The organism is Yoonia sp. R2-816 (genome assembly GCF_046762905.1).
Classification (GTDB): domain Bacteria; phylum Pseudomonadota; class Alphaproteobacteria; order Rhodobacterales; family Rhodobacteraceae; genus Yoonia.
Genome location: NZ_JBKQXN010000182.1, coordinates 168,561 through 225,568, shown reverse-complemented (window position 1 = coordinate 225,568; position 57,008 = coordinate 168,561). Strand labels below are relative to the sequence as shown.

54 protein-coding genes and 1 pseudogene (2 of these 55 cut by a window edge) are annotated in these 57,008 nt (G+C 59.0%); 25 read left to right on the top strand and 30 right to left on the bottom strand.

Translation table 11 applies throughout. The features are described 5' to 3' along the window. Together ACFWW2_RS09115 and ACFWW2_RS09110 are read right to left on the bottom strand one after the other, a co-directional pair. On the bottom strand, nt 1–1,234 hold the 5' portion of the coding sequence (locus tag ACFWW2_RS09115; RefSeq protein WP_393927659.1) for an ABC transporter substrate-binding protein. It extends 20 nt beyond the left edge of the window; only the first 1,234 of its 1,254 coding nucleotides appear in the window; its start codon is at nt 1,232–1,234; its stop codon lies beyond the left edge, outside the window. A 25-nt stretch (nt 1,235–1,259) separates the two neighbouring features. Next, on the bottom strand, nt 1,260–2,147 hold the full coding sequence (locus ACFWW2_RS09110; protein WP_393927658.1) for an N-acetylmuramic acid 6-phosphate etherase: 888 nt from the start codon (nt 2,145–2,147) through the stop codon (nt 1,260–1,262). Between the two features lie 167 nt (nt 2,148–2,314). Here ACFWW2_RS09110 and ACFWW2_RS09105 point away from each other — a divergent pair, with 167 nt between their 5' ends. The 4 genes from ACFWW2_RS09105 to nagA are packed head-to-tail and all read left to right on the top strand — an operon-like array spanning nt 2,315 to nt 6,151. Next, nucleotides 2,315–3,193, top strand: coding sequence for a BadF/BadG/BcrA/BcrD ATPase family protein (locus ACFWW2_RS09105; RefSeq protein ID WP_393927657.1), 879 nt, complete (start codon nt 2,315–2,317; stop codon nt 3,191–3,193). Then, nucleotides 3,190–3,939, top strand: coding sequence for a GntR family transcriptional regulator (locus tag ACFWW2_RS09100; RefSeq protein ID WP_393927656.1), 750 nt, complete (start codon nt 3,190–3,192; stop codon nt 3,937–3,939). Before ACFWW2_RS09105 ends, ACFWW2_RS09100 begins: the two co-directional genes overlap by 4 nt. Before the next feature lie 17 nt (nt 3,940–3,956). After that, entirely contained in the window at nt 3,957–4,985 is a 1,029-nt protein-coding gene (locus tag ACFWW2_RS09095) for an SIS domain-containing protein (RefSeq protein WP_393927655.1), read from the top strand. After that, nucleotides 4,982–6,151, top strand: a complete 1,170-nt coding sequence (nagA, locus tag ACFWW2_RS09090; RefSeq protein ID WP_393927654.1) for an N-acetylglucosamine-6-phosphate deacetylase — start codon at nt 4,982–4,984, stop codon at nt 6,149–6,151. The genes ACFWW2_RS09095 and nagA overlap by 4 nt, the downstream gene beginning before the upstream one ends. Before the next feature lie 35 nt (nt 6,152–6,186). Here the strand turns inward: nagA and ACFWW2_RS09085 are convergent, their stop codons facing one another. The 7 genes from ACFWW2_RS09085 to ACFWW2_RS09055 form a co-directional block, all read right to left on the bottom strand. Next, nucleotides 6,187–8,067, bottom strand: coding sequence for a beta-N-acetylhexosaminidase (locus ACFWW2_RS09085; protein WP_393927653.1), 1,881 nt, complete (start codon nt 8,065–8,067; stop codon nt 6,187–6,189). A gap of 18 nt (nt 8,068–8,085) precedes the next feature. Further along, complete coding sequence (locus ACFWW2_RS09080) at nt 8,086–8,556, bottom strand: GNAT family N-acetyltransferase (protein ID WP_393927652.1); 471 nt, start codon at nt 8,554–8,556, stop codon at nt 8,086–8,088. 7 nt (nt 8,557–8,563) lie between these two features. Then, nucleotides 8,564–9,463 (bottom strand): ABC transporter ATP-binding protein, encoded by a 900-nt coding sequence (locus ACFWW2_RS09075; RefSeq protein ID WP_393927651.1) that lies wholly within the window; start codon nt 9,461–9,463, stop codon nt 8,564–8,566. After that, a complete protein-coding gene (locus ACFWW2_RS09070) occupies nt 9,453–10,265 on the bottom strand; it encodes an ABC transporter ATP-binding protein (protein ID WP_393927650.1) in 813 nt (270 codons plus the stop codon). The genes ACFWW2_RS09075 and ACFWW2_RS09070 overlap by 11 nt, the downstream gene beginning before the upstream one ends. Continuing rightward, on the bottom strand, nt 10,262–11,164 hold the full coding sequence (locus ACFWW2_RS09065; RefSeq protein WP_393927649.1) for an ABC transporter permease: 903 nt from the start codon (nt 11,162–11,164) through the stop codon (nt 10,262–10,264). The genes ACFWW2_RS09070 and ACFWW2_RS09065 overlap by 4 nt, the downstream gene beginning before the upstream one ends. Then, the gene (locus ACFWW2_RS09060) at nt 11,164–12,141 is read right to left on the bottom strand and encodes an ABC transporter permease (RefSeq protein WP_393927648.1); all 978 of its coding nucleotides are present in this window, start codon (nt 12,139–12,141) and stop codon (nt 11,164–11,166) included. Before ACFWW2_RS09060 ends, ACFWW2_RS09065 begins: the two co-directional genes overlap by 1 nt. A 96-nt stretch (nt 12,142–12,237) precedes the next feature. Next, nucleotides 12,238–13,896: an ABC transporter substrate-binding protein gene (locus ACFWW2_RS09055; protein WP_393927647.1), complete on the bottom strand. Its 1,659-nt coding sequence runs from the start codon at nt 13,894–13,896 to the stop codon at nt 12,238–12,240. A 391-nt stretch (nt 13,897–14,287) separates the two neighbouring features. Here ACFWW2_RS09055 and ACFWW2_RS09050 point away from each other — a divergent pair, with 391 nt between their 5' ends. The 3 genes and pseudogenes from ACFWW2_RS09050 to ACFWW2_RS09040 form a co-directional block, all read left to right on the top strand. Then, entirely contained in the window at nt 14,288–17,551 is a 3,264-nt protein-coding gene (locus tag ACFWW2_RS09050) for a response regulator (RefSeq protein WP_393927646.1), read from the top strand. 86 nt (nt 17,552–17,637) lie between these two features. Beyond that, nucleotides 17,638–19,155 (top strand): M81 family metallopeptidase, encoded by a 1,518-nt coding sequence (locus tag ACFWW2_RS09045; protein ID WP_393927645.1) that lies wholly within the window; start codon nt 17,638–17,640, stop codon nt 19,153–19,155. A gap of 4 nt (nt 19,156–19,159) precedes the next feature. After that, a pseudogene (locus ACFWW2_RS09040) lies at nt 19,160–19,279 on the top strand (IS5/IS1182 family transposase); the annotation flags it as partial. Nucleotides 19,280–19,379: 100 nt separating this feature from the next. Here the strand turns inward: ACFWW2_RS09040 and ACFWW2_RS09035 are convergent. The 6 genes from ACFWW2_RS09035 to ACFWW2_RS09010 form a co-directional block, all read right to left on the bottom strand. Continuing rightward, on the bottom strand, nt 19,380–19,766 hold the full coding sequence (locus ACFWW2_RS09035; protein WP_393927644.1) for a hypothetical protein: 387 nt from the start codon (nt 19,764–19,766) through the stop codon (nt 19,380–19,382). 95 nt (nt 19,767–19,861) lie between these two features. Then, nucleotides 19,862–23,203, bottom strand: coding sequence for a M10 family metallopeptidase C-terminal domain-containing protein (locus tag ACFWW2_RS09030; protein WP_393927643.1), 3,342 nt, complete (start codon nt 23,201–23,203; stop codon nt 19,862–19,864). Between the two features lie 667 nt (nt 23,204–23,870). After that, the gene (hisG, locus tag ACFWW2_RS09025) at nt 23,871–24,560 is read right to left on the bottom strand and encodes an ATP phosphoribosyltransferase (protein WP_393927642.1); all 690 of its coding nucleotides are present in this window, start codon (nt 24,558–24,560) and stop codon (nt 23,871–23,873) included. Further along, nucleotides 24,554–25,633 (bottom strand): ATP phosphoribosyltransferase regulatory subunit, encoded by a 1,080-nt coding sequence (locus ACFWW2_RS09020; protein ID WP_393927641.1) that lies wholly within the window; start codon nt 25,631–25,633, stop codon nt 24,554–24,556. The genes hisG and ACFWW2_RS09020 overlap by 7 nt, the downstream gene beginning before the upstream one ends. Further along, nucleotides 25,633–27,108, bottom strand: a complete 1,476-nt coding sequence (gene hisS / locus ACFWW2_RS09015) for a histidine--tRNA ligase (protein WP_393927640.1) — start codon at nt 27,106–27,108, stop codon at nt 25,633–25,635. The genes ACFWW2_RS09020 and hisS overlap by 1 nt, the downstream gene beginning before the upstream one ends. A gap of 42 nt (nt 27,109–27,150) precedes the next feature. Further along, nucleotides 27,151–27,609 (bottom strand): Lrp/AsnC family transcriptional regulator, encoded by a 459-nt coding sequence (locus ACFWW2_RS09010; protein WP_393927639.1) that lies wholly within the window; start codon nt 27,607–27,609, stop codon nt 27,151–27,153. Between the two features lie 106 nt (nt 27,610–27,715). Between ACFWW2_RS09010 and ACFWW2_RS09005 the strand changes: the two genes are divergently transcribed. The 4 genes from ACFWW2_RS09005 (at nt 27,716) to ACFWW2_RS08990 (ending at nt 29,586) form a co-directional block, all read left to right on the top strand. Then, nucleotides 27,716–28,507, top strand: a complete 792-nt coding sequence (locus tag ACFWW2_RS09005; protein ID WP_393927638.1) for a phenylalanine 4-monooxygenase — start codon at nt 27,716–27,718, stop codon at nt 28,505–28,507. Between the two features lie 8 nt (nt 28,508–28,515). Beyond that, nucleotides 28,516–28,719 (top strand): SlyX family protein, encoded by a 204-nt coding sequence (locus tag ACFWW2_RS09000; protein ID WP_393927637.1) that lies wholly within the window; start codon nt 28,516–28,518, stop codon nt 28,717–28,719. A gap of 206 nt (nt 28,720–28,925) precedes the next feature. Continuing rightward, nucleotides 28,926–29,132 (top strand): cold-shock protein, encoded by a 207-nt coding sequence (locus ACFWW2_RS08995; protein ID WP_393927636.1) that lies wholly within the window; start codon nt 28,926–28,928, stop codon nt 29,130–29,132. Nucleotides 29,133–29,376: 244 nt separating this feature from the next. Next, nucleotides 29,377–29,586: a cold-shock protein gene (locus tag ACFWW2_RS08990; protein ID WP_393927635.1), complete on the top strand. Its 210-nt coding sequence runs from the start codon at nt 29,377–29,379 to the stop codon at nt 29,584–29,586. Nucleotides 29,587–29,639: 53 nt separating this feature from the next. Here the strand turns inward: ACFWW2_RS08990 and ACFWW2_RS08985 are convergent, their stop codons facing one another. The 3 genes from ACFWW2_RS08985 to ACFWW2_RS08975 are packed head-to-tail and all read right to left on the bottom strand — an operon-like array spanning nt 29,640 to nt 31,147. Continuing rightward, on the bottom strand, nt 29,640–29,843 hold the full coding sequence (locus ACFWW2_RS08985) for a dodecin family protein (RefSeq protein ID WP_393927634.1): 204 nt from the start codon (nt 29,841–29,843) through the stop codon (nt 29,640–29,642). Nucleotides 29,844–29,882: 39 nt separating this feature from the next. Next, nucleotides 29,883–30,464, bottom strand: a complete 582-nt coding sequence (locus ACFWW2_RS08980; RefSeq protein WP_393927633.1) for an SOS response-associated peptidase — start codon at nt 30,462–30,464, stop codon at nt 29,883–29,885. After that, nucleotides 30,464–31,147: an arylesterase gene (locus tag ACFWW2_RS08975; RefSeq protein WP_393927632.1), complete on the bottom strand. Its 684-nt coding sequence runs from the start codon at nt 31,145–31,147 to the stop codon at nt 30,464–30,466. The genes ACFWW2_RS08980 and ACFWW2_RS08975 overlap by 1 nt, the downstream gene beginning before the upstream one ends. Between ACFWW2_RS08975 and ACFWW2_RS08970 the strand changes: the two genes are divergently transcribed. The 3 genes from ACFWW2_RS08970 to ACFWW2_RS08960 are packed head-to-tail and all read left to right on the top strand — an operon-like array spanning nt 31,146 to nt 34,884. Then, complete coding sequence (locus ACFWW2_RS08970) at nt 31,146–31,838, top strand: ABC transporter ATP-binding protein (RefSeq protein ID WP_393927631.1); 693 nt, start codon at nt 31,146–31,148, stop codon at nt 31,836–31,838. The genes ACFWW2_RS08975 and ACFWW2_RS08970 overlap by 2 nt on opposite strands. After that, nucleotides 31,835–34,333 (top strand): ABC transporter permease, encoded by a 2,499-nt coding sequence (locus ACFWW2_RS08965; protein ID WP_393927630.1) that lies wholly within the window; start codon nt 31,835–31,837, stop codon nt 34,331–34,333. Before ACFWW2_RS08970 ends, ACFWW2_RS08965 begins: the two co-directional genes overlap by 4 nt. Then, nucleotides 34,330–34,884 carry a gamma-glutamylcyclotransferase family protein gene (locus ACFWW2_RS08960; RefSeq protein ID WP_393927629.1) on the top strand — a complete coding sequence of 185 codons (555 nt, stop codon included), beginning with the start codon at nt 34,330–34,332 and terminating at the stop codon, nt 34,882–34,884. Before ACFWW2_RS08965 ends, ACFWW2_RS08960 begins: the two co-directional genes overlap by 4 nt. On the opposite strand, the gene ACFWW2_RS08955 is transcribed toward ACFWW2_RS08960, so the two are convergent. Genes ACFWW2_RS08955 through gltX form a run of 3 tightly spaced genes read right to left on the bottom strand, consistent with a single transcriptional unit; the run spans nt 34,855 to nt 37,867 of the window. Continuing rightward, complete coding sequence (locus tag ACFWW2_RS08955) at nt 34,855–36,246, bottom strand: MATE family efflux transporter (protein ID WP_393927628.1); 1,392 nt, start codon at nt 36,244–36,246, stop codon at nt 34,855–34,857. The two genes, ACFWW2_RS08960 and ACFWW2_RS08955, sit on opposite strands and share 30 nt — an antisense overlap. Beyond that, on the bottom strand, nt 36,247–36,555 hold the full coding sequence (locus ACFWW2_RS08950) for a hypothetical protein (protein ID WP_393927627.1): 309 nt from the start codon (nt 36,553–36,555) through the stop codon (nt 36,247–36,249). After that, a complete protein-coding gene (gene gltX / locus ACFWW2_RS08945; RefSeq protein WP_393927626.1) occupies nt 36,548–37,867 on the bottom strand; it encodes a glutamate--tRNA ligase in 1,320 nt (439 codons plus the stop codon). Before gltX ends, ACFWW2_RS08950 begins: the two co-directional genes overlap by 8 nt. A gap of 319 nt (nt 37,868–38,186) precedes the next feature. On the opposite strand from gltX, the gene ACFWW2_RS08940 reads away from it, so the two are divergent. After that, the gene (locus ACFWW2_RS08940) at nt 38,187–39,098 is read left to right on the top strand and encodes an MBL fold metallo-hydrolase (RefSeq protein ID WP_393927625.1); all 912 of its coding nucleotides are present in this window, start codon (nt 38,187–38,189) and stop codon (nt 39,096–39,098) included. A 24-nt stretch (nt 39,099–39,122) separates the two neighbouring features. Here ACFWW2_RS08940 and ACFWW2_RS08935 read toward each other — a convergent pair whose 3' ends face one another. The 5 genes from ACFWW2_RS08935 to ACFWW2_RS08915 all read right to left on the bottom strand — a co-directional run bounded on the left by ACFWW2_RS08935 (nt 39,123) and on the right by ACFWW2_RS08915 (nt 43,224). Then, nucleotides 39,123–39,551, bottom strand: coding sequence for a DUF1801 domain-containing protein (locus ACFWW2_RS08935; protein WP_393927624.1), 429 nt, complete (start codon nt 39,549–39,551; stop codon nt 39,123–39,125). 50 nt (nt 39,552–39,601) lie between these two features. Further along, the gene (locus ACFWW2_RS08930) at nt 39,602–40,141 is read right to left on the bottom strand and encodes a hypothetical protein (RefSeq protein WP_393927623.1); all 540 of its coding nucleotides are present in this window, start codon (nt 40,139–40,141) and stop codon (nt 39,602–39,604) included. Nucleotides 40,142–40,172: 31 nt separating this feature from the next. Beyond that, nucleotides 40,173–40,979 carry an alpha/beta hydrolase family esterase gene (locus ACFWW2_RS08925; protein ID WP_393927622.1) on the bottom strand — a complete coding sequence of 269 codons (807 nt, stop codon included), beginning with the start codon at nt 40,977–40,979 and terminating at the stop codon, nt 40,173–40,175. A gap of 90 nt (nt 40,980–41,069) precedes the next feature. Further along, a complete protein-coding gene (locus ACFWW2_RS08920) occupies nt 41,070–41,570 on the bottom strand; it encodes a hypothetical protein (protein ID WP_393927621.1) in 501 nt (166 codons plus the stop codon). Then, nucleotides 41,560–43,224, bottom strand: a complete 1,665-nt coding sequence (locus ACFWW2_RS08915) for an NAD+ synthase (protein ID WP_393927620.1) — start codon at nt 43,222–43,224, stop codon at nt 41,560–41,562. The genes ACFWW2_RS08920 and ACFWW2_RS08915 overlap by 11 nt, the downstream gene beginning before the upstream one ends. Nucleotides 43,225–43,384: 160 nt before the next feature. Between ACFWW2_RS08915 and ACFWW2_RS08910 the strand changes: the two genes are divergently transcribed. Continuing rightward, on the top strand, nt 43,385–44,791 hold the full coding sequence (locus ACFWW2_RS08910; protein ID WP_393927766.1) for an MORN repeat-containing protein: 1,407 nt from the start codon (nt 43,385–43,387) through the stop codon (nt 44,789–44,791). A 64-nt stretch (nt 44,792–44,855) separates the two neighbouring features. Here the strand turns inward: ACFWW2_RS08910 and ACFWW2_RS08905 are convergent, their stop codons facing one another. Both ACFWW2_RS08905 and ACFWW2_RS08900 read right to left on the bottom strand, forming a co-directional pair. Next, on the bottom strand, nt 44,856–45,152 hold the full coding sequence (locus ACFWW2_RS08905; protein ID WP_393927619.1) for an antibiotic biosynthesis monooxygenase family protein: 297 nt from the start codon (nt 45,150–45,152) through the stop codon (nt 44,856–44,858). Beyond that, entirely contained in the window at nt 45,149–45,625 is a 477-nt protein-coding gene (locus ACFWW2_RS08900; protein WP_393927618.1) for a group II truncated hemoglobin, read from the bottom strand. The genes ACFWW2_RS08905 and ACFWW2_RS08900 overlap by 4 nt, the downstream gene beginning before the upstream one ends. Nucleotides 45,626–45,689: 64 nt before the next feature. On the opposite strand from ACFWW2_RS08900, the gene ACFWW2_RS08895 reads away from it, so the two are divergent. Continuing rightward, a complete protein-coding gene (locus ACFWW2_RS08895) occupies nt 45,690–46,013 on the top strand; it encodes a winged helix-turn-helix transcriptional regulator (RefSeq protein ID WP_393927617.1) in 324 nt (107 codons plus the stop codon). A gap of 2 nt (nt 46,014–46,015) precedes the next feature. Here ACFWW2_RS08895 and ACFWW2_RS08890 read toward each other — a convergent pair whose 3' ends face one another. After that, complete coding sequence (locus ACFWW2_RS08890) at nt 46,016–47,539, bottom strand: cryptochrome/photolyase family protein (protein WP_393927616.1); 1,524 nt, start codon at nt 47,537–47,539, stop codon at nt 46,016–46,018. Beyond that, nucleotides 47,536–48,198, bottom strand: a complete 663-nt coding sequence (locus ACFWW2_RS08885) for an SDR family NAD(P)-dependent oxidoreductase (protein ID WP_393927615.1) — start codon at nt 48,196–48,198, stop codon at nt 47,536–47,538. Before ACFWW2_RS08885 ends, ACFWW2_RS08890 begins: the two co-directional genes overlap by 4 nt. A gap of 60 nt (nt 48,199–48,258) precedes the next feature. On the opposite strand from ACFWW2_RS08885, the gene ACFWW2_RS08880 reads away from it, so the two are divergent. The 8 genes from ACFWW2_RS08880 to rodA all read left to right on the top strand — a co-directional run. After that, entirely contained in the window at nt 48,259–49,020 is a 762-nt protein-coding gene (locus ACFWW2_RS08880) for a hypothetical protein (RefSeq protein WP_393927614.1), read from the top strand. Between the two features lie 373 nt (nt 49,021–49,393). Continuing rightward, nucleotides 49,394–50,953 carry a 2-isopropylmalate synthase gene (locus ACFWW2_RS08875; RefSeq protein ID WP_393927613.1) on the top strand — a complete coding sequence of 520 codons (1,560 nt, stop codon included), beginning with the start codon at nt 49,394–49,396 and terminating at the stop codon, nt 50,951–50,953. Continuing rightward, nucleotides 50,953–51,558 carry a hypothetical protein gene (locus ACFWW2_RS08870; RefSeq protein WP_393927612.1) on the top strand — a complete coding sequence of 202 codons (606 nt, stop codon included), beginning with the start codon at nt 50,953–50,955 and terminating at the stop codon, nt 51,556–51,558. The genes ACFWW2_RS08875 and ACFWW2_RS08870 overlap by 1 nt, the downstream gene beginning before the upstream one ends. Nucleotides 51,559–51,776: 218 nt before the next feature. Further along, nucleotides 51,777–52,814, top strand: coding sequence for a rod shape-determining protein (locus ACFWW2_RS08865; protein ID WP_393927611.1), 1,038 nt, complete (start codon nt 51,777–51,779; stop codon nt 52,812–52,814). A gap of 17 nt (nt 52,815–52,831) precedes the next feature. Then, entirely contained in the window at nt 52,832–53,740 is a 909-nt protein-coding gene (mreC, locus tag ACFWW2_RS08860; RefSeq protein WP_393927610.1) for a rod shape-determining protein MreC, read from the top strand. Next, nucleotides 53,733–54,272, top strand: a complete 540-nt coding sequence (locus ACFWW2_RS08855; protein ID WP_393927609.1) for a rod shape-determining protein MreD — start codon at nt 53,733–53,735, stop codon at nt 54,270–54,272. Before mreC ends, ACFWW2_RS08855 begins: the two co-directional genes overlap by 8 nt. Then, nucleotides 54,269–56,221: a penicillin-binding protein 2 gene (mrdA, locus tag ACFWW2_RS08850; protein WP_393927608.1), complete on the top strand. Its 1,953-nt coding sequence runs from the start codon at nt 54,269–54,271 to the stop codon at nt 56,219–56,221. Before ACFWW2_RS08855 ends, mrdA begins: the two co-directional genes overlap by 4 nt. Further along, a protein-coding gene (gene rodA, locus ACFWW2_RS08845; RefSeq protein ID WP_393927607.1) for a rod shape-determining protein RodA crosses the window boundary here: on the top strand, nt 56,218–57,008 show its 5' portion. The gene runs 349 nt beyond the window's last position; 791 of the gene's 1,140 nt are visible here — the first part of the coding sequence; its start codon is at nt 56,218–56,220; the stop codon falls past the right edge of the window. The genes mrdA and rodA overlap by 4 nt, the downstream gene beginning before the upstream one ends.

The window sequence follows — 57,008 nt, the reverse complement described above, 5'->3', positions numbered from 1 at the left end:
AGCTCGCCAGCCCGTCCTGTAGTTGCTGACCCAGTTCGTCCGGTGTTGCAGCACCTTTGATGGCAGCGACCGATGCACCCCAAGTCTCGTTTTCGAGGTTGGGTGTTCCCCGCGACAGGATCTGATAGGTGGAACGGATTGTGCTTTCGCATTCGTCGCGCCAACCGACGATTTCCTTGGCCAGCGGGTCTTCCAGTTCAACGGGCGTTGAAGAAAGCGGGAAGAAACCGGGCAGCGCATTGCCGAAAATCTCCGCAAACTCGGGGCTTGCGACCCAGACAAGGAACGTCTTTGCAGCTTCAGGATGATCGGTTGCCGCATTCATGCCAATACCGATATCCGTATGGTCAGAGATATAGCAGGTATCTCCTGCATTCTGGACGGGCGGTTTGAATGCGCCCATTTCAAAATCAGCCTGCGCGTTGAAACCCGATATCTCCCATGATCCGGCGGGATAGATCGCCGCGCGGCCGAGGGTGAAAATGTTCTGGCTGTCCGGATAGGTCTGGGCCTCATAACCGTCTCCCAGATACCCGCCCCAACGTGCCAACGTCGCATAAGGCGCGGTCCACTGCGGATCGGTTAGCTTTTGGTCGCCAGCGATAAGCGCCTGACGGCCCTCCTCGCCCTTCCAGTAGTTCGGCCCGATATTGTTGTAGCCCATGGTGGCCGCTTCCCATTGGTCGTTGGTTCCCATGGCCATTGGAATGTAGCTGCCGTCGTCCTTGATTGCGTCAAGAACGGCAAAGAATTCCCCTTCGGTCGTGGGGACCTCAAGGCCGAGTTCGGCAAACGCGTCCTTGTTGTAGATGAACCCGTGGATCACCGACGCCATCGGCACACAAAAGGTCGCGGCACCATCATCAGTCTGCCACGCCGACTTTGCCACATCAGAGAAGTTCGACATAGCATCAAGGTCTGAAAGGTCGGTCAGATGTCCGGCGTCATAAAGTGCCAGCGACGCATCGAAGGGACGGCAGGTGATCAGGTCTCCGGCAGAGCCTGCGTCCAGCTTTGAATTCAGAACCGCGTTGTATTCCGCCGGGGCGGATGGTGTGAATTCCACCTTGATGTCAGGGTGTTGCGCCTCAAATGCCGGAATGATCTCATCCTGCCAAAGGGTCAGGTCATCATTGCGCCAGCTTTCGATTGTCAGCGTCACCTCTTGTGCCGCTGCGCCAGTCGTCACCAGCGCAGTTGATGCCAGCGCAAGTCCAAGTGTTCTAAGTTGCATAGTTTTCCTCCCAGTTGAAAACGTGTCAGGTTTTATACGCCAAAGCAGCGCGCAGATGTCCTTCGGTTTCGCGAAGAATGGTTTTTGCCCGGCTGACAGAGATACCGTTTGCCGCCATCAGGATTGCCGGTTTCACCTCGCCCCCAGTCGCATCAAGTGCGGCAGACGCCACATTGTCAGCAGCGCCGGTCACCCGACCGATGATGGCATGCGCTCGCGCGCGAAGCTTGATGTTATCCGCGCGGACATTCACCATCATCCCGTCGTAAACATGGCCCAGTTCAATGGCCATGAGCGTTGACAGCATGTTCAGCGCAATTTTCTGTGCTGTCCCTGCCCCCATGCGGGTGGATCCAGCCAGAACCTCTGGCGGGGTCACAATCGCGATGGGGTGATCGGCACCATCCAGAAGCGGCGCGCCCGGGTTATTGGCGATGGCGACCACCGCCACCCCCTGGCGACGAGCGATCCCCGCCGCAGCGAGCGTGTAGGGCGTCGAGCCGCTGGCAGAGACGGCAATCATTGTATCTTTCGACGACAGATCTGACAGCGCCTGTTCCAGATCGGCGGTTTCATCCTCGGGCCCGCCCGGCATCTCGACCCCGGTGGGCAGCCCGCCCGCCATATGAATACGAAGCTGCGATGCTGCGATCGAGAATGTGCCGCCCAGCTCCAGCGCGTCAGCCGCAGCCATCAGACCGGATGATCCGGCAGCCACATAATGAATAGTACCACCGTCACGAATTGTCCGCGCCAGTGTCGCGGCGGCCTTTGCGATGTCAGGGGCAACATCACGAACCGCTGCCGCTGCAGCGATCTGACCTTCTGCAAGAAGCAGCGCGGCCTGCGGCAGCGACCGCTTGTCCAGCCCCATTGCCTGGTCGTGAAATGCTTCCGTACCAATGGTGTTCATCGTGATTCCTTAGCAGCAATAGCCAAGATACCTTTTTAATACCTTTTGTCCAGAGTATTTCCATTTTCGATGTTTTGTGCAGCTTGAGGCGTAGAAATCGAGAATAACACACCTTTGGTATCAATATGGCCTTTATTTGGATATATTGGTATTATATAGGTGTTTCCATGAATGATTCATCATCCCGTCCGGTTCTCGCTATTGATGGCGGCGGCACCCGCTGTCGGATCGCGCTGAGCGATGGACAGGACATCACCACTGTGGAAACCGGCCCTGCCAATGTCTCGACCGATTTCGCGGGCGGCGTGCAACAGATCCTGTCAGGTCTTCAGATGCTTGCAACGCAAACGGGCCGCAGGATGGATGATCTGGTTGGATACCCTGCCTTCGTCGGCCTTGCCGGTGTTTCGGGCCCCAAGATCGCGGACCGGTTGAAAGCCGCGCTGCCGCTCCGGCACGCTCGGATCGAAGACGACAGGCCAGCAGCCGTTCGGGGCGCGCTGGGTGAAAAGGACGGCGCAATCGCACATTGCGGCACCGGGTCCTTTTATGGCGCGCAAAAGGCGGGCAGGATGCGTTTCTCCGGCGGTTGGGGTCCAGTGTTGGGTGATGAAGCATCCGCGCAATGGGTCGGCCGAACAGCACTCAGATTGACACTTGAAACGGTGGACGGACGTTTCCAGTCGACACCGTTGGCCCAAAAACTGCTCGACAGGTTTGACGGTGCTGAGGGGATTGTCCGTTTTGCTGGCGATGCCCGACCGTCGGAATTTGGCGCACTTGCACCCATGGTGACAGAATCTGCCAATAAAAATGATGTGCTCGGGCGACAGGTCATGTCCGCCGGTGCCGCTGATATCGCCCGAAGCCTTCCGCTGATCGGCTGGGTGCCCGGAAGTGCTATCTGCCTCACGGGCGGTATCGGCCCTCATTTTGGTCCCTTTCTTCCGGACCCGATGCAGGCTGACCTGACGAAGCCGCAAGGCGAGCCGCTGTCGGGGGCCGTGTCACTGGCCAGAGACCTCGTCCAGGAGACCAAAGAATGAGCGTCGTTGAGTTCCTGAAACCCGAAGGGTGGCTTGGTGAAAACGGGGGGCCGCGCTACGTGCAACTGCGCCAAAGACTTGAAACAGGTATCAAAAGCGGCGTCCTGCCACCAAACTCATCCCTGCCACCCGAACGCGAGATTGCCGAGATCACTGACCTTTCCCGTGTCACCGTCCGAAAGGCAATTCAGGAGCTTGTGCGCGAAGGCCTTATCGAACAGCGCCAGGGATCCGGCTCCTTCATTCGCGAGGCGACAAAGCGCGTAGAACAATCGCTTCGGCACCTCACGTCGTTTACCGAAGACATGGCAAGTCGCGGGCTGGATACCACATCTCAGTGGCTGGAACGGGGCGTGTTTCTGGCCACACCGGCCGAAGTGAAGGTGCTGGGTTTGCTCGATGGGGCAGAAGTGGCGCGGATCTACCGGCTGCGCGAAGCAGGCGGGCAACCCATGGCGCTGGAGCGTGCCACGCTGCCGCTAGAAATTCTGCCCAATCCGCTTGAGGTCAAAACGTCGCTCTATGACGTGCTTGACCGGCTCGGACACCGTCCGGTGAATGCGGTCCAGAAAATCTCGGCCATCAACCTCAAGACCCGCGAGGCGGACCTTCTTGATGTGCCCGAGGGGGCAGCTGGGCTGTCTATCGAACGCACCTCTTACCTTGCGAGCGGTCGGGTCGCGGAACTGACCCGATCACTCTATCGCGGCGATGCCTATGATTTCGTGGCAGAGCTGCGCCTATGACGGAAAGGCAAACAGCAATGATCCACAATGCGTCACTGATGTATCAGGAAATACGCGAAATCCCCGATGCGGTGGATCGGCTTCTGGCCAAGGGCAGCGACGCCATCGCCGCTGCGGCCCGGTCTGCGGGCGCCATCAATCCCGCCTACTTCATTTCGGTCGCCCGGGGTTCTTCAGACCATGCCGCCTCCTATCTGAAATATGTCAGCGAGCTTACGTTGCAGCGCCCGATGGCCTCTGTCGGGCCATCAGTCAATTCGATCTACGGCGTGGAACTCAACGCGAAGGGCGCGGTTTGTCTTTCCGTGTCCCAATCGGGTCAAAGCCCTGATATCGTCCGGCTGACCGAGGCATTGCGCAACAGCGGGGCGCTGGTCGTGGCGATTACAAATTATGCCGGATCACCGCTGGCCGGGGTGGCCGACGCGACACTACCCCTTCATGCCGGGCCAGAACTCAGCGTTGCGGCCACCAAGACATTCGTCACCTCACTGGTGGCCGGGCTTTTGTTTCTGGCCGAAATGAAGGGTGATGCCGAACTTATCGCGGCGATCCGTGCCCTTCCCGACGCACTTGAGCGCGCAACGCGCTGCGACTGGTCAGCGGCAGCGGACGCTATTGACGGGACGTCCCTGTTCACACTCGGACGTGGCCCATCCTGGGCGATCTCGAATGAGGCTGCCCTGAAATTCAAAGAAACATGCCTGATCCATGCCGAAAGCTATTCGTCGGCAGAGGTCCTGCATGGCCCGGTATCCATCGTTGGAAACGGCTTTCCGGTGATCGCCTTTGCCGCCGCTGACCGGGCCGAAGACAGCATCGCCGAGACGGCGGATGCTTTGGCCGAAAAGGGCGCCCGTGTCTTTGCGGTGACCAACCGAACCACGCGGGCAACAACCTTGCCTCATGTGCGCACCGGGCACTGGTTAACGGACCCGATCGCGGCCATCGTATCGTTTTACGGGATGGTGGAAACGGTAGCGGTGGCGCGCGGTATTGACCCGGACAGGCCCCGCCACCTCAACAAGGTAACGGAAACGGTATGACACAATCCGTCGCAACATTCCGAAACGGGCGCATATTCGACGGCACGCGTCTTCTGGATGGACATGCAATCCGGTTTGATGACGGGCATGTCGCCACACTGGGTCCAGAGGCGGACGTGCCCATCGCAGGTCTTGAATTTGACCTTGATGGCGACATTCTAAGCCCCGGTTATGTGGATCTTCAGGTGAACGGCGGCGATGGCGTCATGTTCAATGACCATCCGTCCATCGACACACTCCGGCGTATTGCATCCGCGCATCGTCGTCTTGGCACAACCTCACTTTTGCCGACCTTGATCACTGACAGTCCGGACAAAACAAATGCCGCCATTGCAGCGGCAAAGGCGGCGATAAGCGATGGCGTCCCGGGCATTGTCGGGCTCCATCTTGAAGGTCCGCACCTGTCGATTGCGCGCAAGGGCGCACATGACGGGGACCTGATCCGACCAATGACTGCAGGCGATCTGGATAGCCTGCTTGCCGCAGCAGCCGCGCTTCCGGTGCTGAAGGTCACCGTTGCCCCGGAAAACGTATCCCATGCGCAGGTGGAGGCGCTGTGCAAGGCGGGTGTGATCGTCTCACTTGGTCACACCGATGCGGATTTTGATACATGCTGTCGTTACATTGATGCAGGCGCAGGATGTGTCACCCATCTTTTCAACGCGATGAGCCAGCTGGGCAATCGTGAGCCGGGTTTGGTCGGGGCAACCCTGGCAAATGGCACGGTGTCCTGCGGCCTGATCGCGGATGCCATCCATGTTCACCCCGAGGTCATGCGCGTGACATGGGCCGCCAAAAAAGGACCCGGTCGCGTTTTTCTGGTCAGCGACGCAATGGCGGTCGCTGGTAGCGCCCTGACAGAGTTTGACCTGGGCGGGCGGCGCATTCAACGCAACAACGGCAGACTGACGCTTGCCGATGGAACGCTTGCCGGTGCTGATCTTGATCTGACAACGGCGATAAGAACCATCGTCAACAGGGTTGGCGTGCCTGTGGCGGACGCGATTCAGGCGGCGACAAGCGTTCCCGCCGCTATCATTGGGCGACCTGTTCGTTTGCAGGCGTTGTCAGAGACAATCCGGATTGCGGCAGACCTGTCTGGTATTGTTCCACTGCATAAAGCCGCCCCGGACGACGCGTTCGGGCATCGGCACTCCGCCCTCTGATCGCGCCACGTCCGCGTCTGGGCCAATCACATCGCTCAAAGCTTAGGCATCAACCTCGCAATCTTTGCAAAACGTCGAAAATCCTTGCGCGCTTGCGATGTCCAGCCAGCTTCGGCAATGGCTGTCAATCTGGGGAATACCATGTGATTGAAACGCGCTTTTGACGTCAGATGTTCGCTCCAGATGCAGGCTTGCACGCCGACAAGGCGTTCAGCCAAAACCGGATCGTAACCAAGCGCGTCATAATGATGGGTCGTTTCCGGGTCCATATGACCCGCCCAACTGGCGCCCGGTTCATACCAGTCAGGGCCTTGCGCCATATCAAGGTAATAGGTCTGACCCGGTGTGCTGACGACGTCATAACCGGCGCGGGCCAGCTGGGCGGTCTGCTCGCGCAGCGTCCAGGCAAAAAGCAGGGCATTGGCAGGTTTGACGCCCCCTGCCTGTGCCGCCTCCTCCCAACCGCCGGTGATGCGCCCAAGCCGGGTGAGTTCCTCTTGCACCTGACCAAGCAGATATCCCTGCAAGGCAGCCGTATCAGCAAGCCCTTCGCGTTGCATAAGGGCCTGCGCCTGCGGTGACGCCAGCCATGCGCCCTCGGCGACCTCATCACCGCCGATATGGATGACTTCAAACGGAAAGATCGCACACGCCTCCTGCAGAACCGCACGAATGAATTCCAGGGTCGCGGGGATGCCGGGGTTCAGCGCATTATTGGCAAAACCCTGTACTGACCAGTAGCTTTCCGGTTCTTCCGGATCCACCAGATGGGGCAGCGCTGCCAGCACGCAGGCACAATGGCTCGGGATGTCGATTTCCGGCATCACCTCAACACCCAGTTGCGCTGCATGCGCAACAACTTGGCGCGCCTGGGCCTGCGAATAAAACCCGCCGTGGCCATTGGGATCATCGCCAAGCTGCGGCAAGATCGGATAGTCCAGCCCTGTATGCCCCCCGATCCGGGTCAAGGCTGGAAAGGCGTCAATTTCCAGCCGCCAGCCTTCGTCATCGGTCAGATGCCAGTGAAACCGGTTCAGTTTGTGCCACGCCATGATATCCACAAATCTCAGCACGTCATCCAGCGGATAGAACTGGCGCGACACATCCAGATGCGCACCGCGCCAGCCAAATGCAGGCGTATCGGCGATCCGGCCCTCATGTGGAAAAGCAAAGCCCTCATCGCTACTGGCCCCATGCAGCAATTGCGCCAGCGTTATAAGACCATAAAGCAGTCCACTGCCCGGCCCATAGCCGAGCCTGATGCCCTGTCCCGAAAAACGGATATCATAGCTGTTCTGTCCCAGACCTGCATCCGAATTGCAGTGTAACTGCGGAACGCCCTCGGCCGCTGTCATAACAAAGGGGCTGGGCATGAGGGGGAACAGCCGATGCGCCAGGGCGGTCACCGTGGCGGCTGTTCGCCGTTCCTCGACGCTGACGACCTGATCCAGCCCGATATGAAACAGGCGGTCACTGCGCCACCCGCCCACCTCAATCTCGGCGGGCCATGGCACAACGGCGGCCTGACCAATGTCGCTCAGCGCCGGGGCTTCCGATTGCGCTCCTTGCAAATCGGCACACTGCACAGGCCGAACCGCGCCATCATCACCCACGATCAAACCCGCCGACTTCGGCCCGTCATTCGAATGAAGCGCCGCGCGGGTCAGATGGCGCTCGGTAAACCGCCACTGCCCACCGGGCGGCAGGATGAACCCGTCAGGCGGCCCATATTCGTGATAATTCGCCTGCCTGCGCAACAATATAGCACCTTCGCAGTCGGACGGAGATGCGGTGCGGGTCAGGCTGCCATAGAACATCCGAAACCCTGACAGAGGTTCCTGCGTCAGGTTCGTCAACACAAATTCCATCGCGTTTTCAGCCGCATGCCAGATCGTATCGAGTTGGAAATCACACATTGTCAGGGTCCGTTCGTCTTAGGACAGCATTCCGGCATAAGGGCCGGGATCAGAGTCTGGGATCGGGATCGCACCGCAGGTTTTGTGATAAAATTTGACGGGTCCGGCTGCACCAATGATGCCATAGGCAAACCCTGCATCGCGCAATCGCATGAGCGCGCGCAGCAATAGCTGCGTCCCGATACCGCGCCGTTCAAAGGATGGCGCAACACCCGTTGGTCCGAAAAACCCCCGCGCGGTGACATCAAAGCAGGCAAAACCGGCCAGTTCGCCGTCTTGCAGGGCGATCAGGACCTTGCAGGGTTGGGCCGCCAATCCGACCTGACATTCGCTTGCCCAACCGGCGTGAAAATGTCGGGTCACAAAATCCGTCACATGATACGCCTCGGGCGGTATCGCCGCGGGCGGTATCGCCGGGCGGATGATCAACCCCGCCGCAAGCGCAGGCGGTTCAGGCAAACGGTAGAGCGGGACAAGCATATCGGTCATTGCGGTCTCAATGCTCGGCCACCAGATGCCCTGATCCGACAACAGACATGCCGGTCACAGCGGTCGCGGCAAACCGGCGTACCTCTTCGACCTGGGCTGCAAAACTGTCGGTCCCGGGCTGCAAACGGATGGCAGGATCAGGGATCGCAGCGCGCAAAAGCCTAGTATAGGGATGTTGCGGATTGCCAACGACATCGCCGGTCGGCCCCCGTTCGACGATTTGCCCGCCAAACATCACAGCGGTATCTTCGGCCAGATACTGCGCTGTGGCGATGTCATGTGTGATATAGAGGATAGACAGGCCCATCTCCTTCTTAAGGTCGCGCATCAGGCCCAGTACCGATTTGCGGATCGAGACATCCAGCATTGAGGTCGGTTCATCCGCTATGATCAGCCGGGCATTCACGGCGAGCGCACGCGCAAAATTCACCCTTTGCCGCTGCCCGCCGGACAGTTCGTTGGGATATTTGTCAACGGTGCTGGCATGGTCCAGATCAACAGCCCGCAACAGCGCGCGCAAGGCTTCATCGGGATCGCGATCAGGCTGATGCAACCGTAGCGGACGCATCAGGTGATGACGAACCCGATGGGCCGGGTTCAAGGCCGCAAACGGATCCTGAAACACCATCTGGACAGATCGCCCGTAAATCCGCCGGTCGATTGTCGTGATGTCCTGCCCCCGAAAACGGATAACACCAGACGATGGGGGATAGTGACGCAGGATCATCCGGCCAATCGTGCTTTTGCCCGACCCGCTTTCACCAACCAGCGCCAGCGAACGACCCGCCGGAATATCAAGCGAGACATTACGCAGCGCATGCACCTGCCGGCGCGCGCCGAAAACCGGCTTAATCTCAAAGGTCTTGCTCAGGTTTTCGAGCGCGATAATGGGTATGTCATCCTGCATGCGGGGCCTCATGAACCGGCGCATCAAGGATCGGCATCGCCGCCCAAAGATCGCGTGTGTAGGGATGTTGTGGTGATGTGACGACCTTTTCCGTTGTGCCGATCTCGACAATCTCACCGCGCAACATGACGGCGATCCGGTCAGCTACCTGGGCCATCAGCGCCAGATCATGAGTGATGAACAGCACCGAAAACCCCAGCGTGTCCTTGAGTGACACCAGTTCCTGCAGGATCTCGCGTTGCACAACAACATCGAGCGCGGTGGTTGGTTCATCCATGATCAGAAGTCTTGGCCGCAGGGTCAGCGCCAGCGCAAGAACCACGCGCTGACGCATCCCGCCTGATAACTGATGCGGAAAGCTGTCCAATCGGTCTGGGGCAATTCCGACCATCTCCAGCATGTCCGCTGCTCGCGCGCGGGCAGCGGACCGGCTTATCCTTTGATGTGCTGACAGCATGTCATGAAACTGCGCGAAAATGGTCATCACCGGATTGAGCGAGTTCATCGCGCTTTGGAACACCATCGCGCATTCCGACCATCGCCATCGCCGCAGATCACGCACCGGCATCGACAGAACATCTTGCCCGTCGAAATGGATGGTACCTCGGCTGATAAAGGCAGGGGGTTTCTGCAACCGCATGGCCGCAAAGGCGATTGTGCTTTTGCCGCACCCACTTTCACCTGCGAGGCCCAGAACCTCATTCTCGGCGATGTCGAATGACACGTCCCGTACCGCAACAAAGGGCGTCGTGTCGGTCAGGTACTCCACCCGCAAATCCTCAACCGAAAGAAGCGTGCTCATGCCTGTCCCTCCCGGGCGCGGTCCAGCTTTCTTTGCAGTTTGACGGCTTTGGATACGGTGCCAAGTGTGCGCAGCCGCGGATTTGAGATCTCATCCACGCCAAAGTTCATCAGGCTCAGCCCGACACCGATGACGACGATGGCAATGCAGGGCGCAAGAACCTCCCACCATGCGCCGACCATAATGGCCGAGGCCGTCTGCGCGTTATATAGCATCGTGCCCCATGACAGGGTCAACGGGCTACCCAACCCCAAAAATTCCAACGTGGCCTGCGTGATGATAGTGAATATGATCGACCCGATGAAATTGAACCCCACAATGGACAACAGATTGGGCAGCATTTCGACAAGGATCATGCGCCATGCCGGTTCACCCACCATCTGACTGGCCTGAATGTAGTCGCGGGTCTTTAGCGACAGTGCCTGCGCGCGGGTTACACGTGCGCCCCATGCCCACGACGTCAGCCCAATGATCACCGCGATAGCGAGCGGATCAACCTGACCCAGAAACGCGGCCAGAACCAGCAGCAACGGCAGTTGCGGCAAGACAAGGATGACATTGGTCAGAAAGTTGAGCACCTCGTCAACCAGTCCGCCAACATAGGCCGCGACAATGCCGATGACGGTGCCAATCACCGTGACGATGACGCCGGCAAGAACACCCACCATCAACGAAATCCGTGTACCCCAGATCAGCTGGCTCAGCACATCACGCCCCATGCGGGTCGTTCCCAGTAAATGATCCCATGAAGGCGGCTGATGCGGGCGACCCACCCGCGCAAGCGGTTCGTAGGGTGACAGCAGCGGTGCCGCCAATCCAATCATCACATAGATGACCACGATGGTCAGACCTGCGGCGGCCTTTCGGTTCCTGACGAAGGATCGGAATAGCCCGCGCATCAGGCTTTCCTTAGCCGTGGGTCAAGAAACACATAGGCCAGATCGACGGCAAAATTGGCCGTCAACATCGCCAGTGTCATGATCAAAAGCTGTCCTTGGATCAGTGGAAAGTCGCGGGCAATGATCCCCAGATAAAGAAGATTGCCCACGCCCGGATAGTTAAAGACAACCTCGGTAATCAGCGATCCGCCAAACAAGGCGCCAAAACTCAGCGCCAGTGCCGTCACCGATGGCAACAGGGCATTGCGCGCGGCGTAATGATAGCGCACATGCCTGTCCGACAACCCTTTTGCCTCGGCCAGATGAACGTGATCTTCACCCAGTTGGCCGATCATGTTGTTGCGCATGGTCACAAGGTAGCCACCGATGAAAACCACGCTCAGCGTCAGGACCGGCAAAAGCGCATGAACCATGACGGAGCTGATGAAATCCCATGTCCAGCCGGGGTCAAGCGCCGGGTCATAGGCATAACCGGTCGGCAGCCACCTGTTTGAGATTGCAAACAGATAAAGCCCGCACAGGGCTACGACCACTGACGGGATGGATTGAATGGCCAGCGCCATGGGCGACAGGATCGCATCGACCAGTTGCCCCCGTCGCCAGGCAACCAGAATGCCCAAAACCGTCCCGATTGAGAATGACAGGATCAGGGCCGATCCAGTCAGCAGGATCGTCCATGGCAAGGCCCGACCCAGGATATCAGCGACCGGAACCGGATAGAACTTCACCGATATGCCAAAATCCCAGGTTAAGATGCTGCCAAGATAGGTGAGATATTGCTGATGCAGCGGCGCGTCTATGAAACCAAAGGTCGCCATTAGCGCATCCCGCGCTTCGACCGGAATGGTGCCCCCGGAATTGGCCAACATAACATCTGCGGGATTGCCTGGCATCAGCCGTGGGATGAGAAAGTTAAATGTCGCCGCCACAAGAAAGGCCACGAGGTAGAAAGCAAGGCGTCTGACGATAAAGCTCATGAGTTAAATCCGTTGGCCGATACTGGCCGGCCCCCTATTTGCCGGTGGCGGCAAAATCTGCCTGCCGCCACCCACAGCGCCCAGGATCTGGTGCCCCTACTCGACCGGACGCAGTGAAAGCAGGTGCAGGACACGCATCGGGTTGTTGGCGTGTACGACCGGGTTGCCGACCGGGTTCTCATTGTCAAAGAAGCCGGTAAAGCGTTTGGTATTGAACTGATACCACAGCGGGTTGTTGAACACCGCGACATAGGGCATTTCCTCGGCCGCGATCATCTGAACCTTGGCGATGATCTCTTGCTGTTCATTAAGGTCGTTTGTCTGCGTAAAGTCGTCCAGCAGATCGCTGATTTCGCTATTGTCCCACCGCGCGGGGGCAAAGCGGGATATGCCCTGATTGCGCTGGTGCAGCCCCCGTTCAAAGTGGTTGTATGGCGTCGTCCCCACACTGATAGCATTGATCGCGAAATCATAGTCCCCGCTGATCAGCTTCTCGGTCCAGACTGCGGCCTCAGGTGTTGCCACATTGGCCTTGATGCCAACCTCGGTCAGTCCTTCAACGGCGATCTGCACCGTGTTCACCCAGTCGGTCCACCCGTTAGGCACGATGATGTCAAAGCTGACAGCTTCGCCATTTGGCGCCTCGACAAAGCCGTCACCATCAATGTCGGAATATCCACTTTCGGCCAGAAGTTCACGGGCCGCTTCGGGGCTGTACTGGGTGAATTCACCGAATTTCTCATCGACCTCTGGATTGTTCCAGGCGTGAAACGCGCTGCCCAACCCGGACGGATAAGCGTTGATCGTGGGATAGCCATAACCTGCAATCTCGACCATCGCCTCACGGTCAAAGCTCATCGACACCGCGCGGCGAAAATTGACATCGTTGAATGCGGCATTGTTGCCCGCATCGTCACTTTCAAGGTTCATGTTGAACATCACCAGTGATCCGCCGGGCAGCCAGTAACGATGGTTATCCGGATCCTTGGACACATAGGTATTTTCGATGTCAGGAAGGAATGACCCCATCCAGTCAAGTTCACCATTGGCTGCGGCGGCCAGGGCCTGATCATTATTTGCAATCTGCGGAACACGCAGGCAATCGACAAAAAGGCTGTCATTGTCCCAGTAACTGGGATTGCGGCATTGGATGTATTCCTGTTCGGTGAAGCGCGTGAATTCTGTCATGGCACCGGTGCCAATCGGATCGGGGTTGGTAAAGGTAACGGGGTCAGAAACCTCTGCCCAAGCGTGTTGCGCCACAATCGGAACGCGGACGATTTCAAAAACGGCCTGGCTGCTGGGTGCAGCAAGGCGAAACGTCACGGTTTGTGGGTCCACAACCTCAACCGAAGAGACGATTTTTGACATGCCGAACGTGTCGAGCGCGGGATTGCCGAGAACCAGATCAAACGAAAATGCGACGTCTTCGGCATCAAACGCTTCTCCGTCGGACCATTTCACCCCCTCGCGCAGTGTGAACGTCACAGATGACAGGTCATCGCTGTAACTATAGGCCGTCGCCGTGCGGTAGCTGGGTTCACCGCCCGCGAAGGAATTGAAGATCACCATCGGTTCATAGACAAAATCAGTCACTGTCGGAACAACGGAGGACACGTTGTAGGGATTGAAGTTCTCAACCCATGCGGTGACCTGCGTCGGCAGGATACTGACCGTTGCGTCCTCTGCGTTTGCACCAGTGCCAACAAGCATCGCAGCCGACAGCGCCAATCCAGTGTGAATTGTATTTTTCATTATGTTCGCTCCCTTTTCTCGCGACGTCTCATGAACCGATAAGATGCCGCCCCATCCTGCCCGCACTTCGTCATGCAATCGCCGGTGCGGCGTGCCAAACGAGCAAGCAGTTCAAGATCATTGCATTCAACGACCTGAACGGCCCGCATGCATCCTGAAAAATCGTAAGTTTCGTCAAAACCCGGTTTTGACGGCTCGGGATATGCATGAATTAGAAATCAAAATCAGTATCTTACGTCGCATATCCGAAATCGGACCGTCGCCCTCTGTCGCCCTTCAAACTGGATGGACTGGCCTTGGTATCCGCGTTCAAGTTATGCAATGATCCATCAGGGGAGGCCGCCGCGCAGTGTTTAAGGGAATTCAGGCACAGCTGCTTTTGACCTTTCTTTTGGCTTCAATCCTCCCGCTGGCGCTTGGCGGAATTGTTTTCTTCTCGCTGGTGAAAGAGAATATCACGGTCGAAACCTTCCAACGCGTGTCCTTCGTCCGGGACTCCAAAAGCAGCGAAATTCGTCAGTATCTGGCTTTTGCCCAGCGGCAGGCGGAAAACTATGCCCAATCATCAAATGTGCGCTATTCGATCGGCGACTTTTACGGCTTCAGCTATGCACTGCGCCAGATATCCAACGATACCGAACAGGCCGTCCAGACGGTGCGCCGGATACTGGAAACCGGTGACGCGGCCTCGGGTAACGGCGGGCTAACCCCCGAGGCTGAAGATCGCCTGCTGCGCGAAGCAATCGAATATGCCAATGCCTATCGCAGATTTCATCCAGGGTTTGTGGAGTTTCTGGAAGGCTCAGAGTTCGACAATCTTTATCTTGTCGACCGACGCGGCCTGCTTGTCTATTCGGTCGCGCATGATCCGTATTTTGGCCGGTTTCTACCGGCTGATGACAGTCATCTTGCACAGGTCCATGCGCGCCTGAAATCCAGCGATACGGACGTGATTTTTTCCGATTTTGTCCAGGATCCGATCACTGGCAAGGTTGCGGCACATCTGGCGGTCAGCATCTCTCTTTACGGCAGATCAACGGCCACCCTGATTTTGCGCCTGCCCGCGCAAGGGCTTCAGGACATGCTGGACACAAGCGATATCGTCACTCTGGTTTCGTCCGAGAACCGGGTGATTGCGTCATCGACTGAATCAGGTCTTATGCCCGGGCGCGCGGTATCGCTTCCGGCTGGCATGCAGAACGCGGCCGGGATCACAACCTTTGCCTCTGGGCTGAATGGGACACCTACACTGTCAGCATGGGGCAGATTGGCGCCGCCTTTTCCGGATTGGCTGGTCGTCGCAGAGATCGGCCAGGCCGATGCCTTTGCAACCAGTCGCGAATTGCGGTCAGCATTCCTGCTGATCGGCGTCGTCGCTGCGTCTGTCTTGGTGGTCATCTCTTTCATCTTGGCCAGATCCATCACCGGCCCGATCCGAAATCTGGCATCAGCGGCGGGTGCCATCGCTGACGGCGCGCTTGATCACCCCCTCCCCGAATATGGGCGTCCGCGCGAATACGCGAGCCTGTCACAGGCGGTCAGCCAGATGCGCCGTTCGCTCCGTGATCAGCTTGAACTGATCGGAAAGAAGAATACCGAGCTTCAGACCCATCTGCGCCAGATTGAGGACAAGAACAAAGCCCTGCAAGAGGCGGACAGGATGAAGGACCAGTTCCTGGCAAACACCTCGCACGAGCTGCGCACACCCTTGAACGGGATCATCGGCATCGCCGAGACGCTTGAAACCGGTGTGATGGGCCAGCTGGAACCGGGGCAGCGCAGCCAGTTGCAGCTGATCTCGTTTTCGGCACGCCGCCTGTCACGACTGGTGGATGATCTGCTGGATATCTACCGGATCCGCGAGGGCCGTATGCGGCTGGACATCAAGCCGGTCAATGTGGTGCAATCGTTGCGTAATGTAGCGCAGCTCGCACAACCGCTGTTGCACGAACATGCCGCCTTGTTACGCATTGATGCCGCTGACGCCCTGCCTGCCGTGCAGGCGGACCCGATGCGGTTCGAACAAATCCTGTTCAATCTCGTTAGCAACGCGATCCGGCACAGCGGCCCGTCAGAGATCGTCATATCAGCCGCTGCCCACCCAGACGCAGATCCGCCCGTGGTCAGCGTCGCGATCCGCGATCAGGGTCCAGGGATCGCGCCGGACAGTCTGGAAAAGATTTTCCATCCGCTTGAACAGATCACCTCTGATCTGACCCGTAGCAGCAAGGATGAGGGCACAGGTCTTGGCCTGACAATTGCGCGCAATCTGGCGGTTCTGATGTCTGGCAGCATTGCGGTCAGCAGCGCATTAGGCAAAGGGTCGGTCTTTACGCTGTCCCTGCCATCGTCTGACGCGGATACGGTCACGGATCCGCCGTCCCTGCCGGAATTGCCGTTTGAGGACGACGACCAGATACCGGCCCACACCCGTGCCGGACCGTTATCGGCAGGTGACGGCGCCCCGCATATCCTGCTTGTGGACGACGAACCGATCAACTTGCAGGTTCTGCACAACGTGTTGAAACCACATGGCTATCATGTGTCGGACTGTTCCAACGGAACTGATGCGATCATGTCGGTGAATGCCCAAAAGCCGGATTTGATTGTCCTCGATGTGATGATGGCCGGTCTGAGCGGGCTGGACGTGGTACGGCTGTTACGGCAGCGATTTTCGCTGCTTGAACTGCCCATCATTCTACTGACGGCACGCGGCCGTACCAGCGACCTGATCGAAGGGTTCGAGGCTGGCGCGAATGACTACGTCATCAAGCCCTTCGTAAAGGATGAGCTTCTCAGCCGCATCCGCACCTTGCTCGAAGCCAGCCGCGCAAAGCGCCATGCGCTCGAAAACACCGAAATGCGCGACGAAATCACCCGCAGGATCCAGGTGGAAGATGCGCTGCGCCTGTCGCAGCGCCGCATGAAACAGATGCTTGAGGTGTTGGATGATGGGCTGATCTGCGTCGATGCACGCGGTATCTTGACTTTTGCCAACCACGCCGCCCGACAGATTTTCAAAGAGCAGTTGGAAATTGGACAAACGCGACTAGGCGATCTGATCTCTCAAAAGCACATTGCGGCCCTTCATGATACCAGCAACGATGGTGAGCCTTCGGGCATCCGCCTGAACCTGAATGGACAGGGCTGGGATATGCATATGTTCGACATGCTGCCAGAGGCCGGCGCCGGTCATGCCATCGTGTTCAGCCGCATGGGCCGCTCGAAATTTGTGACGACAATCCGCGATGCCGTAGACACGACCATATCCGAAATGGATGTGACCACCGAAAATCCCGCAGCCGCACCCAAGCAGCGCGATGCTTACCGCACGCTCCTTGTGCAGGCCATGACGGAAACGCTGGATCTGTGGTCGATCATATCCCAGCGCGGCAACAAGGTCGATTTTGCCGAACAAAGCGGTATCTGGCGTGTCAGCCTAGACAAGACATCGCTGCAAACACGCACGCTGGACAAGTACCTTCTGATCGAGACGCTGCCTGAACACCCGCGTTGGCGCGATGTTATCAGATCGTTGAATTTCATTCTGGCCCAAGCGGACAAGGCCAATGCCGCACCCGAGACGACCGAGCGCATGATGCGTTTGCGCAAAATTCTTGAGGAACTGCGTGAAATGACCTCTCAGGACAGCTGATATGGCGCCGCTGCCAATGTGCTTTCAAGCTGCGTCCTAACAGTCTGCGCGGACTTTTGGGAAACTATACCTAAAGGGACAAACTTATGCGGGTCTTCACAGCCTCGATTGCGACTGAAACCAACAGTTTCTCACCACTCCGGACAGATTTCGAAGATTTCGCACAGAGCCTTTATGCCCCTCCCGGCGAACATCCAGAAACGCCGACGCTGTGCAGTGCGGTCTTTCCCGTATTGCGAAAACGGGCGGCGATGGGTGAGTTGGAGTTGGTTGAAGGCACCGCCACCTGGGCGGAACCGGGTGGGCTGGTCAACCGCGCGACCTGGACGCGATTGCGCGATGAGGTACTGAACCAACTTCGGGATGCCATGCCTGTGGATGCGGTGGTCCTTGGGCTGCATGGCGCAATGATCGCCGATGGCTGCCTCGATTGCGAAGGCGAATTGATTGAAGCTGTGCGGAACATCATCGGCCCCAACGCCAAAATCGGCGTCACATTCGACCCACATTCGCATCTCAGCGAACGCCGGGTGGCGCATTGCGATGTGATCACAGCCTTCAAGGAGTTCCCGCACACCGATTTTGTTGAAACGGCAGAGGCATGCGTCGATCTGACCATTCGGGCCGTGCGTGGTGAAATCACACCACGCCTTTCGGTATTCGATGTGCGCATGATGGATGTCTTGCCAACCAGCCAGCAACCGATGCGCGGATTTGTCGATCGGATGATCGCCATGGAACGCCGTGGCGAGGTTCTTTCGGTTTCGACAATACATGGGTTCATGGCCGGGGATTCAGCCGATCTTGGGGCAAAGATAGTTGTTGTCACGGACAATGACAAGGCGACCGGCGACCGCATCGCCCGCACCCTGGGGGAAGAGTTGTTTTCGTTCCGTGGCAGCACGCGGCCACCGTTCCTCACCGCGGATGAAGCCCTCGCGCAGGCCGCCCACGCGAAAAAGGGGCCGGTGATCATCGCAGATGTCTGGGATAACCCCGGTGGTGGTGTCGCGGGCGATTCAACGATCCTCTTGCAAAAGGCGATCGACAAGGGCCTCACATCCTTTGCACTGGGAACGATCTGGGATCCGATGGCGGTACGGCTGTGCCACGCCGCCGGTCAGGGGGCGACATTTGATCTGCGCTTTGGCGGCAAGACATCCGCCCATGCGGGCGCCCCGATTGATGCACGCGTCACGGTGCAACATGTGAAACGTGACGTTGTGCAATCCTTTGGCACATCCACCGTGCCCCTGGGCGACTGCGCGGTCATCAGATTGGGCGACATAGAGGTTGTTCTGAATTCGAACCGAGCGCAGGCCTTCTCGCCCAGCCTGTTTTCCAACCTTGGGATTGATCCGCAGCAACGACAGATCATCGTCGTGAAATCCACCAACCATTTCCGTGGTGCATTCGAAGCCATCGCAGCTGACATTCTTTACGCGGCAATCGACGGGCCATATCCAAACGATCCGGCCACGACAAACTACACCAATCTGACCCGTTCAATCTGGCCCATTGTCAGCGCGCCTTTCAATGAAGACGGCTCTCAGCTCGCGGGCAGCAGCTTCGTGCGCGTTCCGCCAAAGAATGAACAAACATAGGAGCAGTCGCAGATACAAGGAGCGCGACCGCATCGAGATCATATTCGGAAGGCTGAAAGATTGGCGACTTGTGGCAAGCCGATATGACCGCTGTCCCAAAGTCTCTCTCGCCGCTGCCGCCGTCTATTGTTTATGGGTCATAATCCTAGAGCTCTATATCTACAGCATCTTGGTTCGATCCGGGTCAAAAACAAACGACTTCAAGACATGCCTTCCTTTAATCCTTAGTACATCACCTTGTTGAGTGTGACCTCTACTGTCGACCCGACCACGAGCTTTGCGCTGCCGCGCGCGAGCAGCCAGCCATCTGCGCGTTCGAGGCGCGCCACGATTTGTAAGTTTGATAACGCGAGCAAGTCAGCGGGTCCGGAGAGTGAGAAACTGATCGCCCTTAAGTGACCGTTGCTGCTGACGTTCGTTTGGTAAGCGTCATGCTGGCCATCAGGACGAACGTCAGGGCCTTCGAGAGAGACTTTGACTATTCCTTCAGGAATAGCGCTGCCGCCCTCGAAGACGACTTCGCCGCGAAGATCTGTCGATTGTTCCGCAGCGGCGGCTGTTGCCACGACGGCAGCTATCGTACCGGTCATGACCATACGGCGTTTTATCACGATGTCTCATCCTTGGTGTATCGCTCCCGTGATCCGGTGGATCAGAGAGCCTAAAATGATAAGGGAGGCACTTGTGCCCCCCTTTTGAGATTGCATCAGACGATAACAAAGTCATCTGCCGATAGGCTCAGGTTTGTGCCGAGCTGTGCGAACTGGATTGCGTCAGCCTCGCCCGATCCGTCTGCATCATAGGACAAGATGCCATCGTCCGTGTCATAAATGATGCGGTGGTCTGCATCAAAGCTTTCGCCGATGGCGCTCATGTAGAAGGCACCAAATGACAACACACCATCATCGCCCAGCTCCGTAAAGATGAGGTTGTCGAGAAGGATCAAATCATCGGTGACACAGAAGTCCCTGATCCTGTCAACATTGTCATCCCCCAATGCAGTTGTGAAGCGGAACGAATCCTCGCCCGCGCCGCCGACCAGCAAGTCGGCGCCAAGCCCACCATCGAGCAGGTCGCTGCCTCTGCCACCAAAGAGCCGGTCATCGCCCGCCTCGCCGGGTTGGGCAGGTGGGGCAGGGAAGTCGACCGATACGTTCAACTCGTATGTCGACCCTTCGGGGATGGCTTCGGTCCAGCCGCCTTCCGTCGATTCCGGTGTCCAGCTGCCTTCCAGAATGTAGTAGGTTCCGGTTTCTTCGACGACGAAAACAGTGCTTGAATCCCGGACGCTTGTGGAGCCGGGATCGCCGCCGCCATCATCGTTTTCGGTGACGATATTGCCATTGCTGTCCAGTAACCTGACCCAGCTGTCATGGACGTTGGGATCGGCGATGCCGTCAATGTCGATTGTGATGATCGTACCTGCCGCCAGATCGATACTGTAATATGCACCGAGCCCGTTGCCGGTGGCATTGACGGTCGTATGCAGCACGGTCGTTGAATCGAAGATATCCGGGTCTTCTGTCAGTGAGAAGTTATCGGAAATGTCGAATGCCGTGGCGATCGAATTGTTCGTCGAATCAGGCCCCAATGTGGCGTAGCCAGTGCCCAAACCGGGGGTTGGCGGCGCATCGCCCTGATATGCAAAGTCGCCAAGCAGCGTGTCATCGCCCCCGCCGCCACGCAGCACATCATCGCCGCCTTGGCCTGTCAGCACATTGGCGGCACGGTCACCGATCAACCGATCATCAAAGCCCGAACCGGCCAGATTTTCGATAGAAACATAGGTGTCGCCCTCTGATCCGTCGCGCCTGAGATTGAGCCGGACCCCGCTGGTCGCGTCGGCGTAATCAGCCGTGTCGCTACCTGCGCCGCCGTTCAGAATGTCGGCACCGCCGCCGCCCGTCAGCGTATCATCACCAGAGCCACCGGAAAGTTCGTTGGTCTGGTCGTCCCCGATCAGGTGATCATCATGGAATGAGCCGACGACATTTTCGATCTCGGCAAGGATGTCGTTCCGGATCACAGTGCCGCGTCCGACGATTTGCGCCGGGCCGGTTGCGTCGCCGCCACTGGCCGTCCCGTTGGCAAGATCCACGGTCACACCAGCGGAACTGCCAGCGTAAACAACCGTATCAATGCCGTCGCCGCCATTCATGTAGTCCTGACCGGACCCGCCGATGAGCGTGTCATCGCCATCTTCGCCATACAGGATGTCGCCATCATTGCCGCCGTCCAGTACGTCATTCCCGGCGCCGCCGTTGAAATAGTCACCACCGCCCTGACCCCAGAAATGATTGTCCGATGCGTTCCCGACGAAACGGTCGATCCGGTCATCCGACCCAATCAGGTTCTCGATGCTGTAGAATGTGTCTCCCGAGGCTGTGCCGCCACTGGCCACATTCGTTTCAAGATTAACGAGCAGTTGGAACGGGCTTTCCCGGCTGTAGTCAACAGTATCGCTGCCATCGCCGCCTATGAAGACGTCGATGCCGTCTTGACCACTGAGCATATCGTCGCCGTCGCCACCGTTGAGGATATCATTGCCCTGGCCGCCAAGGATGGTGTCGTTACCAGCACCGCCATAAAGTGTGTCGTTGCCGTCATCACTTTCGGTTTGGTCTTCAAGATCCGCGATCGCAATCGTATTGTTGATATCGCGACTGGCGAGTGAGTCGGCACCGCCGATGATGAAATCGTCACCGCCCATCCCAAAGATTGTGTCGTCACCGGCACCCCCTTCAAGGACCTCGCTGCTGCCATCCCCGATGATGATGTTGGTCAGGGTGTTGTCGCCAGCACTGGGTGGCGTTTCACCGCCACCATTGTCTGGTTGGTAAGGCGTTCCATTGGTATAGATAATGTTTTCAACATTATCGACATCCCCAATGTCGATATCACCGGACAACACGATGATGGTATCGTTCCCGCCGTCTTCCTCCTCGTGCACGATATCGTCAATTGAATCGACGAAATAGACATCGTCACCGCCATAGCCCGCCATGCGGTCAGCACCGCCGCGGCCATCCAAAACGTTATTTCCGTCATTGCCGATCAGGATATCGTCATGGCTGCTGCCAATGCCGTTTTCGATGTAGTATTCTGTTTCATCGGCGTTATGCCCGGCAAAAATCGATACATTGTTGTTGTGACCATTGACGCTGGAAAACTGCCCGGCGCGCAAATCAAGGATCGTGTCTGCGGTAGATCCAGAGAAATCAATTGTGTCGGTGCCACCCGTGTCGTGGATCACAAAACCGATGTCACGCTGCATGCCCGTTGAGGTCAGCTCATATCCATATTCGGTACTGTTGAAGCCATAGACGTTGTCCCCGGTTTGGAGATTGATGGTCTCGTAGGTTCGCACCCCGTTCTCATCCACCTCCGAGAAGTAACGACGGATCGTCGCCTCGATATCGGCCGTCATGGGGGTGGCTGCCGACCATCGGCTTTCTTCACCAACGTCAATGCCGTCAAAATAGGACATGACGCTGTACTGCTGGCGATCAAAGATCCAGGTGGCGTTGTTAAGATAGTTGATCTGCACGCCGCCCGGGCCGCTGTAATTGTATAGGCCGGGGTGGTTCAGACCGAATTCATGGCCAAATTCGTGAACGAAGGTGTCAAACACGTAACCACCGATATCCGTCAGGTTGGGCTCGGTGTCGTGGAAACGTTGGCCCACGCTGACATAGCGGTTGCTGGAAAACGCGCTGCCATCACTGGGCTCGCCAATTTCCGGGCTGACGATCTGCATCCAATCCGTGTCGGGATCGAAGGGGGTATCATAGACTATTTCGAATTGGAGTGGTGTGACAGAAGCCCACATCTGCAAGGCGCCAACTGCGGCGGCCTGATAATCGGGATGGTTGGCAAGCTCTGAGACATTGATCCTCATCGGCTCCGCCGCGACCTCTGGCGTTAGGCTACGGGGCAATGCCCCCAAATAGTCGAGATAGGTTTCGTAGTCTTCGCTTTTGTCAAATGGATTGTCCGGTGTTTGGTCATTGACCCACCATGGATCATTGGTTTGGGTTGAAGACGGCATTTTTGGGAGTCCCCCTTTGGTGCAACCTTGAGTATTTTGGGTTGAACGGTTTTTGGTGCTGCCAACTACCAACAGACGTCATTTGTGATGCCTGTTAAACTTGTCACCTGAAGCAATAATGACCCTCTGCCTTAGACATGTCCACGGCTAGCGTGAAGTATCTTTGCCAAAAAATATTGTTAAATTATATAGCATTAGGTGAACCTCTCGGCTCGTCGGCCAAATTTGGCCTGTCAGTCAAAACCTACAACGTACCGGCTACCTCGATCTGAAACGCACGAAATGAACCAGTCCAAAGGTACCTTCAATGCACCAAACTTACGATAGCTTTCCTCAACCAAAAGGTGAATTACCTATGATAAACGGAGTGACATATCGAACATGATTACGACGTCGGCATCGCAAACTTGATCATGAGGCCGGTATTGGGACGTGGCCACAACACGACTCCGTGGCCGGAATGTGTATTCTATAATGGTAAACCAGTGCAGCGGACCTCCAATGCGAACGGCCATCGAGGGCGCGTTATGTTTTGTCCGCAAATCGGGGCGGAAAGAGACGTCCTCACCTAACGAATTGCAATGAAACTGCCCTCTTTTGAGCAGCAATTCCAATGCGTCGAAGCCACAATCGAATTTGATAGATCCCGCTTATTTGGATTTTCCCATCAAATCCCCAGCACCATCTGCAGTGCCTTCAATTTGCTGCGCTGTTCATCGGTCCAGTCTTTCCGCCGCCCCCGAAACAGGGTCGCTTGTGAGGCATGGATCAGCCCGTCACTCAGGATCTTCAGACCGTTCGCCCGCAGCGTCTCACCGGTTGAGGTGATGTCGGCGATGGCCTCTGCCGTTTCGTTTTTGACGGTGCCTTCGGTCGCCCCCTGGCTGTCCACGATCTGGTAATCGGCGACCCCGTGGTCGCGCAGGAAATCCCGGACCAGCCGGTGGTATTTGGTCGCGATCCGCAGCCGGAAGCCGTGTCGCGCCCGGAACGCCGCTGCTGCCGCATCCAGATCATCCAGCGTGTCCACATCGACCCAGGCCTGCGGCACGGCGATGATCAGGTCGGCGCCGCCGAACCCCATCGGCGCCAGTTCGGCCACCCGGGCATCCCAGTTGGCCAGCTTTTCGCGCACCAGGTCCGATCCGGTCACACCCAGATGGATGTTCCCCGCTGCCAGTTCGCGCGGGATTTCCCCGGCTGACAGCAGCACCAGTTCAACCCCGTCGATCCCATCCACGGCACCCGCATATTCCCGGTCGGACCCGGATTTGCGCAAGGTGACCCCGCGCTGCCCGAACCATTGGAAGGTCTTGTCCATCAGCCGTCCCTTGGACGGCACGCCGAGTTTCAGCATGTACCGACCTCCAACACCAGATCGGGCCGGATCACACCGCCGACCGCAGGCACCGCCCTGCCCTGTCCCAGCCGGGTGGTCAGCGCGTCATAGCGCCCGCCTGTGGCGACCGGTGGCAGGTCGGGTCGGTCTATTGCGTAAAAGCCAAAGACGAAGCCGTCGTAATATTCCAGCGAGGTGCGGCCATAGCTGCCTTCGAACTCCAGCGTTTCTATGTCGATCCCCCGCCCTGACATCGCATCAAGCCGGGCGGACATCCGCGCCACCGCGTCCCGCACAGAGGGCATATCGACGGCGATGTCGCGCAGCGCGCTGAGAACATTGGGGCAGGTTTCGCGCAAGGACAGGACCGCGTCGATCAGGGCGATTTCTTCTGATGCGATGGGGCTTGCTGTGGCATCGGCACGCAATGCGTCGATCCGGGCCGCAACCTCTTCCCGGCTGCGCAGCCCGATATCGGGGCCGGCATCGGCAAACGGATCATCGGCGGCCAGCAGGGCCGCACGCGCGGCAGGCACCGTGCCCGATCCGTAGCGTTTCAGCAGGGCCTTGAACCGTCCGGGACGCCAGATATGGCGCAGCAGGGCCGCCTTGCGCGCATCGGTGGTCTGCAACCCGCGCACAGCCGCCGTCAGGATGCCGATGTCGCCTGTCGCCGCCCGTACCGGCAGCCCGTCCAGCCCGGCGGCGATGGTGGCGAACACCTCGGCATCAGCGCCGGCGGGGTTCTGGCCGTCGAAGACCTCGTAGCCGACCTGCACATATTCGTTGGCACGGGTTTCATCGCTTTCTTGTTTGCGGAAAACCTTGCCGGAATAGGTGTAGCGGGCGGGTTCCGCGTGGCTTTCCATATGCATCTGCACGACGGGAACGGTGAAGTCAGGGCGCAGCACCATTTCACCGCGCAGGGGGTCGGAGGTGAGGTAGGCGCGCGCGCGGATATCCTCGCCATAAAGGTCGAGCAATGTGTCAGCAGATTGCAGGACGTCGGCCTTGACCACCAGCGCGCCTTGGGCCGCGAAATGGTCACGCAGGCGGCGCGCCTCTTTCAACGTGGCGGGGGCGGTTGGCATTACCCTTGCCCGTCCAAGATCTCACGCACTTTAGCGAGCATCTGATCGCGCGGCACCTCGTATTGGCTGGGTCGGTCTTTCCATTCTTCCAGCGTGGCGTTCTTGGCAATCTCGGCCCCAAGGATCAGGTCCTTGATTTGCACGACACCTTTGTCGAACTCGTCCCCGCCCGCGATGATGGCGATGGGGGAGTGCCGTTTGTCCGCATATTTCAGTTGGTTGCCGAAGTTTTTGGGGTTGCCCAGATAGACCTCCGCCCGGATGCCTTCGTTGCGCAGTTCGGCGACCATGGTCTGGTAATCGGCCATGCGGTCGCGATCCATCACGGTGACGATGACGGGGCCTTGGGCGGTGCTGTCGATACGGCCTTTCGCGTGCAGCGCGGCGAGCAGGCGGTCGACACCGATCGAGACACCGGTGGCCGGGACGGATTGTCCGGTGAAGCGTTTGACGAGGTCGTCATAACGCCCGCCGCCTGCGACGGAGCCGAAGTTGCGGGGGCGGCCTTTTTCGTCTTTGATTTCGAAGGTCAGTTCGGCCTCGTAGACCGGGCCGGTGTAATAGCCGAGGCCACGGACGACAGACGCATCGATCTTAATTTGTTCTTCTGTATACCCTTGAGCAGCGAGCAACTTCGACATGGTTTGCAATTCTTCAATGCCTTGCTGACCGATGGGCCTATCGGCAATTAATTGTCCAAGAAGATCTAGAGACTCGTCGTTGTTGTCACCAGTAGAGTTCAAAAACAGCAATACGGTCTCAGCTTGCTGAGAGGACAATCCAACACCGTCAATAAATGCGCCCGATTCATCCAATCTCCCTGATGTAAGAAGGAGAAGGACACCCTCACGACCAACTTTGTCGTACTTATCGATGTTGCGTAGCACTGCTTCTCTCTTGCCGACATCATCCGCTGAAAGTCCGATGTTTTCCAGCACGGCATCCAGCACCTTGCGGTTATTCACCCGGATCACGTAGTCGCCGCGCGGAATACCGACCTCTTCCAGCGTACCGGCCAGCATTGCGCAAATCTCGGCATCGGCGGCCACTGATGCCGACCCCACCGTATCTGCATCGCATTGATAAAACTGCCGGAACCGCCCCGGCCCGGGCTTTTCGTTCCGCCAGACTGGCCCCATCGTATAACGGCGATAGGGCGATGGCAGGTCGTTGCGGTATTGTGCGGCGACGCGGGCGAGCGGTGCTGTCATGTCATAGCGCAGGGCCAGCCAATCGCCGTCTTCTTCCCAGGCGAAAACCCCTTCATTGGGCCGGTCCACGTCCGGCAGGAACTTGCCCAGCGCCTCGACCGTTTCGACGGCGGATGTTTCCAGCGCGTCGAACCCGTAGCGATGATAGACCCCGGCGATCTTGGTCAGCATTTCGGTACGGGCTGTCACCTCTGCGCCGAAATAATCGCGGAACCCCTTGGGCGTTACGGCCTTGGGGCGGGGCTGTTTTTTGTCCTTCGCCATGGTCCTGTCCTTTATGGTCGTGCGCCGTTTAACGCGGCAATGTCATAGGGGCAATGCGGTCGTGTATTTCAGCTCTTTCAGGCTGAAAGACGACACGACGGATTTGACGAAGGGCGAGCGGAGGAGGGTGTGGGTCATGAAGCCTTCGTAGGCCTCCACATCCTTGCAGCGGATTTTCAGGATATAGTCGGCGGTGCCGGAAATGGCGTGCGCCTCCATAATCTCCGGATGACTGCGAATGACGCTGGCGAACCCGGCGATCGAGGTTTCGGCATGGTCCGATAGGCGCACGGTGGCAAAGACGCAAAGGCGCACATCGGCCTTGGCGGGGTCCAGAAGAGCCACGCGGCCTTTCAGAAGGCCAAGGTTTTCGAACTCCTGCAGCTTGCGCCAGACGGTTGATGTGGCCATGCCTGCGCGGTCCGCCAATTCGGCGAGGGATGCCGCGGCGTCGGTCTGCAGTGCGCCCAGAAGCGCCCTTTCCTGATCAGAAAATTTCATATCGCCACTTCTTTCGACTTCTTTCTTCCAAAAATACTCAAAACACGACGTGATTGACAGGAAATTTCCGCAAGGTTGGGCGATACTGGGCAAAAGGAGCTTTCCGATGCCCAAAGATACGACCTATACTTCGCTACACCCCGACGAAGACGGGTTTTTTCCTTACACCGCCGAAGACGATGCCGTCTGGGGTGAGTTGTTTACCCGGCAGATGGATTTTTTGCCCGGCAAGGTGGCCCCGGAATATCTGGACGGCGTAGCCAAACTGGGCCTGAACGCAGACAAAACCCCGCAGGTGAAAGAGATTGACGCCCGTCTGCATGCCCTCACCGGGGCCGGGGCCGAGGGTGTGCCCGCCATCATCCCCCCATCGCAATTCTATGCGCTGCTCAGCCAGCGCAAGTTTCCCGTCGCCACCTTCCTGCGGCGGCGCGAACATATGGATTACATCGAAGAACCCGATCTGTTTCACGAGGTGTTCGGCCATTGCCCGATGCTGACCAATACGCCTTATGCCGATTTTATCGAAGGGTTCGGTAAACAGGCGCGGGAACTGGGCAAGGGCTATAGCTGGCACATGTTCCGGCTCTTCTGGTTCACGGTCGAATTCGGGATGATCCGCACGTCAGAGGGCCTGCGCGCCTATGGGGCGGGCATCGTGTCATCGCCCGCTGAGGCCGCGCATGCGATGTCAGGTGATGCGTTGATGCAGAATTTCGACCTGTTGACCGTGTTCCGCACGCCGTACCGCATCGACATCGTGCAGCCGACCTATTTCGTGATCGACAGTTTTGATCAGCTGGCCGAAACACTGGATGCGGATTTTGCCGCGCTAATTGATCTGGCAAAGACACGCGGCGATCTGCCCGCCCTTTTCGCAGCGAAGGAAGCCAGCTAAAAGGTGCCATGACCGACACCACACATCTGGAAGAACAAATTGCCCATCTGACCCGCACGGTCGAGGAATTATCTGATATTGTTGCCCGTCAGGAAACAGAGCTGGCGCTGGCGATGCGCCGTCTGGCGATGCTGATGGAGCGGGAAGCGACCCGCGAATTGGATGCGGGCGGCACTGTCCCTTTAGGTGATCAACGCCCGCCACACTGGTAGGAGCCCATTTTTCCGCTGTTTTGTCGCCCGGATGCGGGTGTGGTACGATTTATCTTGCTTTTTGTTGCAACTGGCCCCACATGAGCGGTGCAGACGTTATCCAACTCGACCCACTGTTCTCCTTTCGGCCACAGTCTCTCGAATTTGCACTGACTAAGCCGGGCTGCCGCAATCATGTGGGCAGCACAAATACAAAGGAAAACACGATGGCTACTGGCACCGTGAAATGGTTCAACGCAACCAAAGGCTTCGGCTTTATCGCACCTGATGGCGGATCAAAGGACGTTTTCGTTCATATCTCTGCTGTTGAGCGTTCTGGCCTCACCGGTCTGAAAGACGACCAGAAGGTCACTTTCGACATCGAAGCAGGCCGTGACGGCCGCGAATCGGCGATCAACCTCGCCCTGGCGTAAGCCTGCAAATTTGAAGAATGTGGCGCGCGTTTTCATGGGCGCCACAATTGACCGGCGTTTAATCGCTGATTCTATTACAATTATGTAATTTTCTTGATTTTGTTGCCGCAGATGCCATTCTGCAACTGCGACGTTAAATCTATCGACCACTGTCTCCTTCTACGGCCCAGTCTTTCGATCCAAGTTTGACCGAGCCGGTCCGCTGCAGTCCCGCGAGCGGAAACTAAGTAAGGAAGACAAGGACATGGCTTCAGGCACTGTCAAATGGTTCAACACCACAAAAGGCTACGGCTTTATCGCACCTGACGGCGGAACGAAGGACGTTTTCGTCCATATTTCTGCTGTGGAGCGGTCGGGTCTTACCGGCCTCAAAGATGATCAGAAGGTTAATTTTGACATCGAAGCAGGTCGCGATGGTCGCGAAAGCGCTGTGAACCTGACGTTGGCCGACTAAATTCGGCGATCATATGCTGCGAAAAGGGCGCCTCGCAGGGCGCCCTTTTGCGTTCAATCCTGCAGGACGAAGGTCACTTTCATCACGACCCGATATTCGTCCACCTCACCATCCTTCACCGTCACTTTCTGATCGGCAACCCAGGCCCCGGTGATCCCCTTGAGCGTTTTGGATGCCTTCTTGATCCCGTTCTCGACCGCGTCATCAAAGGATTTCGACGAAGATGCGATGATTTCGGTGACTTTTGCGACTGACATTGTAGCTCCCTCCAGTTTGTTGAGAGTTGCAGCCTACGCTCAAGGCGCCGTCCAGTCCACGTCATCTGCCTTTTCAATCTGCAAGGTGCCGTCAGGATAAGGCCGCATCAGCGCCTTTGCTGCTTCTTCGTCGCACTCAAACCAGTGATCCAACTGGCTTTCTTCAAGGATAACTCCCATTCTGTGATGGATTTCGCGCACATCCGCTGAGGGTTCACAGGTGATGGTCGCAACCTGATACACCTGCACACCACCCGGTCCGTTCCAGATGTCATAGATCGCGGCGAACCACAGCAGCGCGCCATCCTTGCGGCTGATCCGCCAGGGCTGCTTGCGCCGCTTTTCGCCGGTCCATTCGTACCAGCCTTCCACCGGGACGGCGGCCAGTTTCACATCCTGAAAGGCGGATTTGTCAAAGACGGTTTCGGACCGCGCATTGACGATGGTTTCCATGACAGGGCGTCCCCTTGCGTTGACCCGCCCCACCGGGATCAGCCCCCAGCGCATATGCTGCGCGCCGTCCTTGGTCAGGGTGATCACCTCTTGGCCCGGCGCGATGTTCATCCTTGGTGGGTCGGTGATCCCTGCGGCGGGGCGCGTCAGGAAAAACCGGCCCGGCATTAGTCCACCGCCTCGACCAAGTCCAGCACGGTTGGTCCAATCGCCGCGACGATCACCGCCACCCCATCCTTGTTAGGATGGATGCCATCGGCTTGCATAAACTCTGCCATGCCTTCCTGCATTCCTGCGACCGCCCGCAGCCCGTCAAAGAAACCGGCGTAGAGAGGCACATCGTATTTGGCCGCCAGATCGGTATAGATCGCGTCAAATTCTATTTTGTAATCAAGCCCGTAATTGGTGCCCGCCTTCAGGCCGACCAGCAGCATCTCGACCCCGGCCTCTTGCCCTGCGGCCAAAACACCATCCAGATTGGCCCGGCTGACGGCAGGATCAATCCCGCGCAGGTAATCATTGCCGCCTAGCGTGACGATCATGGCATCCACATCCGGCGTCAGGGTCCAGTCCACGCGCGACAGCCCCCCAGCCGTTGTATCGCCGGAGACACCGGCGTTCATCACCGTCACATCGGCCCCCTGCCCCTGCAGCCATGCCTGCAGTTGCGGCACGAAACCTTCACCCTGGGCCAGCCCGTACCCTGCCGTCAGACTGTCGCCCAAGGCCGCAACCGTGACGGTTTCTGCCCGGGCGACACCGGTTGTTATCAAAACCGCGATAACCAGCTTGCTGATATGACAAAGCGCCCCATATGCAAATGAAACAAAACGACCTGAGGCAGCCTGCATGACCGACCCCGTTCTTTCGATCTCTGACGCCAACCTGTCACTCGACGGCAATGCAGGTCGCGTGGACATCCTGCACGATATCTCACTGGATGTGGCAGGGGGCGAGACATTGGGCCTTGTCGGGCCAAGCGGGTCGGGCAAATCGTCACTCCTTATGTTGATGGGCGGGCTGGAACAGGCCACATCCGGCAAGATCACGGCACTTGGCCAGGACCTGACAAACATGAACGAGGACCAGCTGGCCCGCTTTCGCAGGGACAATATGGGGGTGGTTTTCCAATCTTTCCACCTGATCCCAACAATGACCGCTTTGGAAAACGTCGCAACCCCGCTGGAACTGGCCGGGGCGAAGGATGCGTTTGATCGGGCCGAGGCCGAATTGCGTGCCGTCGGGCTGGGCGACCGGATTGATCATTACCCTAGTCAGATGTCTGGCGGCGAACAGCAACGTGTGGCGTTGGCCCGCGCCTCGGCCCCCCGGCCCCGCCTGCTGCTGGCGGACGAACCCACCGGCAATCTGGACGAAGCGAATGGGCAAGCAATCATCGAACTGCTGTTCGATCTGCGTGACCGTCATGGGGCGACCCTAATCATGGTCACCCATTCGGGCGAGTTGGCCGCGCGGTGTGACCGGGTGATCCGCCTGCGCGATGGGCGCATTGATACGCCGCTGGCAAAGGCTGCAGAATGAATGTCGCGTTCCGGTTTGCCCTGCGCGAATTGCGCGGGGGCCTGCGCGGGTTTCGTGTGTTCCTGGCCTGTCTGGCGCTGGGTGTCGCCGCAATTGCCGCTGTGGGCACGGTGCGCGCCGGGATCGAGGCGGGGTTGCAACGTGACGGTGCCGCCTTGCTGGGCGGCGATGCCGAGGTCGAATTCACCTACCGCTTTGCCCGCGATGACGAGCTGGCCTGGCTGCAATCCATTGCTGAGGATATCTCTGAAACGGTTGATTTCCGGTCGATGGCCGTTGTCGGTGATGAACGTGGCCTGACCCAGATCCGCGCCGTTGATGATGCCTATCCGCTGATCGGCGAGGTCCGGCTGGACCCGGACATGCGGCTTGATCAGGCACTGGTCGGTTATGGCGGCGTGATGGAACGGGTGCTGGCCGACAGGTTGGGCCTGACCCCCGGCGATACATTCCGGCTGGGCGAACAGGAATTCACCCTGCGAGCGATTCTGGACCGCTATCCTGACAACGCCGCAGGAGGGTTCGGCCTGGGCCCGCGCACCATCGTGCTGACCGACGATCTGGCGCAATCGGGATTGCTCGCCGAAGGCACGCTGTTTTCCACGCAATACCGGCTTGATCTGCCCCCCGGTGCCGATCTGCAGGCGCTTGAAGATCAGGCCGAAGCGGAGTTCCGCGACAGCGGGCTGCGTTGGCGCGACAGCAGACGTGGTGCGGGCGGTGTTGCGCAATTCGTGGACCGGATCGGGGCGTTTCTGATTCTTGTGGGGCTGTCTGGCCTTGCCGTCGGTGGCGTGGGCGTATCTGCAGCAGTACGTGCGTATCTGGCAGGCAAGACCGGCGTCATTGCCACGCTGAAAACGCTTGGAGCGACGCGGCAGATCATCTTTCTGACCTACTTCATTCAGGTCGGGGTGCTGACGCTGGCCGGGGTTGCGCTGGGGCTGCTGCTCGGGGCCGGTCTGCCGGTTCTTTTCGCCCCTCTGATCGAGGCGCGACTGCCCATCCCGGCAGAGTTCGCGATCTATCCGCGTCCACTGGTCGAGGCCGCGATATATGGCCTGCTGGCCGCCCTCATCTTTACGCTCTGGCCCTTGGCCAAGACCGAAGATATCCGCGCCGCCACCTTATTCCGTGATGCCTTTGCCGGATCGCGGACACTGCCCGGTCGGCGCTATCTGATTGCCATTGTCGCACTGATTGCCCTGCTGATCGGCGCCGCGATCTGGTTTTCCGGCACTGCGTTCCTGACCCTTTGGACAGCAGGCGGGATTGCGGGCGCGCTATTTGTTCTGGTGATCGCTGCATTCATTATCCGCTGGACCGCACGGCGATTCCGGCGCCCGGCCCGCGGCCGCCCTGCCCTGCGGCTGGCCTTTGGTGCCATTGGCGCGCGGGGGGGCGAAACGACATCGGTCGTCTTGTCGCTTGGCCTTGGCCTGACCGTGCTGGCCGCTGTCGGCCAGATCGACGGCAACCTGCGCAGTTCATTCTCTGACGATCTGCCAGCCGTTGCCCCCAGCTATTTCTTTGTCGATATCCAGCCTGACCAGATCGACGGGTTCCGCGCGCGTCTGGATGGCGACCCTGCCGTCAGCCGCGTTGACACAGCGCCGATGCTGCGCGGCATCATCACCCAGATCAACGGACGCCCCGCCGAAGAGTTCGCAGGCGGCCATTGGGTCGTGCAGGGCGACCGGGGCATCACCTATGCCGATGCGCAGCCCAAAGGGACCGAAGTCACCCAGGGTGCATGGTGGCCCGAAGGCTATACCGGCCCGCCCCAGATCAGCTTTGCCGAGGAAGAAGCGCTGGAGATGGGGCTAGGACTGGGCGATACGCTGACCATCAACGTGCTGGGCCGGGACATCACCGGTGAGGTGACAAGTTTTCGCAATGTCAGTTGGGAAGACGCCGGGATCGGCTTTGTGCTGGCGATGAACGAAAGCGCGCTGGCAGGCGCGCCGCATAGCTGGATTTCCACCGTCTATGCCGAGGAAGAGGCCGAGGCGCAGATCCTGCGCGATCTGGCCAGCGCCTATCCCAACATCACCGCGATCCGCATCCGCGACGCGATCGATCAGGTGATCGAAGTGATCGGCGGTATTTCGGCGGCGACACGCTATGGCGCACTGATCACATTGGTCACCGGCTTTCTGGTGCTGATCGGGGCCGCAGCGGCCGGTGAACGGGCGCGCACCTTTGAATCGGCGGTGCTGAAGACGCTGGGGGCCTCGCGCCGCCGGATCATGACTAGCTTTGCGTTGCGGGCCGCATTGGTGGGGCTGGCTGCCGGGATCGTGGCGCTTGGCGCTGGCATTCTGGGCGGCTGGGCGGTGGCCACCTATATTATGGAAACCGGGTATAACGTGATCTGGTCCAACGCGCTGGCCATCATCGGGGGCGGTGTCATGGCGTCGCTGCTGGCCGGGCTAGCCTTTGCCTGGCGTCCCCTTGCCGCAAAGCCGGCGCAGGTGCTAAGAGCACGGGAATGAGCGACCCCGCATTCTTTGGCTATGGCAGTCTGGTCAATGTGGCGACCCACGACTATGCCGATCCGCGTCCGGCCATGCTGCATGGCTGGCGGCGCGTCTGGCGCAAGACCAACCTGCGCGAGGCAGCGTATCTGTCGGTGGAGCCTGCCAATGACAGCACCCTGCGCGGGCTGATTGCACGGGTGCCCGGCGCCGACTGGGCGCTGCTGGATGCTCGCGAGGCGGCTTATCATCGCCACGATGTCACGCCGGTGGTGCGCCATAACGGGCCAACGGCGCCCACGGCAATCTATCAGGTCAAGCCGGAACATGCTGCCGATGAAGGCGACCATCCGATCCTGCTGAGTTATCTGGATGTGGTCGTGCAGGGCTATCTGCGGGTTTATGGCCATCAGGGCGTTACCGATTTCTTTCGCACCACGGTAGGCTGGAACACCCCTGTGCTGAATGACCGGGCCGACCCGGTCTATCCGCGTCACCAGCCGCTGTCAGACGATGAGCGGGCGCTGGTGGACAGGCATTTAGCGGCGGTGGTGGAACAGGCTGAATAGGCGCGCCTGCCGCGCAAAGGGTTCACTGTCAGGCGCTTGACCCTGCATGGCGATCACCCGGCGCGCCAGAATGAACGCCACCAGCGCAAAGACAGCACCGCCCACATATTGCCCGATCAGGACACCGGGCGCGCCATACCACGCCGCCCCCACCATCACGAACGGGATCGTCCCTGCCGTGTGCCGCCCCCAGTTGACGATGGTCGAATAGAACGGATGGCCCAGATTGTTGAACGCAGCGTTTGTCACGAAGATGACCCCGTTGAAAAAGAACATCAGCGACAGCGGCCCGGCAAACAGGAACACCAGCGTCAGCGCCATACCGTCCAGCTGGAACAGCATCACAAGCAGCGGGCGGGACAGGAAAAACAGGGTTGAGACCACGACGACGACAAGGGCCGTAAAGATCAGCCCGTCGCGGAACGCGCCGCGCACCCGGTCGGGCAGGTTCGCCCCGGCATTCTGCCCTATGATCGGCCCGATGGCGCCAGAGAGCGCAAAGATGATACCAAAGCCGACGGGCGTCATACGGGCGACGATGGCCATGCCTGCCACGGCATCTTCGCCAAATTCGGCCATGGCGCGGGTGACATAGGCCTGCCCCACGGGCGTGGCCAGCTGGGTCAGGATGGCAGGCACCGCGATGGCCAGAATGGGCCGCAGATCAACCGTCAGGCTTTGTGGTGTGGGCCTGTCGAACCCATCGTAATGCCGGATCAGCGGGATCAGGGCAACCACGGCAATGACCAGCCGCGCGGCCACACTGGCCAGTGCAGCACCTGTCAATTCCAGATCCAGCCCGAAAATCAGGATCGGGTCCAGCACGGCATTGACCAGCCCGCCCCAGATCGTGGCCATCATGGCCCGGCGCGCATCGCCATGGGCGCGCAAGATCGCCCCGCCGATCATGCCCACCATCAGGAAAGGCAGGGATGGGACGATGATTTGCAAGTAGTGAACGGCGAGCGCTTTTGTTTCGCCCTCGGCCCCAAGGAGGGTGACAAAGAACCCCAGATTCCACCAGACGGAACTGGCAAAAAGTGCCCCGAAAACAACGCCGTAGATCAGTGAATTTGTCGCACGCCGGCGCGCCTCTTCCGCCTCGCCCGCGCCCAGCGCACGGGCCACCAGCGCACCCGCGGCGATCGCCATGCCGATGCCAAAAGAGGTGGTAAAAAACAGGATCGCCCCGGCATAGCCCACGGCGGCGGCCAGTTCTGCCTTGCCCAGCATCGAGATGAAGATCATGTCGACGAAATCGACCAGAAACACGGCCATCAGCCCGATAGAGGCTGTGAATGACATGACCGAGATATGGCGAAACAGGTTACCCCTGGTAAATATGGCTTGATTATCAGCCATTTACGGGCGGTCGATCCGGATACCGAATGGAATTTCCTTGAGGCTCGACATCTGGTGAAAGCTCCGGCGTTGGACGTAGATGACCAGCGTATCGCCCGCCCGGACATCTGCCAAGTCAAAGGGCGGCGTGGTGATCCAGTCCATCCGCATATCCAGATGGCGCGCGCCTGCCGGCAGCTTGGCCTCTAACGTCTCGCCTGCTTTGATCCGCAGCAGTTCCGCCCCGTCGACCTGCACGATCAGTTTGCGGAATATGCCATAGAAGCCGCGTTCGCGGCGGATGGTGACCGATTTGCTACCGTCAGACACCGGGCTTTGTTTGCAACAGCGGCATCACATCGGCCATTTCCGGCCCCCGTTCGCGCCCGGTGACAGCCTTGCGCAAGGGCATGAACAATTGCTTACCTTTGCGGCCCGTCGCCTCTTTCACCGCCGCGGTCCAGCTGCCCCATGTGTCTGCAGTATAGGGTGGGCTGTCGAGCAGGAAGAAAGCTTGTGCCACAAAATCCTTGTCTTCATCTGCCACCAGCGGAGTCGCCCCGTCGCGGAACATCTTCCACCATCCGGCCACGTCATCAAGCGTGGTGATGTTGTCACGCACCACATTCCAGAAAGGCTCTGCCAGTTCATCGGGCACGCCAGCCGATGTTAAAACATCGGCCACATCGCCACTGCTGAGGGTGCCAAGATAGCGCGCTGTCAGCGGTTTGAGGTCTTCGGCATCGAACTTTGTCGGGGCAGAGCCGAATTTCGACAGATCAAATCCGTCCACGACCTCTTGCACATTGGCCCGCAATTCCACGGGGTCCGATGACCCCAGCCGCGCCATCAGCGACAGGATCGCCTGCGGCGCGATGCCCTGTTTGCGCAGGTCGCGCAGGGCCAGCGTGCCGAGCCGTTTAGACAGCGCCTCGCCCTGTGGGCCGGTCAGCAGGGAATGATGGGCGAACCGGGGCACAGCGCCGCCAAGTGCCTGAATAATCTGGATTTGTGTCGCAGTATTTGTCACGTGATCGGACCCGCGGACGATATCGGTGATCCCCATTTCGGTATCATCGACGACCGAGGCCAGCGTGTACAAAATCTGTCCGTCATTCTTGAACAGAACCGGGTCGCTGACGGATGCGGCGTCAATGGAAATGTCGCCGATGATCCCGTCGGTCCATTCGATCCGTTCGTGATCGAGCTTGAACCGCCAATGCGATCCACGCTCGGCCCGGAGCGTGTTTTTTTCGTCCTCGGTCAAGGCCAGCGCCGCCCGGTCATAGACCGGCGGTTTGCCCATATTGAGCTGTTTCTTGCGCTTCAGGTCCAGTTCCGTCGGCGTCTCGAAACATTCATAAAGACGGCCCATGTCGATCAGCTTTTGCTTGGCCGCCTCGTAGCGGTCCATGCGTTTGGACTGGTATTCCATCCGGTCCCAGGTGAGGCCCAGCCAGGTCAGATCCTCTTCGATCCCGGTGATATATTCGTCTTTGGAGCGTTCCTGATCGGTATCGTCGATCCGCAGGATAAAGGTGCCGCCGTTTTGCCGGGCGATGGCATAGTTGAACAAAGCGGCGCGCAGGTTGCCGATATGCAGATAGCCGGTGGGGGATGGGGCGAATCTTGTGGTGGTCATGCGGACATTCCTTTGTTGCAGGGCTTTGAGCATGGCAACGTTCGGATGTCCAGTTTGCGCTGCGCAACACCCTGGTTTGGGCGAATCGCATGATCGCCAGTTAACACAGGGCTTTTGGCCAAAATGACCAGTCGGCATCGCGTCGGCAAAACGTCGGACTTGCGTCGGACCCCTTGCGCCGATTTTGCCCCATTAACGCAACGCGCGGTGCAAAGGTTAAGACCACGTTCATCTTTGTGAACGCTCACGCAACCGTTCCTTGCCGTAGGTCTTGCAGGCGCTACCCTTACGTCACCTCAATACATGAAAGGTTGATCCGATGAAGCTGACCCGTCGCCAAACCCTGCTATCCGGTGCGGCATTGCCGCTTGCCGCTGCCCCTTCCCTCGCGATCGCAGATGGTCATACTGCCCCGGCCATGCCGACCCACCGCAACTTTACCTTGGGCGACTTTCGCGTCACGACCCTGCTGGCGGGCAGCCGCAGCGTGGAAAACCCGCAGCAGATTTTCGGGATGAACGTGGATGCCGACACATTTGCCGAGGTCAGCGCCGCCAATTTCATCCCAATCGATGCCGCCCAGTTCTTTTTCACGCCCACGGTGGTCAATACCGGATCAGAGGTGATCCTGTTTGATACCGGGCTGAGCCCCGCAGGCACCCTGAGCGCGATGGAGGCTGCCGGTTACACCGCCGATCAGGTGACCCATGTGGTGATCACCCATATGCATGGCGACCATATCGGCGGGCTGGCCGATGATGCCGGGGCGGAGACATTCGCCAACGCCGCCTATGTCACCGGGCAAGCCGAGTTCGATCACTGGGCCGGGGCCGAAAACGAAGGTTTCGAGGCCAAGGTGCGCCCGCTGGCCGAGAAGTTTTCATTCATCCAACCGGGCGATGATGTGCGCGGTGGGATCACCGCCGTCGATGCCTTTGGTCATACGCCGGGCCACATGGGCTATATGCTGGAAAGCGGAGGCAAACAGTTGTTCCTGATGGCGGACCTTGCCAATCACTATGTCTGGTCGGTGGCCTATCCGGATTGGGAAGTCCGCTTTGACATGGACAAGGCCGCTGCCGCGGCGAGCCGAAAACGCGTTCTGGGAATGGCGGCGGCGGATCGTGTTCCGCTGATCGGTTATCACATGCCCTTCCCCGGCATGGGCTATATCGATACGCGTGGCGAAGGCGGGTTTCATTACGTGCCGCATAGCTATCAGCTGCTTTAAGAGCAGTGCGCCATCTGGGTTCGCTCAGGTGGCGCTGACCGGCCAGCGGCTGCCCAGATCGTCCAGCCCGGCCTGCACGAGTTCCTCGACCACGCCCATGTCCACATCGGCTAGTTTGTTGATGTAAAGGCAGGATTTGCCAAGCTTGTGTTTGCCGAGCCGGTCCATGATGTGTCCGAAATCCGCATATCCGGGCATGATGTAAAGGACGAGGTTAACCTTGCGGGGGCTAAACCCCGTGGCCAGAAAATCACCCGTTCGTCCGCTTTCGTAAGTGTAGTGATACTGCCCGTAGCCGATTATGGTTGGCCCCCACATGCGTGGCTGCCAGCCGGTGACCCGCCGGAACATGGCATCCAGCGTTTCGGCATCAGCACGGCGCGTCGGATGTTCGACGCCTGCGATGAAGTCGCTGATACCGACGCCGGTGGGTTGAGTCTTGTTTTCTGTCATCGACGTCTCCTTACCTTGGATGGAGTTAACCAGTTTTCAACCTGACAGGTCTAGTCAGTCTGAAACGGAATGCCTGCGCGCACTTCCCAGATGCCAGTGTCGGCACCCAGAACCGGGCTTTTGGACTGGGCCAGATGTTTTCCCTTGTTTTCAAGTTGTATGGTGATCAGCCGCAGAATGTCGCCTGGTGTCCGATCAAGGAATGGCGTGTGGACCACATGGTCGCCCGTGGTGGCCGCGAAGCGCAGGCGGGTGTCCCGATCGGACAGACCCGTCTGCGCGACGCTGGTCAGATCATCCCAGGGGATCGTCACCGGCCCTTGCCCTCGCCCGTCAGGCCGGACGGTGATGGCGTCCGCCGTGATTGCGATCCGCAATTGCGGGGCGGGTCGATGAAGAACCGACCAGATGCCGAGCCCCAATTGTCCCGGTCCGGCAATCAGGAACAGAAGGTCACCAAAGTTGAACCGGGGCGGCCAGACAAGCGTGTAGAGCACGCAGAAAAACACACCCGATACGATCAGGATCAGGCTGGCCAGAAACGGCACCTTGCGATGCAAATAGATTCTGATGCTATCGTCGCTGGCCATGGCCGCAGGATAGGTCGCGCCCGGTCCGCGATCAATCGTCCGCAATCTGCCCCAGCGCGACGAACCGATCCCAGGCGTCGGCCACATAGGCCCGGCTGAAGGAATGCCCGCCTTCGAACATGCAGAATTCAAGCACGTCGCCGGAGGCGTTTCTGTCACCCTTGCAGTCCAGACCCGGCCCTTGGCGGCTGTAGCTTTCGCTGAAACCACCCAGATCACGGTAGAATGTCAGCACCTCAGCCACGTCGCCCTGTTTCGTATTGCCGATGGGCCGCCCGGTGAGCGGAACGGTCCGGTCGGCATCGCCATGCATATGGATGATGCTGGCCGCTGGGGCGGTACAGGTTTTGGGCGGTTCCAGCCAGAAGGTGCCAGCCACGGGCGCAAAGCCACCCGCCAGATCGGGCCGCGCGCAGGCGAGGTTCCAGACCAGCATGCCCCCCGCCGAAAACCCGGTGATCATCACCCGGTCATTGCCGAACCCGTATTTTGTTTTCAGATCGTCGATGACGGCGGCCACGTAGTCAAAATTGGTGGTGCCGTCAGCGGCATTCTGTCCTGGCGCATTGGGCAATCGCCAGTCATCGCCCGGCCCCGCGTCGAGCGCGACAAAGGCCAGCCCCATATCGGTTGCCATCTGTCGAAAGCGTGCATTGCGCATGGTGCCGTTTGCCGTGCCGCGATAGCCATGAGCGAAAAGGATGGCGCCGGTGGGGCCATCCGCTGGCATATCGATCCTGTAAGTGCCGCCGGGCACGGGGCAGTCGGTCTGCACGCCGCAGGCTTGTGCTGTCTGGCTGCCGAGAAGAAAGGCAACAATTGTGAGGAGAGATTTCATGATATACCTTTTGTATTTACGCGACTATCTGCGGACGTCGTGATCAGGACAAATCACAACGTCGTTTGCGTCGACGACAAAGGGGGAATGCTACCGGAAACGTGCGGCTAGGGCCTGGATCTGATACGCAGTCTCCATAGCGGACCCTGCCAGATGGCTGTAGCGGATTTCCAGTTTTCGTCCGCGCATTCCGGAGCCAGCGCGGACAACGACCCAACTGACGATTGGAATAAACAGGATGCGGTTCGATTTGATGTGCACGCCGACGAACTCTGACCAGGGTCGCTTTGCGCCGCCACGAACGGAAAAACCCTCGGCGTCGGCAGCAAAGCTTGGAACGGGATTGATGTAAGACTTGGTGCTGGTGATCAGCCCCCACAACGCCGCAGCGCCAAAAAACGCAAGCACCCAAAGGATCACCTCGGGGTCTTCCGAGTCTCTCCACACCTTGATGGCCATCAGTCCGATAATGACAAGGCACACGCCGCAGGCCACCGCCCCGTTGATTGCGTTATCCTTGCTTGGGTAGATCTTGTTTTCCTGCATCGCGGCGTCTTTCACGTAAAAGTTGATTGCGCCACTAACTACCATCCCGCCAGCGGTTCACAATCGGATAACGCCGGTCGAGCCAGAAGGCCCGGTTGGACAGGCGCGGACCTGGGGCCGACTGGAACCGTTTGTATTCGCTGATGTAGATCAGGTGTTCGACCTTTTTGACCACGTCCCGGTCGTAGCCTGCAGCGACGCATTCGGCGACCGATGCCTCATCATCGACCAACATTTTCAGGATACCGTCGAGGATGTCATAGGGCGGCAGGCTGTCTTCGTCTTTCTGATCCGGCCGCAACTCGGCGGAGGGGGGTTTGTCGATGATTGCGGTGGGGATCACTTCACCGGCGGGGCCTTGCATCCAGTCGCGGTGATTGGCGTTGCGCCAGCGGCAGGTTTCGAAGACGCGGGTTTTGTACATGTCCTTGATCGGGTTATAGCCGCCCGCCATGTCGCCATAGATCGTGGCATAGCCGACCGCGACCTCTGACTTGTTGCCGGTGGTCAGCAGCATTTCACCGAACTTGTTGGACTGCGCCATCAGCAAGAGGCCACGTATGCGGGACTGGATGTTTTCCTCGGTCAGGTCTGCAGGTCTGTCGCCAAAGAGCGGCGCGAGTGCTTCGGTGACGGCGGCGCGGGGGCCCGCGATGCTGACCGTGTCGTATTTGACGCCCAGCGCGTTGGCCGCCGCCGCCGCATCATTAAGCGAGCCTTGGGAGGTGTATTCGGATGGCAGCATCACACAGCGTACGTTGTCGGGGCCCAGCGCATCTGTTGCGATTGTGGCAACAATGGCGCTGTCGATTCCCCCTGACAGGCCCAAGAGCACCTTTTTGAAGCCCGTTTTGCGCATGTAGTCGCGCAAACCTTCAACCATGACACGATAGTCCTGTTCGATACTGTCTGGCAGCGTTGCCTTATTTCCGGCAATCGCCTCCCATCCCTGATCGGTTTTCTGGAAATCGACATGGGCGATATCGCTGTCAAAAACAGGCATCTGCACAGCCAGCTGACCGCCGGGGTTCAGCACGAAAGACCCCCCGTCAAAGACCTGATCATCCTGCCCGCCAACCAGATTGAGATAGACCAGCGGCACGTTGTTTTCGACAACGCGTGCGACCATCTTATTCATGCGGATCGGGAACTTGTCGCGGAAATAGGGGGAGCCGTTGGGCACCAATAATATCTCGGCGCCGCTTTCTGTCATCGCTTCGCAGACATCCGGGTACCAGGCGTCCTCGCAGATCGGGCTGCCGATGCGCGGGCCATCCGTGCCAATTGTATAAGGGCCGGAGATGCCGTCGCTTTTGAACAACCGCACCTCATCGAAGACGTTGAAATTTGGGAGGAAATGCTTGCGCATGGTGGCGATGATCTTGCCACCGCTGAGGACGAAGTAGCAGTTATATAGACGGTCATCTTCGAACATCGGGCCGCCAATGGCCAGCGCAGGCCCATCGGCACAGTCAAGCGCAAGGGTACGGATATGCAGCATGGCATCGGCGACGAAGGCGGGCCGGGCGACCAGATCCTGGGTCTGATAGCCAGTGATGAACATCTCTGGCAGCGCGACCAGATCGGCCTTTGCCGCGCGCCCGGCCTCCCACGCGTCACGGGCCAAGGCAGCATTCCCGGCGATGTCCCCCACCGTAGGATTTTGCTGTGCCATGGTTAATCGAAATATTTTTGTCATAGTTTTGTCCCAATGCGCTGCAATGGATGTAGCAGAAAGAAACGCGGTGGAAAGTCGATTGGCAGATGATGCGGCAATCGCAGACCTTAGGCGTTGTCAGGCTGTAACCCCTGAATTAGGCTGCGCGCCATTGGGGAGTGGATCGGAGAAACGAATGAATATGTTTGGATTACCAAAGACAGTGGCGGTGGCGATCATTGCGTCCAGTGTGGCCGTCGGTGCCCATGCGCAAACAGTCCAAACAAAACAATATGATGACGGGGGTATCTACGAAGGTACTTTTGTCGATGGCAAGCAGGATGGCACTGGCACATACCGCCTGCCGAACGGGTTTGAATATACCGGCGAATGGGTCGAAGGCGAGATTCGCGGTCAAGGCACTGCCCGCTTCCCCAACGGATCGGTCTATGAAGGCCAATTCGCCGCCGGAAAGCCCGAAGGTCAGGGTCGAATCACATTCACCGATGGCAGCACCTATGAAGGTGACTGGGTCGACGGAAACATGACCGGCAGTGGTGTGATGACCTATGCCAATGGTGTTGTTTATCAAGGCTCATTCCGCAACGCGATGCATAATGGCGTCGGTATCATGAGCAGCCCCGACGGCTATATCTACGAAGGCAACTGGATCAACGGCATCAAGGAAGGTGAAGGCAAGGTCACCTATGCTGACGGCTCTGTCTACGAGGGCACACTGGTCGCCGGTGAACGCCACGGTGTGGGCACCATGACCATGGCCGATGGCATCATCTATTCCGGCGAATGGGTGGACGGCAAAATCCAGGGTGTCGGCACGCTGACCCATTCCAATGGCGATGTGTATGAAGGCAACCTGATCGACAGCCGCCGCGAAGGCCAGGGCAAGGTTACCTATGCCAATGGCGATGTCTATGAAGGCGAATTCCTGAATGATCGCCGTCACGGCACCGGCACATTCCGCGGCACTGACGGCTATGTCTATGCAGGCGAATGGGTGGAAGGCAAGATCGAAGGCACCGGCGAAGTGACTTATCCTGACGGGTCAGTCTATGCAGGCAGCTTTGCCGATGACGTGGCCAACGGGCCGGGCAAGATCACCTATCCTGACGGGTCGATTTATGAAGGCAACTGGGAAAACGGTGTCATCAATGGCGAAGGCCGGGCCACCTATGTCAACGGGCTGGTCTATGAGGGCGAATTCCTGAAGGGCAAGACCCATGGTCAGGGCAAGATGACCTATGACAATGGTTACGTCTATGAAGGCGAATGGGCCGATGGCCAGCGTAACGGCACGGGCCGGGCGACTTATGCCGATGGCACCATCTATGTCGGCGAATTCACCAACGGTCAGCGCGACGGCAAAGGCGAGATCACCATGCCGGACGGCTTTAGCTATATGGGTGACTGGGTTGCCGGTGAAATCAGCGGCGAAGGTACCGCCACCTATTCGAATGGTGACGTTTACGAAGGATCATTCGTGCGCAGCCGCCGCGAAGGCGAAGGTACGATGACATTTGCCAACGGCCAGGAAAGCACTGGCATCTGGTCTGACGGCGCGCTGGTATCCGAGACAAACGGCGGGAACTAAGCTCCGTCAAAAGCACAACAGATTTATCAAGGCCCGGGCGACGCATGTCCGGGCCTTTTTTGGTTCAGGCCTGCGCGACACGGCGATAGTGCCGCATCTCGTCAATTGATGAAACATATTTGCGAATATGCCCGAAAAACTCACGAAACTCCGCGCTGTTTCGAAAGCCCTGCAGATGATCCTCTGCCGATGTCCATTCGATGCGCAGAATGAACTGGGTCTCATCCTCAACACATTGGCAGATCTCGATATTTTCCGCGAAGGGTGATCGCATCAGCGGGGCAATGGCCGCAGTATAATCCCGGATGAAATCAGCCTGCTGGCCGTCGGGGATGGTGTAGCGTAGATATTCGACAATCATTGCGACGGTCCTTTCGGCTGATAGGGCCCGCCCACTTCGCCCCAGCCCCATTTCGGCATGGGCACATCCTCGATCACTTGTGCCTCTGGCTGCGAATTCATTACTGCCAAGCGCGACCCCCATTCCAGATAGCTAACCAGCGCCGACGAAAACTCAGGATCGTGCGGCGCGTCCATCTCTTCATAAGTGTCCAGCAACAGGGCGATCCACCGGCGCCGCTGACGCTCTGACAGGTGCCGGTTCAGGTGATGCCGGATCATCGCGGGATGGCCGCCGTAGCGGTCGGAATAGAGTGTGGGGCCGCCCATGACCTCAGCCAGAAAGGCCGCAACATGGGCGGGGTGATCTGATTTCATATTGGCAAATATTGGACCGATCAGCGCGTCGTCACGGACGCGGTCATAGAAACTGGCAGTCAATGCCTCCAACGTTTCAATCCCACCGATCCAGTCATAAAGTGAAGGTACGGACATTGGCTTCTCCTTTCCGGGGATGGGTATGATCCGATGACCGCCGCTGACAAGGAGTTACAAAAAGGTGACTGCCGACCCAAAGATGCATGACTGTCCGGCGCTGATCGCGATCAAGGCCATTTCCGGAAAATGGAAAACCCGTGTCCTGTGGTTGTTGCGCGACGGCCCGCACCATTTCGGAGAATTGCGCACGGCCCTGCCCGGTGTATCTGCCAAAGTCCTGTCCGAACAGTTGGGCCAGTTGAAAGACGACGCCATCATTTCGTCACGGGAAGAGATGCGCGATGGGGTGCTATATGTGCTTTATGCTTATTCAGACTACGGTCGCAGTCTGATACCGGTCCTCGATCAGCTTGGCACGTGGGGCCACGCGCATCAAAATCGGTAGGGTCAGACCGGCTCCCCTGCATCCAGCCGGTCCAGCCAATCCTCTGCATCCTGCAACACCGTTTTCTGCCGGTCCTCATCCATCCGATCCCAGACCCGGTACATGTTGCCCATCCGCGGATTGCCTTCGAAGCGGTCGCGGTGCCGGTCGAGGAAGTGCCAGTAGAGCAGGTTGAACGGGCAAGCGTTTTCGCCGGTTTTGTCTTTGACGTTATAGGTACAGGACCCGCAATAGTCGGACATCTTGTGGATATAGTTACCGGACGAGATGTAGGGCTTTGACGCGATGATCCCGTCATCGGCGAATTGCGACATGCCGATCACATTGGGGGCTTCGACCCATTCATAGGCATCGGCATAAACGGCCAGATACCATTCATGCACCTCGCGCGGATCAGTCCCCGCCAGCAGGGCGAAATTGCCAGTCACCATCAGGCGCTGGATGTGGTGGGCGTAGGCCTCGTCCCGCGTCTGCGCCACGGATTTGGCCATGCAGTTCATCTTTGTCTCACCGCCCCAATACATCGCGGGCAGCTTGCGATCATGGCCCAGCGCGTTGCGGGTCACGTAATCCGGCCCTTCGCGGAAATAGATACCGCGCACATATTCGCGCCAACCAATGATCTGGCGGATGAACCCCTCGACCGCATTCAGCGGCGCATCGCCGTCGCGATAGGCCTGTTCGGCCTTCTGACAAACCTCCAGCGGGTCCAGCAACCCGGCGTTGAGATAAAGCCCGATGATTGCGTGATAGAGAAAGCGATTGTCATTCAGCATCGCGTCCTGAAAATCACCGAATTTGGGCAAACCACCCTTGATCCAATGCGCCAGATGCTGCCGCGCCTGCCCGGTATCGGTGGCAAACCAGAACGGGCGCAGGGTGCCGAAATTGTCGGTAAAGCGGTTTTCCACCAGATCGAGCACCTCTTCCACAACATCATCCGGCGTGAACTGCATCGGGCCGCCGTAATCGACCTGGTCCGGAGCCGGTTTGCGGTTGTCGTGGTCGTAATTCCACTTGCCCCCTTCCGGATCATCACCATCCATCAGCAGGCCCGTCTTTCGGCGCATGTCGCGATAGAAATATTCCATCCGCAGCGCCTTGCGCCCGTCCGCCCAGTCATCGAAGTCCTGATGCGACGCAATGAACCTGTTATCGGGAAATTGATGCGTCTTCAGCGGCATGTCGCCCAGCGCCTCGATCAGCCGCCATTCGCCCGGTTCGGTATAGACGACACCGGCGGCATCGTATTCTGACGCGCGGCGGATCAACTCGCCGGTGATCGACCCGCAATTCTCGGGGTCATCCAGTTTGGTGTAGGCGACCTGCCAGCCGTCATCGCGCAGCTTGGCGGCGAATTTGCGCATCGCGGCAAACAGAAACGCGATCTTCTTGGGGTGGTGGGGCACATAGTCCGCCTCATCGGCGACCTCGGCCATGACGACCACATCACTGTCCTTGTCGCATTTGCGCAAGGCGCTCAGCGACGGCGACAACTGATCGCCAAGAACCAGAACCAGCCTCACCACGGGATCTCCTTGCCGGCATAATCAAAGAACCCGCCGGATTGCTCTGGCGTCAGCCGCTTGATCACGCGCAACAGGTTCGCGGCGGCATCCTCTGCCGGGACGGTCTTGTGCCTGTCGGCATATTTCGCGGTAAATGGCGTTTCGACGGTGCCGGGGTGCAGAGCCACGCAGATCGATTGCCTGTGCGACCGGCCCAGCTCAATCGCCGCGCCGTGGATGATCTGGTTCAATGCGGCCTTCGACGCGCGATAGGAATACCAGCCGCCGATCTGGTTATCGCCAATCGACCCAACCCGCGCCGACAGTGTCGCCACCACACCGCGCCCGTCCTTGGGCAACAGCCGGGCCGCATGGCGCAGGATCAACGCAGGGCCAATGGTGTTGACGGCAAAAACCCGCGCCATGTCGTCGGCCTTCAACGCCGTCAGCGCCTTTTCCGGGGCACCCCAAAGCGGGGCCAGAATACCCACGGCGATAAAGATCAGGTCAAACGGGCCCTCCATCTGGGTCATGCACCGCTCCACCGTGTCGGCGCGGCCCACATCGAACCCGTCCTCGGACCGGGACAGCGTGGCAACCTCCCATTTCTGCCCTTCCAGATGCCGGGTGACCGCCCCGCCGATGCCCCCGCTTGCCCCGATAATTAATGCGCGCATGCCTTCTCCTTTGACTTGGCGTCACCTAGCGCCACCTCTTAAGGTGACAAGGAGGTTTCCATGCGCGCATCGCTCATCTGCCTGCCCCTGCTGGCCAGCCCGGTGCTGGCGCTGGAACTGACCTATATCGACAGTTATGACCTGAACCGGCCCGCCAGTCTGGACTATGACCCGACATTCTGCGGGCTGTGGATCGCCAATGAAGGGCCAGAGGTGACGCTGGTGACCCTGCAGGGCGACGAATTGCGCCGGTTCGGCAGCGACCTGTCCCGGATCAAGGCGATCACGGTGGAAGGTGACGCGCTCTTGGTGGCGGACGGGTTCGGCGGGTTTCAACGGCTGACCAAGGATGGGGTCGCCTTGGCCGCCCCGTTCCAGATCGGCCTCGCTTGGGCCGATACCGAAGGGCTGACGATTGACGCTGATGGCAGCATCATCATGGTCGAAGATGACCCCGAACGGATGACGTGGCTGTCGCCCGATGGCACGATCATCCGCCAGATCAACACCATGGATCTGAACCCGCCCCTGACCGAAGCCCAGGGGATCGCCCGCGACCCGCGCACCGGGCATCTGTTGATCGTGGATGACTGGGAAGGGACGAACAGCCTTTATGAGTTCGACAGCGAAGGTACGCTGCTGGGCACCACATCGCTGCTACCCTACGGCAACGACCCCGAAGGGATCGCCATCCGCCCCGGATCAAACCAGATCTTCATCGCGTTTGACAGCGGGGCCAGCATCGCGTCATTCGACTACCAGCCGACATTGCCAGCCGGATCAGACCCGCTGCCGCCCGGCCCCGACTGCCTGATGTTTTAGCACGACGCAGGGGTGCGCCCGACACTGGGCCGCAGGCCGTCTTGCTAAAGGTCCAGTGGACTTTTTGAGGCCGGAGGGTGGCCAGCACAGCGGGCATCGCAGATGCGCCATCCCGGTGGGAGGGTCGGGCGCGGCCCGGGCCGGAGGCCCGGTCTGGGAAACGGCGCACCACTAGCATTTCATCCTTCCCCTCTCCCAAAACATTAGTATAGTGCGCCCCATGATGAATTGCGCACATATCCCCGAAACAGGCCCCAGCAGCCTGCTTCTGCGCGACATCCTACTTCTTAGCAGCCTCTGAGCGTGCCTTTCGGCGCGACCGCTCAGAGGGGATCAGCGCCGGATTTTTGCTAAGAAACCAAGGAATAATCCAATGACCAAAGACAAAGTGTTGATCTTCGACACCACCCTGCGCGACGGCGAACAATCCCCCGGCGCCACCATGACCCATGACGAAAAGCTGGAGATCGCCGAACTGCTGGACGAGATGGGCGTCGATATCATCGAGGCCGGGTTTCCCATCGCCTCCGAAGGCGACTTCAGGGCCGTCAGCGAAATCGCGGAACGGGCGAAATCATCCGTGATCTGCGGGCTGGCCCGCGCCAATTACAAGGATATCGACCGCTGTTGGGAGGCCGTGAAGCACGCCAAGGCGCCCCGCATCCACACCTTCATCGGTACCTCTCCCTTGCACCGGGCCATTCCGAACCTCAATCAGGATGAAATGGCCGAACGGATCCACGACACCGTGACCCATGCCCGCAACCTGTGCGACAACGTGCAATGGTCACCCATGGATGCGACGCGGACGGAAGAGGATTACCTGTGCCGGACCGTAGAAATCGCGATCAAGGCGGGGGCGACCACCATCAATATCCCCGACACGGTCGGCTACACCGCCCCGATCGAATCTGCCGACCTGATCCGCATGCTGATCAACAAGGTGCCCGGCGCGGACGAGGTGATATTCGCCACCCATTGCCACAATGACCTTGGCATGGCGACCGCCAATTCACTGGCCGCCGTCGAAGGCGGCGCGCGCCAGATTGAATGTACGATCAACGGGCTGGGCGAACGGGCGGGCAATACCGCGTTGGAAGAGGTCGTGATGGCCCTGAAGGTGCGCGGCGACATCATGCCCTACACGACCGGCATCGACACACGCAAGATCATGAACATCTCGCGCCGGGTCGCCACGGTGTCCGGTTTCCCGGTGCAGTTCAACAAGGCCATCGTGGGTAAAAACGCCTTTGCCCATGAAAGCGGCATCCATCAGGACGGCATGCTGAAAAACAGCGAGACGTTCGAGATTATGCGCCCTGAGGATGTGGGGCTGGCTGGTACCTCCCTGCCGTTGGGCAAACACTCGGGCCGCGCCGCGCTGCGCGCCAAACTGTCTGAGCTGGGATTCGATCTGGCCGACAACCAGTTGAACGATGTGTTCGTCCGGTTCAAGGATCTGGCCGACCGCAAGAAGGAAGTCTATGACGACGACCTGATGGCGCTGGTCTATCAGAACGACAGCGGCGATGACCGGCTGAAACTGAAATGGCTGCGCGTGGTCTGCGGCACCGAAGGGCCCCAGACCGCCGAAATGGTGATGACCATCGACGGCAAGGATGTGAACACATCCGCCACCGGCGATGGCCCGGTCGATGCGACGTTCAACGCGGTCAAGGCGCTGTTCCCCCATGGCGCGCGTCTGCAGCTTTATCAGGTGAGTGCTGTGACGGAAGGGACCGATGCGCAAGCCACCGTCAGCGTCCGGATGGAAGAAGACGGGCGGATCGCCACAGGTCAATCAGCCGATACCGACACGGTCGTGGCCAGCGCCAAGGCCTATATCAACGCGCTCAACCGCCTGCTGGTCCGGCGTGAACAATCCGAGCCGGGCTATGATGTGAAGGGTGTGAGCTACAAGGATTCTGCGTGATGAAAGTGCTTTGTGCGGCAATCGGATTGCTGATCATAACGCACCCCGTTGCCGCGCAGGACACCTGCCCCACCCGCGCTGATTTGAATGATGGCACCCGGCTAACTGATGCGCGCGCTGGCTATGCTCGCGTTTTTGTCGAACGTGACGATGGATTATACGAGGGGTCGACCGACGGCATTGAAGGGCCGCTCACCGGTGTCTGGTGGTTTCGCCCGCATCCAATCCTGCCGGGCACCCGCGCCACACAGGACGGGCTGTTCGACATGGCGTATGACAGCGACGTCGCTGACATTGATTTGCTCCCAGCCGGTGCAACCTGGACGTCTGCAGTGACACATCTTAGCGACGGCAAAACCCATTCCACCGGCAGTGTCGAGGTTTATGCAGGTGGCCCGTTTCCTCTTTCGCCGCATCGCCTGGGCGATTGTGCCTATGACATCCTAGCCTTTCGCATTTCAAAACATATTGAAGGCGCCGGATCGCTTTATGATGAGGTGTATTTCGCCCCGCAACTGGGCCTTGTGATTGGTGCAACCCATCTTGATGTGCTTGGTGCGCCACGCGGCGCGTTCTGGTTTGATCAGATCGCGCGGGACCGGTGAAACCACCGGACAATAGCTGATACATCGCGAAAGTAATATTTTTTATTTATCTAAGTACGTATTTCGATCATTTATATTGAAAAAGTACAAGTGGCAACATGCCGCCGCGTTCTTGAAAACTAGGGGTTCTATCCGTTCCCTGCCTTCTTTATAAGCATCGTGAACCAGTGCTGAGGGACGGCGCCGGAATTTCGAATTGGGTATGGAAGGCCAAGGGCATGGCAGGCTTCGGCGGTTTGTTTTCATCTGACATGGCAATTGATTTGGGCACGGCGAACACGCTGGTCTATGTCAAAGGGCGCGGCATCATTTTGTCGGAACCTTCGGTGGTCGCGTACCACGTTAAGGATGGCCAGAAGAAGGTGCTGGCCGTGGGCGAGGACGCCAAGCTGATGCTTGGCCGCACCCCCGGTAGTATCGAGGCCATCCGCCCGATGCGCGACGGTGTCATCGCTGATTTCGACGTGGCCGAAGAGATGATCAAACACTTCATCCGCAAGGTCCACCGTCGCTCCACATTTTCGAAACCCAAGATCATTGTCTGCGTGCCACATGGAGCCACGCCTGTCGAAAAGCGGGCGATCCGTCAGTCGGTTCTGTCCGCTGGTGCCCGCCGCGCGGGCCTGATCGCCGAACCTATCGCAGCAGCCATCGGGGCTGGCATGCCGATCACTGACCCCACCGGCAACATGGTTGTCGATATCGGCGGCGGCACGACCGAAGTCGCGGTGCTCAGCCTTGGCGATATCGTCTATGCCCGGTCCGTCCGCGTCGGCGGTGACCGCATGGACGAGGCGATCATCAACTATCTGCGCCGCCAGCATAACCTGCTGATCGGGGAAAGCACAGCTGAACGGATCAAGACCTCCATCGGCACCGCCCGCATGCCCGATGACGGGCGCGGTCAGTCGATGCATATCCGAGGCCGCGACCTGCTCAATGGCGTCCCCAAGGAAACCGAGATCAGCCAGGCCCAAGTGGCCGAGGCGCTGGCCGAACCCGTCCAGTCGATCTGCGAGGCGGTGATGACAGCGCTTGAGGCGACCCCGCCGGACCTGGCCGCTGATATCGTCGACCGTGGCGTGATGCTGACCGGTGGTGGCGCGCTCCTCGGCCAGCTTGATCTGGCCTTGCGCGAACAGACGGGTCTGGCGATTTCTGTGGCCGACGAGTCACTCAATTGTGTGGCTTTGGGCACCGGTCGGGCGCTAGAGTACGAAAAACAGCTGCGGCATGTGATAGACTACGACAGCTAAACGACCCGAGGAGCGCCTTGGCAAAGGACCGCAACAGCGAAGACTATTTTGGCCCGATCCGCCGCCTGCTGGTCGGGGTTTTGATCCTTGCGCTGATGGGTCTTTTCCTGATCTGGCGGATTGACAGCCCACGGGTCGAGCGGTTCCGCGCTGCCGCCATCGACAAGATCGTTCCATCCTTTGACTGGGCCATGGCGCCGATCACCGGCATCGCGAACCTGATTAGCGATTTTCAAAGCTATCAGCAATTGTCGGAACAGAACCAGGATCTGCGCCGCGAATTGCAACAGATGAAAGCCTGGAAAGAGGCGGCACTGCAGCTGGAGCAGGAAAACGCCAAGCTGCTGGGCCTGAATAATGTCAGCCTTGATCCGCAACTGACCTATGTGACCGGTGTGGTGATCACCGATAGTGGATCACCTTTTCGCCAGTCGGTGCTGATCAATGTGGGCTCGCGTGACGGGATCATTGATGGCTGGCCGACGATGGACGGGATCGGTCTGGTGGGACGGATTGCTGGCGTCGGGCAGGAAACCAGCCGGGTGATGCTGCTGACAGATACATCCAGCCGCATCCCGGTCACTATCCAGCCATCGGGTCAGAAGGCGATACTCGCGGGCGACAATACACTGACGCCGCCGCTGGAATTTCTGGAAGACACGTCACTGATCCGCCCGGGTGACCGGGTTGTATCCTCCGGCGATGGCGGCGTGTTCCCGGCCGATCTGCTGGTCGGTCAGGTGGCACTGGATAACAATCGGCGCCTGCGGGTCCGGCTGGCGGCTGATTATCAGCGGCTGGAATTCCTGCGCGTCCTGCGCGCCCAGCCGCATGAGGAAATCAACGACCCCGGCAGCCTGCTGACCCCCGAGACAGAGTTCTTCGGCCCCGCCGCCCTGACCAGTCTGGGGGGCACCGATGGCTGAGATCGCCAGCACCAAGGTCTGGATGAACCGTCTCGTGTTTGTCGCCCTCGCCTTTGTGATCATCGTCATTCAACTGGTGCCGCTGGATATGCGCCCCGCAATCTGGGCCGCACCTGATGTATTGCTTGTGGCGACATTGGTCTGGGTCGCCCGCAGGCCGGCCTATCTGCCGGTACTGGTTGTGGCGGCGTTGTTCCTGATGACCGATCTTCTGTTTCAGCGTCCGCCGGGTCTTTGGGCGGCACTGGTCGTGATGCTGACTGAATGGGTGCGCAAACGCTCCAACGGAATTCGCAACATGCCCCTGCTTCTGGAATGGGGCACGATTGCCGTCGGCATCGTGGCGATCACCCTTGCCAACCGGCTGGTGCTCGCCATTGTTGTGACCCCGCAACCGGCCCTAGGCCTGACACTGATCCAGATGATATCGACCATTCTGGTTTACCCGCTCGTGGTCCTAGTGGCACATTTCGTGTTCGGCATCAGCCGCCCTGCCCCTGGTCAGTTAGATAGCAGGGGACAGCGCCTATGAAACGCAGCCCCAAGGACGTCGCCGAAAGTGCGCGCACTATCAGCCGCCGCGCGCTTGTCATGGGGGGTGTCCAACTGGGTGTCATCGGCGCGCTGGGGCTTCGCCTGCAAGCGATGCAGGTCGAACAGGCCGACCAGTTCCGTCTGCTGGCCGAGGAAAACCGGATCAATATCCGCCTGCTGCCCCCAGCCCGTGGTCTTATTTTTGATCGCAACGGTATTCCGATTGCGGCCAATGAGCAGAACTACCGGGTCGTCATGGTCAGCGAGGATGCTGGCGACATTGGCGAGGTGCTGGCCAAGTTGACCCAACTGGTGGAGATCGACCCTGCCGATCTGACCCGCGCGATGGATGAAATGCAAACCCAAATGCAACGCGGCTCGCCCTTCGTTCCTGTTACCATTGCGGACCGGCTGTCCTGGGAAGATGTGGCGCGGATCAACCTGAATACCCCGACCCTGCCCGGCGTCTCGGCCGAGGTGGGGCTGAGCCGGGTTTACCCGTGGGGTGCGGACCTTGCCCATGTGGTGGGATATGTTGGCCCGGTCAGCAGCTATGATCTCAGCCGGATTGATGACGCCGATCCGCTGCTGCAAATCCCGAGATTTCAGATTGGCAAGACCGGGGCCGAAAACAAGCTGGAGCACACATTGCGCGGCAGCGCTGGTGACCGCCGGATCGAGGTGAACGCGGCAGGCCGGATCATGCGCGAGCTTGACCGCCGCGAAGGCACGCCCGGCGAGGATGTGCAATTGACCATCGACAGCCGGTTGCAATCCTATGTGCAGGCGCGGCTGGATGGCGAAAGCGCGGGCGCGGTTGTGATTGATCTTGAAAACGGGGATCTGCGGGCTGTCGCCTCTGCCCCCGCGTTTGATCCAAATCTGTTTGTACGCGGCATTTCGACCAAGGACTGGACCGCCCTGAACGAAGACAAATACCGCCCGCTGGCCGCAAAGGCCGTGCAAGGCACCTATCCGCCTGGATCGACCTTCAAGATGGTCGCCGCGCTGGCAGCAATGGAAGACGGTGTCGTGGCCCCGGACGAAACGGTCTATTGCCCCGGCTTCACGGATGTCTTCAACATCCGCTTTCACTGCTGGAAAGGCGGCGGGCATGGCAATATCAACCTGCATGAAAGCCTGAAACAGTCCTGCGATTGCTATTATTACGAAATCGCCCAGCGCGTGGGCATCGACAAGATGGCCGTCATGGCGCGCAAGCTGGGGCTGGGCATCAAGCATGATCTGCCTTTGTCCGCAGTTGCAGCGGGTCTGGCCCCTGACAAGGAATGGAAATCCAGCGTCCGGGGCGAGGATTGGCGGATTGGGGATACAGTCAACGCCTCCATCGGGCAGGGTTACGTGCTGGCCTCGCCCTTGCAACTGGCTGTGATGACCGCGCGTATCGCCACCGGGCACGAGATCAAGCCGCGACTGGTCCGCCTGATCGACGGGGTTGAACAACCCAGCGGGCGTGGCGAGAGCCTTGGGCTGAACGAAAACACCCTGCGCCGTATTCGCGCCTCGATGACTGATGTGTGCAACCACCGGCGCGGCACCGCTTACGGATCACGTATCACGGCGGACGAATACAAGATGGCGGGCAAGACCGGCACAAGCCAGGTGCGCCGGATCACGCCAGAGGAACGGGCGGCCGGGGTCACCAAGAACGAAGACCTGCCATGGGAACGCCGGGACCACGCGCTGTTTGTCGGCTACGCGCCGTTTGACAACCCGCGCTATGCCGTGTCGGTTGTGGTTGAACATGGCGGTGGAGGATCGCGTGCCGCAGCCCCCATTGCCCGCGATATCATCCTGCAGGCGCAATATGGCGGCCCGCCCCCGCTGGAAGCCTATCCGTCTTCAGTGCGTGATCGGATCGCGGTCCAGCAGGAGCGCATCAATGCGCGCATCCCGCCCGGGTCAAAGGGTCTTGGCCGCGCATGAGTTATCTTGAGTATAATACCAAGTTCGTACCCACAGGGTTGCGCAAGCTTTGGTATCTTAACTGGCCGGTGATCATGTTGCTGACAGCGGTCGCCTGTGCCGGTTTCCTGATGCTTTATTCCGTCGCTGGCGGGTCCACCAACCCGTGGATGGAACCCCAAATGAAGCGATTTGCGGCAGGCATGGTGCTGATGATCATGGTGGCCATGGTGCCGATCTGGTTCTGGCGCAACATGGCCTTTGTCGCCTTTGGCGGCTCGCTTCTGCTGCTTCTGGCGGTGGAGTTCTTTGGCGAGGTTAATATGGGCGCCCAGCGCTGGATCAACCTTGGTTTCATGCGCTTGCAACCGTCAGAGCTAACCAAGATCACCATGGTGATGTTTCTGGCGGCCTATTACGACTGGCTGCCCAACAACAAAACTTCGCACCCCTTCTGGGTGGCCCTGCCCGTCTTGTTCATATTGGCGCCCACGGTTCTGGTCCTGAACCAGCCTGATCTTGGAACTGCCCTGCTTTTGTTGATGGGTGGGGCGACTGTGATGTTTCTGGCGGGTGTTCACTGGGCCTATTTCGCGACAGTGATCGGGGCTGGCGTGGGCGGCATTGTCGCTGTGTTCCAAAGCCGGGGCACGCCGTGGCAACTGCTGAAAGACTATCAATACCGCCGTGTCGACACATTTCTGGACCCCGCCAATGACCCGCTGGGTGCGGGTTATCACATAACGCAGGCGAAGATCGCGCTGGGGTCGGGCGGCTGGACGGGCCGCGGGTTTATGCAAGGCACACA

Coding starts and splice junctions, on each gene's coding strand:
- ACFWW2_RS09110 (WP_393927658.1), bottom strand. CDS start 2,147: ATGAACACCATTGGTACGGAAGCATTTCACGACCAGGCAATGGGGCTG.
- ACFWW2_RS09105 (WP_393927657.1), top strand. CDS start 2,315: ATGAATGATTCATCATCCCGTCCGGTTCTCGCTATTGATGGCGGCGGC.
- ACFWW2_RS09100 (WP_393927656.1), top strand. CDS start 3,190: ATGAGCGTCGTTGAGTTCCTGAAACCCGAAGGGTGGCTTGGTGAAAAC.
- ACFWW2_RS09095 (WP_393927655.1), top strand. CDS start 3,957: ATGATCCACAATGCGTCACTGATGTATCAGGAAATACGCGAAATCCCC.
- nagA (WP_393927654.1), top strand. CDS start 4,982: ATGACACAATCCGTCGCAACATTCCGAAACGGGCGCATATTCGACGGC.
- ACFWW2_RS09085 (WP_393927653.1), bottom strand. CDS start 8,067: ATGTGTGATTTCCAACTCGATACGATCTGGCATGCGGCTGAAAACGCG.
- ACFWW2_RS09080 (WP_393927652.1), bottom strand. CDS start 8,556: ATGACCGATATGCTTGTCCCGCTCTACCGTTTGCCTGAACCGCCTGCG.
- ACFWW2_RS09075 (WP_393927651.1), bottom strand. CDS start 9,463: ATGCAGGATGACATACCCATTATCGCGCTCGAAAACCTGAGCAAGACC.
- ACFWW2_RS09070 (WP_393927650.1), bottom strand. CDS start 10,265: ATGAGCACGCTTCTTTCGGTTGAGGATTTGCGGGTGGAGTACCTGACC.
- ACFWW2_RS09065 (WP_393927649.1), bottom strand. CDS start 11,164: ATGCGCGGGCTATTCCGATCCTTCGTCAGGAACCGAAAGGCCGCCGCA.
- ACFWW2_RS09060 (WP_393927648.1), bottom strand. CDS start 12,141: ATGAGCTTTATCGTCAGACGCCTTGCTTTCTACCTCGTGGCCTTTCTT.
- ACFWW2_RS09055 (WP_393927647.1), bottom strand. CDS start 13,896: ATGAAAAATACAATTCACACTGGATTGGCGCTGTCGGCTGCGATGCTT.
- ACFWW2_RS09045 (WP_393927645.1), top strand. CDS start 17,638: ATGCGGGTCTTCACAGCCTCGATTGCGACTGAAACCAACAGTTTCTCA.
- ACFWW2_RS09030 (WP_393927643.1), bottom strand. CDS start 23,203: ATGCCGTCTTCAACCCAAACCAATGATCCATGGTGGGTCAATGACCAA.
- hisG (WP_393927642.1), bottom strand. CDS start 24,560: ATGCTGAAACTCGGCGTGCCGTCCAAGGGACGGCTGATGGACAAGACC.
- ACFWW2_RS09020 (WP_393927641.1), bottom strand. CDS start 25,633: ATGCCAACCGCCCCCGCCACGTTGAAAGAGGCGCGCCGCCTGCGTGAC.
- hisS (WP_393927640.1), bottom strand. CDS start 27,108: ATGGCGAAGGACAAAAAACAGCCCCGCCCCAAGGCCGTAACGCCCAAG.
- ACFWW2_RS09010 (WP_393927639.1), bottom strand. CDS start 27,609: ATGAAATTTTCTGATCAGGAAAGGGCGCTTCTGGGCGCACTGCAGACC.
- ACFWW2_RS09005 (WP_393927638.1), top strand. CDS start 27,716: ATGCCCAAAGATACGACCTATACTTCGCTACACCCCGACGAAGACGGG.
- ACFWW2_RS09000 (WP_393927637.1), top strand. CDS start 28,516: ATGACCGACACCACACATCTGGAAGAACAAATTGCCCATCTGACCCGC.
- ACFWW2_RS08995 (WP_393927636.1), top strand. CDS start 28,926: ATGGCTACTGGCACCGTGAAATGGTTCAACGCAACCAAAGGCTTCGGC.
- ACFWW2_RS08990 (WP_393927635.1), top strand. CDS start 29,377: ATGGCTTCAGGCACTGTCAAATGGTTCAACACCACAAAAGGCTACGGC.
- ACFWW2_RS08985 (WP_393927634.1), bottom strand. CDS start 29,843: ATGTCAGTCGCAAAAGTCACCGAAATCATCGCATCTTCGTCGAAATCC.
- ACFWW2_RS08980 (WP_393927633.1), bottom strand. CDS start 30,464: ATGCCGGGCCGGTTTTTCCTGACGCGCCCCGCCGCAGGGATCACCGAC.
- ACFWW2_RS08970 (WP_393927631.1), top strand. CDS start 31,146: ATGACCGACCCCGTTCTTTCGATCTCTGACGCCAACCTGTCACTCGAC.
- ACFWW2_RS08975 (WP_393927632.1), bottom strand. CDS start 31,147: ATGCAGGCTGCCTCAGGTCGTTTTGTTTCATTTGCATATGGGGCGCTT.
- ACFWW2_RS08965 (WP_393927630.1), top strand. CDS start 31,835: ATGAATGTCGCGTTCCGGTTTGCCCTGCGCGAATTGCGCGGGGGCCTG.
- ACFWW2_RS08960 (WP_393927629.1), top strand. CDS start 34,330: ATGAGCGACCCCGCATTCTTTGGCTATGGCAGTCTGGTCAATGTGGCG.
- ACFWW2_RS08955 (WP_393927628.1), bottom strand. CDS start 36,246: ATGGCTGATAATCAAGCCATATTTACCAGGGGTAACCTGTTTCGCCAT.
- gltX (WP_393927626.1), bottom strand. CDS start 37,867: ATGACCACCACAAGATTCGCCCCATCCCCCACCGGCTATCTGCATATC.
- ACFWW2_RS08940 (WP_393927625.1), top strand. CDS start 38,187: ATGAAGCTGACCCGTCGCCAAACCCTGCTATCCGGTGCGGCATTGCCG.
- ACFWW2_RS08935 (WP_393927624.1), bottom strand. CDS start 39,551: ATGACAGAAAACAAGACTCAACCCACCGGCGTCGGTATCAGCGACTTC.
- ACFWW2_RS08930 (WP_393927623.1), bottom strand. CDS start 40,141: ATGGCCAGCGACGATAGCATCAGAATCTATTTGCATCGCAAGGTGCCG.
- ACFWW2_RS08925 (WP_393927622.1), bottom strand. CDS start 40,979: ATGAAATCTCTCCTCACAATTGTTGCCTTTCTTCTCGGCAGCCAGACA.
- ACFWW2_RS08920 (WP_393927621.1), bottom strand. CDS start 41,570: ATGGTAGTTAGTGGCGCAATCAACTTTTACGTGAAAGACGCCGCGATG.
- ACFWW2_RS08915 (WP_393927620.1), bottom strand. CDS start 43,224: ATGACAAAAATATTTCGATTAACCATGGCACAGCAAAATCCTACGGTG.
- ACFWW2_RS08910 (WP_393927766.1), top strand. CDS start 43,385: ATGTTTGGATTACCAAAGACAGTGGCGGTGGCGATCATTGCGTCCAGT.
- ACFWW2_RS08905 (WP_393927619.1), bottom strand. CDS start 45,152: ATGATTGTCGAATATCTACGCTACACCATCCCCGACGGCCAGCAGGCT.
- ACFWW2_RS08900 (WP_393927618.1), bottom strand. CDS start 45,625: ATGTCCGTACCTTCACTTTATGACTGGATCGGTGGGATTGAAACGTTG.
- ACFWW2_RS08885 (WP_393927615.1), bottom strand. CDS start 48,198: ATGCGCGCATTAATTATCGGGGCAAGCGGGGGCATCGGCGGGGCGGTC.
- ACFWW2_RS08880 (WP_393927614.1), top strand. CDS start 48,259: ATGCGCGCATCGCTCATCTGCCTGCCCCTGCTGGCCAGCCCGGTGCTG.
- ACFWW2_RS08875 (WP_393927613.1), top strand. CDS start 49,394: ATGACCAAAGACAAAGTGTTGATCTTCGACACCACCCTGCGCGACGGC.
- ACFWW2_RS08870 (WP_393927612.1), top strand. CDS start 50,953: ATGAAAGTGCTTTGTGCGGCAATCGGATTGCTGATCATAACGCACCCC.
- ACFWW2_RS08865 (WP_393927611.1), top strand. CDS start 51,777: ATGGCAGGCTTCGGCGGTTTGTTTTCATCTGACATGGCAATTGATTTG.
- ACFWW2_RS08855 (WP_393927609.1), top strand. CDS start 53,733: ATGGCTGAGATCGCCAGCACCAAGGTCTGGATGAACCGTCTCGTGTTT.
- mrdA (WP_393927608.1), top strand. CDS start 54,269: ATGAAACGCAGCCCCAAGGACGTCGCCGAAAGTGCGCGCACTATCAGC.